At 66.6% G+C, this 57,113-nt stretch carries 48 protein-coding genes, 1 tRNA gene, 1 pseudogene and 3 riboswitches (1 of these 53 running past the window's edge); of the genes and pseudogenes, 16 read left to right on the top strand and 34 right to left on the bottom strand.

What is annotated here, in order from left to right:
- From AC3A3W_RS11205 to AC3A3W_RS11160, 10 genes are all read right to left on the bottom strand, one after another.
- A protein-coding gene (locus AC3A3W_RS11205) for an alpha-mannosidase (RefSeq protein WP_487442787.1) crosses the window boundary here: on the bottom strand, positions 1-2,108 show its 5' portion. The gene continues 919 nt to the left of window position 1, outside the view; the window shows 2,108 of its 3,027 coding nt (coding positions 1-2,108); its start codon is at positions 2,106-2,108; the stop codon falls past the left edge of the window.
- Between the two features lie 175 nt (positions 2,109-2,283).
- Positions 2,284-3,156, bottom strand: coding sequence for a formate dehydrogenase accessory sulfurtransferase FdhD (fdhD, locus tag AC3A3W_RS11200; RefSeq protein ID WP_487442786.1), 873 nt, complete (start codon positions 3,154-3,156; stop codon positions 2,284-2,286).
- A 90-nt stretch (positions 3,157-3,246) separates the two neighbouring features.
- Entirely contained in the window at positions 3,247-4,725 is a 1,479-nt protein-coding gene (locus AC3A3W_RS11195; protein ID WP_487442784.1) for a molybdopterin molybdotransferase MoeA, read from the bottom strand.
- Positions 4,722-5,072 carry a DUF6457 domain-containing protein gene (locus AC3A3W_RS11190; protein WP_487442782.1) on the bottom strand — a complete coding sequence of 117 codons (351 nt, stop codon included), beginning with the start codon at positions 5,070-5,072 and terminating at the stop codon, positions 4,722-4,724. The genes AC3A3W_RS11195 and AC3A3W_RS11190 overlap by 4 nt, the downstream gene beginning before the upstream one ends.
- A gap of 33 nt (positions 5,073-5,105) precedes the next feature.
- On the bottom strand, positions 5,106-5,786 hold the full coding sequence (gene mobA / locus AC3A3W_RS11185; RefSeq protein WP_487442781.1) for a molybdenum cofactor guanylyltransferase: 681 nt from the start codon (positions 5,784-5,786) through the stop codon (positions 5,106-5,108).
- Between the two features lie 23 nt (positions 5,787-5,809).
- The gene (locus AC3A3W_RS11180) at positions 5,810-6,310 is read right to left on the bottom strand and encodes an HNH endonuclease (RefSeq protein ID WP_487442780.1); all 501 of its coding nucleotides are present in this window, start codon (positions 6,308-6,310) and stop codon (positions 5,810-5,812) included.
- 223 nt (positions 6,311-6,533) lie between these two features.
- Positions 6,534-7,319: an NlpC/P60 family protein gene (locus AC3A3W_RS11175; RefSeq protein WP_487442779.1), complete on the bottom strand. Its 786-nt coding sequence runs from the start codon at positions 7,317-7,319 to the stop codon at positions 6,534-6,536.
- 99 nt (positions 7,320-7,418) lie between these two features.
- Positions 7,419-8,093, bottom strand: a complete 675-nt coding sequence (locus AC3A3W_RS11170; protein WP_487442908.1) for a C40 family peptidase — start codon at positions 8,091-8,093, stop codon at positions 7,419-7,421.
- Positions 8,094-8,163: 70 nt separating this feature from the next.
- Positions 8,164-8,333: riboswitch (cyclic di-AMP (ydaO/yuaA leader) on the bottom strand.
- Positions 8,334-8,471: 138 nt separating this feature from the next.
- Positions 8,472-9,290 carry a M23 family metallopeptidase gene (locus AC3A3W_RS11165; protein WP_487442778.1) on the bottom strand — a complete coding sequence of 273 codons (819 nt, stop codon included), beginning with the start codon at positions 9,288-9,290 and terminating at the stop codon, positions 8,472-8,474.
- A 4-nt stretch (positions 9,291-9,294) separates the two neighbouring features.
- Positions 9,295-9,514, bottom strand: a riboswitch (cyclic di-AMP (ydaO/yuaA leader).
- 160 nt (positions 9,515-9,674) lie between these two features.
- The gene (locus AC3A3W_RS11160; RefSeq protein ID WP_487442777.1) at positions 9,675-10,370 is read right to left on the bottom strand and encodes an iron-dependent transcriptional repressor DtxR; all 696 of its coding nucleotides are present in this window, start codon (positions 10,368-10,370) and stop codon (positions 9,675-9,677) included.
- A gap of 343 nt (positions 10,371-10,713) precedes the next feature.
- On the opposite strand from AC3A3W_RS11160, the gene serC reads away from it, so the two are divergent.
- Positions 10,714-11,844 (top strand): phosphoserine transaminase, encoded by a 1,131-nt coding sequence (gene serC, locus AC3A3W_RS11155; protein WP_487442776.1) that lies wholly within the window; start codon positions 10,714-10,716, stop codon positions 11,842-11,844.
- A gap of 146 nt (positions 11,845-11,990) precedes the next feature.
- On the opposite strand, the gene AC3A3W_RS11150 is transcribed toward serC, so the two are convergent.
- Together AC3A3W_RS11150 and AC3A3W_RS11145 are read right to left on the bottom strand one after the other, a co-directional pair.
- Positions 11,991-12,572: a DUF3027 domain-containing protein gene (locus AC3A3W_RS11150; protein WP_487442774.1), complete on the bottom strand. Its 582-nt coding sequence runs from the start codon at positions 12,570-12,572 to the stop codon at positions 11,991-11,993.
- Positions 12,573-12,577: 5 nt separating this feature from the next.
- A complete protein-coding gene (locus tag AC3A3W_RS11145; protein WP_205653424.1) occupies positions 12,578-12,961 on the bottom strand; it encodes a cold-shock protein in 384 nt (127 codons plus the stop codon).
- Between the two features lie 183 nt (positions 12,962-13,144).
- On the opposite strand from AC3A3W_RS11145, the gene AC3A3W_RS11140 reads away from it, so the two are divergent.
- The 6 genes from AC3A3W_RS11140 (at position 13,145) to AC3A3W_RS11115 (ending at position 20,263) form a co-directional block, all read left to right on the top strand.
- Complete coding sequence (locus AC3A3W_RS11140; RefSeq protein WP_487442773.1) at positions 13,145-13,378, top strand: hypothetical protein; 234 nt, start codon at positions 13,145-13,147, stop codon at positions 13,376-13,378.
- Between the two features lie 10 nt (positions 13,379-13,388).
- A complete protein-coding gene (locus tag AC3A3W_RS11135; RefSeq protein WP_487442771.1) occupies positions 13,389-15,887 on the top strand; it encodes a helicase-associated domain-containing protein in 2,499 nt (832 codons plus the stop codon).
- A 13-nt stretch (positions 15,888-15,900) separates the two neighbouring features.
- Positions 15,901-17,547 carry a DNA repair helicase XPB gene (locus tag AC3A3W_RS11130; RefSeq protein ID WP_487442769.1) on the top strand — a complete coding sequence of 549 codons (1,647 nt, stop codon included), beginning with the start codon at positions 15,901-15,903 and terminating at the stop codon, positions 17,545-17,547.
- A gap of 63 nt (positions 17,548-17,610) precedes the next feature.
- A complete protein-coding gene (locus tag AC3A3W_RS11125; RefSeq protein ID WP_205653428.1) occupies positions 17,611-18,324 on the top strand; it encodes a response regulator transcription factor in 714 nt (237 codons plus the stop codon).
- 2 nt (positions 18,325-18,326) lie between these two features.
- Positions 18,327-19,856: a sensor histidine kinase gene (locus AC3A3W_RS11120; protein WP_487442767.1), complete on the top strand. Its 1,530-nt coding sequence runs from the start codon at positions 18,327-18,329 to the stop codon at positions 19,854-19,856.
- Between the two features lie 116 nt (positions 19,857-19,972).
- Positions 19,973-20,263 (top strand): WXG100 family type VII secretion target, encoded by a 291-nt coding sequence (locus AC3A3W_RS11115; protein WP_205653430.1) that lies wholly within the window; start codon positions 19,973-19,975, stop codon positions 20,261-20,263.
- A gap of 4 nt (positions 20,264-20,267) precedes the next feature.
- On the opposite strand, the gene AC3A3W_RS11110 is transcribed toward AC3A3W_RS11115, so the two are convergent.
- The 6 genes from AC3A3W_RS11110 to AC3A3W_RS11085 form a co-directional block, all read right to left on the bottom strand.
- Positions 20,268-21,257 carry an RNase H family protein gene (locus AC3A3W_RS11110; protein ID WP_487442765.1) on the bottom strand — a complete coding sequence of 330 codons (990 nt, stop codon included), beginning with the start codon at positions 21,255-21,257 and terminating at the stop codon, positions 20,268-20,270.
- Between the two features lie 182 nt (positions 21,258-21,439).
- Complete coding sequence (gene groL / locus AC3A3W_RS11105) at positions 21,440-23,068, bottom strand: chaperonin GroEL (protein ID WP_205653432.1); 1,629 nt, start codon at positions 23,066-23,068, stop codon at positions 21,440-21,442.
- A gap of 289 nt (positions 23,069-23,357) precedes the next feature.
- Complete coding sequence (locus tag AC3A3W_RS11100; RefSeq protein WP_487442905.1) at positions 23,358-24,575, bottom strand: ABC transporter substrate-binding protein; 1,218 nt, start codon at positions 24,573-24,575, stop codon at positions 23,358-23,360.
- 128 nt (positions 24,576-24,703) lie between these two features.
- A complete protein-coding gene (locus tag AC3A3W_RS11095; protein ID WP_205653434.1) occupies positions 24,704-24,907 on the bottom strand; it encodes a cold-shock protein in 204 nt (67 codons plus the stop codon).
- A 159-nt stretch (positions 24,908-25,066) separates the two neighbouring features.
- Positions 25,067-25,735 carry a LytR C-terminal domain-containing protein gene (locus AC3A3W_RS11090; RefSeq protein ID WP_487442762.1) on the bottom strand — a complete coding sequence of 223 codons (669 nt, stop codon included), beginning with the start codon at positions 25,733-25,735 and terminating at the stop codon, positions 25,067-25,069.
- Positions 25,736-25,785: 50 nt separating this feature from the next.
- Positions 25,786-26,148, bottom strand: coding sequence for a DUF3263 domain-containing protein (locus tag AC3A3W_RS11085; RefSeq protein WP_487442760.1), 363 nt, complete (start codon positions 26,146-26,148; stop codon positions 25,786-25,788).
- A 107-nt stretch (positions 26,149-26,255) separates the two neighbouring features.
- On the opposite strand from AC3A3W_RS11085, the gene AC3A3W_RS11080 reads away from it, so the two are divergent.
- A complete protein-coding gene (locus AC3A3W_RS11080; RefSeq protein ID WP_487442759.1) occupies positions 26,256-27,074 on the top strand; it encodes a uracil-DNA glycosylase in 819 nt (272 codons plus the stop codon).
- On the opposite strand, the gene AC3A3W_RS11075 is transcribed toward AC3A3W_RS11080, so the two are convergent.
- Positions 27,046-33,108: an Ig-like domain-containing protein gene (locus AC3A3W_RS11075; RefSeq protein ID WP_487442757.1), complete on the bottom strand. Its 6,063-nt coding sequence runs from the start codon at positions 33,106-33,108 to the stop codon at positions 27,046-27,048. The genes AC3A3W_RS11080 and AC3A3W_RS11075 overlap by 29 nt on opposite strands.
- Positions 33,109-33,229: 121 nt before the next feature.
- Here AC3A3W_RS11075 and AC3A3W_RS11070 point away from each other — a divergent pair, with 121 nt between their 5' ends.
- Entirely contained in the window at positions 33,230-34,069 is an 840-nt protein-coding gene (locus AC3A3W_RS11070) for a siderophore-interacting protein (RefSeq protein ID WP_487442755.1), read from the top strand.
- A 68-nt stretch (positions 34,070-34,137) separates the two neighbouring features.
- Here AC3A3W_RS11070 and AC3A3W_RS11065 read toward each other — a convergent pair whose 3' ends face one another.
- The 9 genes from AC3A3W_RS11065 to AC3A3W_RS11025 all read right to left on the bottom strand — a co-directional run bounded on the left by AC3A3W_RS11065 (position 34,138) and on the right by AC3A3W_RS11025 (position 45,710).
- Positions 34,138-35,634 carry a threonine/serine exporter family protein gene (locus AC3A3W_RS11065; protein WP_487442754.1) on the bottom strand — a complete coding sequence of 499 codons (1,497 nt, stop codon included), beginning with the start codon at positions 35,632-35,634 and terminating at the stop codon, positions 34,138-34,140.
- 49 nt (positions 35,635-35,683) lie between these two features.
- On the bottom strand, positions 35,684-36,757 hold the full coding sequence (locus AC3A3W_RS11060; protein ID WP_205653440.1) for a lipid II:glycine glycyltransferase FemX: 1,074 nt from the start codon (positions 36,755-36,757) through the stop codon (positions 35,684-35,686).
- 120 nt (positions 36,758-36,877) lie between these two features.
- Positions 36,878-38,290: an L-serine ammonia-lyase gene (locus AC3A3W_RS11055; protein WP_487442752.1), complete on the bottom strand. Its 1,413-nt coding sequence runs from the start codon at positions 38,288-38,290 to the stop codon at positions 36,878-36,880.
- Between the two features lie 157 nt (positions 38,291-38,447).
- Positions 38,448-39,773 carry a serine hydroxymethyltransferase gene (gene glyA, locus AC3A3W_RS11050; RefSeq protein ID WP_487442750.1) on the bottom strand — a complete coding sequence of 442 codons (1,326 nt, stop codon included), beginning with the start codon at positions 39,771-39,773 and terminating at the stop codon, positions 38,448-38,450.
- Complete coding sequence (gcvH, locus tag AC3A3W_RS11045) at positions 39,770-40,165, bottom strand: glycine cleavage system protein GcvH (RefSeq protein WP_309994178.1); 396 nt, start codon at positions 40,163-40,165, stop codon at positions 39,770-39,772. The genes glyA and gcvH overlap by 4 nt, the downstream gene beginning before the upstream one ends.
- Positions 40,166-40,329: 164 nt before the next feature.
- Positions 40,330-41,505: a glycine cleavage system aminomethyltransferase GcvT gene (gene gcvT, locus AC3A3W_RS11040; RefSeq protein ID WP_487442748.1), complete on the bottom strand. Its 1,176-nt coding sequence runs from the start codon at positions 41,503-41,505 to the stop codon at positions 40,330-40,332.
- A gap of 34 nt (positions 41,506-41,539) precedes the next feature.
- Positions 41,540-44,386: an aminomethyl-transferring glycine dehydrogenase gene (gene gcvP / locus AC3A3W_RS11035; RefSeq protein ID WP_487442746.1), complete on the bottom strand. Its 2,847-nt coding sequence runs from the start codon at positions 44,384-44,386 to the stop codon at positions 41,540-41,542.
- Positions 44,387-44,583: 197 nt separating this feature from the next.
- Positions 44,584-44,682, bottom strand: a riboswitch (glycine riboswitch).
- 46 nt (positions 44,683-44,728) lie between these two features.
- Positions 44,729-44,980, bottom strand: coding sequence for a hypothetical protein (locus tag AC3A3W_RS11030; RefSeq protein ID WP_487442903.1), 252 nt, complete (start codon positions 44,978-44,980; stop codon positions 44,729-44,731).
- A gap of 190 nt (positions 44,981-45,170) precedes the next feature.
- Positions 45,171-45,710: a TetR/AcrR family transcriptional regulator gene (locus tag AC3A3W_RS11025; protein ID WP_487442744.1), complete on the bottom strand. Its 540-nt coding sequence runs from the start codon at positions 45,708-45,710 to the stop codon at positions 45,171-45,173.
- 67 nt (positions 45,711-45,777) lie between these two features.
- On the opposite strand from AC3A3W_RS11025, the gene AC3A3W_RS11020 reads away from it, so the two are divergent.
- The gene (locus AC3A3W_RS11020; RefSeq protein WP_487442742.1) at positions 45,778-47,370 is read left to right on the top strand and encodes an MFS transporter; all 1,593 of its coding nucleotides are present in this window, start codon (positions 45,778-45,780) and stop codon (positions 47,368-47,370) included.
- Positions 47,371-47,453: 83 nt separating this feature from the next.
- Here the strand turns inward: AC3A3W_RS11020 and AC3A3W_RS11015 are convergent, their stop codons facing one another.
- Positions 47,454-47,948, bottom strand: coding sequence for a Dps family protein (locus tag AC3A3W_RS11015; protein ID WP_205651378.1), 495 nt, complete (start codon positions 47,946-47,948; stop codon positions 47,454-47,456).
- A 210-nt stretch (positions 47,949-48,158) separates the two neighbouring features.
- On the opposite strand from AC3A3W_RS11015, the gene AC3A3W_RS11010 reads away from it, so the two are divergent.
- The 3 genes from AC3A3W_RS11010 to AC3A3W_RS11000 are packed head-to-tail and all read left to right on the top strand — an operon-like array spanning position 48,159 to position 51,810.
- On the top strand, positions 48,159-49,211 hold the full coding sequence (locus tag AC3A3W_RS11010) for a nitrilase-related carbon-nitrogen hydrolase (RefSeq protein ID WP_487442741.1): 1,053 nt from the start codon (positions 48,159-48,161) through the stop codon (positions 49,209-49,211).
- Positions 49,208-50,266, top strand: a complete 1,059-nt coding sequence (locus AC3A3W_RS11005; RefSeq protein WP_487442739.1) for an agmatine deiminase family protein — start codon at positions 49,208-49,210, stop codon at positions 50,264-50,266. The genes AC3A3W_RS11010 and AC3A3W_RS11005 overlap by 4 nt, the downstream gene beginning before the upstream one ends.
- On the top strand, positions 50,263-51,810 hold the full coding sequence (locus AC3A3W_RS11000; protein ID WP_487442738.1) for an APC family permease: 1,548 nt from the start codon (positions 50,263-50,265) through the stop codon (positions 51,808-51,810). Before AC3A3W_RS11005 ends, AC3A3W_RS11000 begins: the two co-directional genes overlap by 4 nt.
- Positions 51,811-51,984: 174 nt before the next feature.
- On the opposite strand, the gene AC3A3W_RS10995 is transcribed toward AC3A3W_RS11000, so the two are convergent.
- The 3 genes from AC3A3W_RS10995 to AC3A3W_RS10985 form a co-directional block, all read right to left on the bottom strand.
- Entirely contained in the window at positions 51,985-52,533 is a 549-nt protein-coding gene (locus AC3A3W_RS10995) for an AMIN-like domain-containing (lipo)protein (protein WP_487442736.1), read from the bottom strand.
- Between the two features lie 361 nt (positions 52,534-52,894).
- Positions 52,895-53,197 (bottom strand): DUF4193 domain-containing protein, encoded by a 303-nt coding sequence (locus AC3A3W_RS10990; RefSeq protein WP_205651383.1) that lies wholly within the window; start codon positions 53,195-53,197, stop codon positions 52,895-52,897.
- 113 nt (positions 53,198-53,310) lie between these two features.
- Entirely contained in the window at positions 53,311-53,541 is a 231-nt protein-coding gene (locus AC3A3W_RS10985) for a hypothetical protein (RefSeq protein ID WP_487442734.1), read from the bottom strand.
- A gap of 149 nt (positions 53,542-53,690) precedes the next feature.
- On the opposite strand from AC3A3W_RS10985, the gene AC3A3W_RS10980 reads away from it, so the two are divergent.
- Entirely contained in the window at positions 53,691-54,038 is a 348-nt protein-coding gene (locus AC3A3W_RS10980; RefSeq protein ID WP_487442732.1) for a hypothetical protein, read from the top strand.
- A 94-nt stretch (positions 54,039-54,132) separates the two neighbouring features.
- Here the strand turns inward: AC3A3W_RS10980 and AC3A3W_RS10975 are convergent.
- Together AC3A3W_RS10975 and AC3A3W_RS10970 are read right to left on the bottom strand one after the other, a co-directional pair.
- Positions 54,133-54,206: transfer RNA gene (locus AC3A3W_RS10975), tRNA-Thr, on the bottom strand.
- 147 nt (positions 54,207-54,353) lie between these two features.
- A complete protein-coding gene (locus tag AC3A3W_RS10970; RefSeq protein WP_487442731.1) occupies positions 54,354-55,244 on the bottom strand; it encodes a DsbA family protein in 891 nt (296 codons plus the stop codon).
- A 179-nt stretch (positions 55,245-55,423) separates the two neighbouring features.
- Here AC3A3W_RS10970 and AC3A3W_RS10965 point away from each other — a divergent pair, with 179 nt between their 5' ends.
- The gene (locus tag AC3A3W_RS10965) at positions 55,424-56,923 is read left to right on the top strand and encodes an alpha,alpha-trehalose-phosphate synthase (UDP-forming) (protein ID WP_487442729.1); all 1,500 of its coding nucleotides are present in this window, start codon (positions 55,424-55,426) and stop codon (positions 56,921-56,923) included.
- Positions 56,913-57,113: pseudogene (locus tag AC3A3W_RS10960) on the top strand (trehalose-phosphatase); the annotation flags it as partial. The gene AC3A3W_RS10965 and the pseudogene AC3A3W_RS10960, both read left to right, overlap by 11 nt.

The following is a 57,113-nucleotide window of genomic DNA, read 5'->3' as shown; positions in this document are numbered from 1 at the left end:
TCGAGGTGGTTCCCGAAGTCCCCCGGGGCTATGGCTTCCCTGCCGCTGGCATGGTCTCGCAGTGAGGTCAGCAGTCCGTTGGCGTCCAGCACGGCACGGATGATGCCGTTGTCCAGCACATAGCCGCCGTCCCGCGCGGTAACCTCCACGGATTGGCCTGCGTGGAAGGGCCGGGCGGCAGCGAGCGCCGGGACACCGGCGCGTTCAATGGGACCTGCGTTGAGCAGGAACTCCTCGCTGCCCTCCCCCAGTGCAGCGGCCGCGGCCTGGCTGATGAGCTCTTCGAGTCCCTTGGCCACGGCGGCGTAGTTCCGCTCGGCATCCTGGTGTACCCAGGCGATGGAACTGCCGGGAAGGATGTCATGGAACTGCTGCAGGAGCACCAGCCGCCACAGCCGCTTCAGCTCGGCTGCCGGGTAGGTGTAGGAGCCTCCGGTGCGGACGGCCGCTGTGGCGCACCACAGCTCGGCTTCACGGAGAAGGTGCTCGCTGCGCCGGTTTCCCTGCTTGGTGCGGGCCTGGCTCGTGTAGGTGCCGCGGTGGAGTTCGAGGTACATCTCCCCCACCCAGACGGGCAGGGCGGTGTATTCGGCCTGGGCCTGCTCGAAGAAGCTGCGTGCTGTCCCGATCCGGACCCTGGGCGAGCCTTCCAGGTCCGCGCTGCGGTGGGCGGCGGCAAGCATTTCCCGGGTGGGGCCGCCACCGCCGTCGCCATAGCCAAAGGGGACCAGCGAGATGGTGCCGTGCCCGTGGTCCCGGTAGTTGCGTTCGGCATGGGCGAGTTCACGGGCAGTAAGCTCGGAGTTGTAGGTGTCCACGGGCGGGAAGTGGGTAAAGAGCCGAGTGCCGTCAATGCCCTCCCAGTTGAAGGTGTGGTGCGGCATCCGGTTGATCTGGTTCCAGGAGATTTTCTGCGTCAGGAACCACTGGCTGCCGGCGGACTTGACGATCTGCGGCAGCGCCGCGGAATAGCCGAACGAATCCGGAAGCCACGCCTCCTGGCATTCAATGCCAAACTCGTCCAGGAAGAAACTCTTGCCCTCCAGGAACTGCCGGGCCATGGCTTCCCCGCCGGGCATGTTGGTATCCGATTCCACCCACATGCCGCCCACGGGGACGAACTGCCCTGCCTTTACCTTCTCCCGGATCCGCCCAAACAGCTCGGGATAAAATTCCTTGATCCAGGCCAGCTGCTGCGCTGAGGAACACGAGAACACGAAATCGGGATCATCGTCCATGAGCGCCACCACGTTCGAAAACGTCCGCGCGCATTTCCTCATGGTCTCCCGCACCGGCCACAGCCAGGCGGAATCAATATGGGCGTGGCCGGTGGCCAGCAGCTGGTGGGCGGAGGCGTAGGCGGGCCTGGCCAAGACTTCAGCGAGCGCTTCCCTTCCTGCCGCCACGGTACCCGGGACGTCGTCCGGGTCCATGGCGTCCAGCATGCGCTCCAGGGCGCGGAGGATCTCGTGGCGGCGCGGCAGCTCCATGGGCAGCTCGTGCATCAGGCCCCGGAGGGCCACGATGTCCTGCTGCAACTCCCAGACCGCCCGGTTGAGTTCGGCGATGGCAATGCTGCCGAGCCGGTACTGCGGCTGGTCACCGGCGGTCGCTTTGTCCCCGTACGGCGTGGCCGCGAAGGTCCAGCCCTGGGCCACATCAGGGTTGGCCGCAGCTTCGACGTAAAAGTCCACAGCCATCCCGCTGCCCAGCAGCTTGAGTGGAATGTACTGGTTGCGCGGTGAAATTGCCTTGATGATGCTGCCGTCCGGCCGCCACGCGGTTCCTTCACACTGGAAGCCGGGAATTTCGGTGGTGAATCCGATGTCCACCACCATCTCCACCTCGGTGTCCGGCGCGGTCCCCCACGAGTCGGGAACCTCGCCCTGGAGGCGCAGCCATTTGGTGCCCCAGGGCCGGCCCCAGGCAGCGCCGTGTTCCTGCGGCCGGAAATCCTGGCGCAGCGCCTCCATGACGGGGACAGGCTCATCCGGGACGTCCCAGCTGCTCAAGGCCAGGGGTACGCTTCGCGAGTAGATCGCGGGGGTAATCCGCTCCCGCAGGAAGCGGTCGAGACGGACTTCCGTGATCCGGCGGTCGTCGTGCACTGTGTTCCTCTTTAATGCGTGAGGCTGGCGGCGCCTGTGCCGGCTGCCTCGCCGGTTTGGGCTTCATCCAGCTGATGTCCGGGCAGGTTCGCTGCCCTGAAAGAGCGGATCAACGTGTCCATTCGATGGATAAAATCTACTGCGTCCTGCCTGATTAGCCAAGCATCCGCGGCGGCTACCGGGGCAGGTCCGCCGGCAGCGAAATGCGGTGTCCGCCGGTATAGACGTTCAGGCTACTCCCCCTGCTGAAACCGGCCAGGGTGACCCCGCTGGACTCGGCAAGTTCGACGGCGAGGCTGGACGGGGCACTGACAGCAGCCAGCACCGGGATGCCCGCCAGGGCAGCCTTCTGCACCAGTTCAAAGGACGCGCGGCCGGACACCTGAAGCACCGTGCCGGACAGCGGCAGGCGCTGCTCACGCAATGCCCAGCCCACTACCTTGTCCACGGCGTTGTGCCGCCCCACGTCCTCGCGCAGGCACAGCAGCCGGGCGGCGCCGTCGTCGTCGATACTGAAGAGGCCAGCGGCGTGCACGCCGCCCGTGGCCTCGAAGACCGCCTGCGCCTCCCTGAGCATGTCCGGCAGGGACGCAAGGGTGCGCACGGGAACTGTGAGGGTGTCATCGGCCGGGCTGAAGTGCGAGGACTTCCGGACAGCCTCGATCGAATCCGTACCGCAGATCCCGCAGGAACTCGATGTGTAGACGTGGCGTCCGGTGTCCGGCAGCACGACGTCGGGCCGCAGCTGGGCTTCCACGACATTGAAGGTCTGGACGCCGTTTTCATCCTCCCCGGCGCAGAACCTCAGCGAAATGAGCTGGTCGGGGCTCCATATGACGCCCTCGGAGACCAGGAATCCTGCCACCAGGTCGAAGTCGTCCCCTGGAGTGCGCATGGTCACGGAAAAGGAAAGACTCCCGAGGCGGATCTCCAGCGGCTCCTCCACGGCCAGCACGTCCTCACGGTGCCGCACCGGAAATTCGAGGGCGGAGGGTGAGCCGTCCAGAACGTATCGGTGAATCTTGCGTCGTTGCGTCACGCGTCCCATCGGGTCACCCCTGGTGCCAGCCTGTTCATGCCTCCATCATTGCAAGCGGGGTGCCAGTACACCAACGGCGATCAGCGGCAGGGTCGCCGATCAGTCCAGCAGCGCACTCCAGTCCACGGGGCCGCTGGCCTCCGCAGGCTTGCCCGCGGACCGGTTACCCGCCCTGCGCGGTGACGCCTTGGTTTTCGATTCGCGGGTCTTGGGCTCGGGAATGGCCGGCCCCCACGGCAGCGCAAAGGCTGGAACGGCCTCGCCCAGCTGGACACCGTGCGGAGGCACCACCATCACGCCGTCGGCGGAGGCCAGCCCCCGCATCATCCCGGGCCCGGTGTGCTGGGAGGGCGAGGCCATGCCATAGAGGAGCCGGAACGGCAGGAGCCTGGTCCGACCGGGGTCGGGTTCGATCATGGTTCCGCACGGCACCTCTTGCACGGGAGGCATGGTGCCGTGTCCAAGGGCCGCGAGCAGCGGAGCGCCGACCGTGGACAGCGCCATCATCGCCGCGAGCGGATTGCCGGGCAGTCCCAGTACGAAGCGCCCGTCCGGAAGTTCGGCAAGGACGGCCGGGTGGCCGGGGCGCATCGCCACGCCGTCGATCACGAGCCGCCCGCCAAGATCAGCCACGGCACGCCTGAAGTGATCGGTACCTGACACTCCGGTGCCGCCGGTCGTGATCACGACGTCGGGAGGCAGGACGGACGCTGAGGCCTCCGCCAGGGGGTCGTCCGGTGCGGCTGCCGGCCCTTCGTCCTCCAGCGCTTCCAGCCACTCGCCGTAGCTGTCCCCGATCCTGACCTGTCGGGTACAGATCCCGCCCAGCATCTCCACGACGGAAGCCAGCTGCGGGCCGAAGGTGTCGCGGACCTGTCCCGCTTCCGGGAGGCCGTGGTCGACGACCTCGGAGCCCGTGAGCAGCAGCGTTACCACCGGTTTGCCAACGACCTTCACATGGTCGTGGCCACCCAGGGCGGCGAGTGCCAGGTGGGCGGGATTCAGCGTGGTGCCGGCCTTGACCAGCACCTCACCGGCAACGGCTTCCTCGGCCGCTTTGCGGATGTGCTGCCCGTTCCGCGGTTCGCCGGGGCGGGCGCCACCGCCGAGCGCCAGTACCGGCAGGCCTTCATCGTCCTGGGAAATAATGCCGCTTTCACGGCGCAGCACGGCCTTGGCGCCGGGAGGAATGAGGCCGCCGGTCACGATGACGCTCGCCTGGTGCGGCGCGAGGCGTTGCCCGGGTTCCGCAAGGATCCAGGGACCGCTACCGTTGACGGCCCATCCGTCCATCGCGGAGGAAGCATAGTGGGGCATGTCCTGCAGCGCGGTGATGTCCGCGGCCAGGGTCCGGCCCAGGGCTTCCCTCAGCGGAACCGAGCCGGCAGGGATCGGAGCAGCACAGTCAAAGGCGGCCTGCCGTGCTTCTTCCCAGGTATGCGCCAAGTGTCCGCTGGGCGCAGGCACTGCGGGCGCTTCGTCCTCCGCCGAGCTGGCGTCCTCGGCTGGGTTCATGGCCGGCTGGGCAGTCGCGGCGGCGGGATGTCCGGGGGCGGGATGTCCGGGGGCGGCGGTCATTCCCCCGGTGTCCCGCTGGGAGCCGGAACGCCAGTGGAACTGCCTGCAGCCGGCGGGACGGAGTCGTCCCCTGCCTCATCGGCCGAGTACGCCTTGGAAACGGACCGGGCGACGTCCATGGCGGCCTTCATCGACGTGGCGTCCGGCGCCTGGCCGGAACCTGAGGCAAGCCCTGCGGCAAAGCCAGCAATAAACGTCGTCAGCGGGGCGGCAGGCCGTACCACCGAGTGCGCGGCCACCCCCGCAAGGGACAGCACCTCATTGACGTCCACCTGCACGTCTTCGAGCTCAAAGGCCCGTAGCAGTAGACGGCACCACTCCTCAAGCGTTTCGTCCTGGCTTTTCATGCCTGCCTCCAAACTCAACTGCGGCTGCGACGTTCAGCCCGGATGATTGCTGGCGTCCACTCCCAATATGGCGGCATCATCCCATGTATCCACATCATCTGTGGAGCCGGCGGGGACAGTGACAGCCTGTACGTCAAGACTAGCAAGCAGAGCGAAAACTGACCCATGGTTCAAAGCGTTCCGGGCCGCCGTATCCGCCACGGCGCGTTGCAGTGCAGCCGTGCGGTAAAAGGCTGCCAACGGCTGGCGCCGCCCGTCGCCGGAAGCAGCCATGGCGCCGTCCCTGCCCGCGCCGTCCCTGCCCTTGCCGGCGTGGATGGCTTGCAGAAGGGCTCCCACGGCCTCAGCCGCGCGGGGCATGTCACACGCCAGAACAAGAACATAGCCATCGGCGTCAGTGTGAGGCTGGGCAACGGGAACGCCGGGAGGACCCTCGGGGTGGCCGGCCGGTGTCCCGTCCGCGGCGCATAGCCGCGCCAGGCCTGCTGCTATCGCCGCGGCCGGCCCGGCGAAGGGCGGATCCTCACGGCAGCTCAACACGTCAGGGGGAAGGCCGCGGAATGGGGGCCCCACGACGACGAGACGGCGGGCACCACGGGCGGCCTTGATCGACCGGTGAAGCAGGGTCTCGCCGTCGTAGGTCAGTTCGGCCTTGGGCGAGCCGCCGAGCCGCGAAGAGCGGCCGCCGGCCAGGATTATTGCGTCAAAGTACACATACCAAGCGTAGTGCGCAGGCGTCAGGCGGCCGTCTCCGGAAGCAGGAAGGGATCCCATGCCGGGGTCGGCTTCTCCAGTTCCTTGATTTGCCAGATGGTGCCAACGGGCGGCGCCGGGACGAAACGCAACTTCCAGCCCATTTCCGCCGGAGTGTGGTCACCCTTGACGTTGTTGCACCGGAGGCAGGCCGCCACGAGGTTTTCCCAGGAGTCCGCACCGCCCCGGGATTTTGGCTGGACATGGTCTATGGTGTGGGCTGCCTTGCCGCAGTACGCGCACCGGTGGCCGTCCCTGCGCAGCACCCCGCGCCGGCTCACTGCGGTGACCATGTTGTAGCGCGGCCGGATATAACGGTTGAGGAGGATCACGGACGGGCGGCCCATGATGTCCTTCGGTCCCACGACGGGATCGTCACCTTCGGCAACCACACTGGCTTTTCCTGTGAGCACAAGGACCAGCGCCCGGCGGAAGGTCACAACCGCCAGCGGTTCATATCCAGCATTCAGAACGAGCGTGCGCATGCGCATACCTCTTCACGGCCGCACCCGGCAGAGGCGCGAGGGCCGGCTGCCCTCTGCATGTCCGGGCTATGGATCGACACCACAAGAGTAAACACTCTTAGCGCATATCGACGAATCGGCCAAACATTCGGCCACGGCGTGTCGGCGTTACAGCAGCGCTGATGGGAGACAAAAGGACCCCTGCCGCAGGGGCAGGGGTCCTTTTTAAGCCTTGGCTTGTGTCTTAGCCGCCGACGCGGATGAAGACCGGGCCGGAGCCCACGTTCACGCTGAACAGGGAGGTGGTTCCGCCGTTCCAGCCACCGTGCACGGCCTGGCCGTTGCCCACGTAGACAGCGATGTGGGCCAGGCCCATGCCGCCGTTTTCGTAGTAGGCGAGGTCGCCCGGCTTGGCTTCGGCAGCGCTGACGGTGCGGCCGAGGGACAGGTAACCTGCCGGCCAGCCGTGGTAGTTGATGCCCACAGCGGCCAGCGAGTTCGTGGCCAGTGCGGTGCAGTCCTGTGCAACACCCAGCTGGGCGTAGGCAGCAGCGGCAATCGAAGCTCCCTTGCCGCTGGCCGAGGACGTGTTGGCAGCAGGTGCAGCCTCGACGGCGGCGGTGGCCTGGACTGCCGGAGCCGCAGGGGCTTCCACGGCCGGAGCCTCGACGGCGGGCGCGGCTTCCTGGACGTTGACGACCGGCTTGGGCGCTTCAACGACGGGGGCCGGAGTGGTGGAGACGGCCGGCTTCTCGTAGGAGATGGCGATGCTTGATGCAGCCGAAATCGGCGCCGAAGCGAGGGACTGGACTTCCAGGGTGGACGTGGAAGCCGAATCGCGCTGAACGTTGGTCTCGGCGGCGTTAGCGGCAATGCCGCTGGTCAGAACGAGTCCGGAGGCAGCAGCGATAACAGCAGCCTGACGGCCCACGCCGCCGGCGTTGTCGCCGACAGCCTTGGCAATGACGGACAGCGAGTTGGTCTTGGTGACCTCGGCGCGGTGGCGTGCAATGGTCGCACGTGTAGTCATGGTTTCTCTCTTTCGTGTTCCGCAGCCCGCTGTAGCAGGCCGCGGTTTAGCGACGCGCCGGCGTCTTGGGGGTACGCCGAATCGTCTCGAATGGTGTTCTTAGCGAAGGGTGTAGAACGAAGACGTGCCCGTGGCGGACACTGCGTGCAGGATGGTGCCCTGCGAGGGATTCAGCGCGCTGATCATCATGCCGTTGCCAACGTAGATGCCGACGTGCGCACCGCCGTTCTGCATGACCAGGTCACCGGGAGCGGGAGTCGCGGTGGGCTTCATGGCCGTCCACGCGTTGACGCGCGGAATGCTGATGCCCGCCTGTGCGTAGACCCACTGGGTGAAGCCGGAGCAGTCCCAGCCGCCGGGAGTGGTGCCACCCCAGACGTACGGGCTGCCGATGCCGGTGTAGGCGATGCCCGCGAGGCCTGACGTTGCACCCGAGCCTGCAGCATCAACCAGCTTCCCGGCCTTGGTCGCGATGGTTTCAACAGCGGCTTCGGGGCTGGCACTGTCATCGCTCGACTGCGGAGCGACGGTCTCGATTACGGGGGCTGCCTCGGTGGTGACGGCAGGACGCTCGAACGAGACGGTTGCGGTGGGCGCGGCGGTCACAGCAAGCTGTGTCGCCTGGGATCCGGACTCAGCGGAGGCGGAAACGCCGATGTTGGCATCGGATGCGTTGGCCGGCATGCCGACGCTCAGGACGAGACCTGAAGCGGCCGCAATGACTGCTGCCTGACGACCTACTGTGCCTGCATTGGCGCTTACTGCCTTGGACACGGAGTCCAGCGGGTTCTTACGAACCGTTTGCGCACGGTGGCGCGCAAGATTGTGGCGTGAAGACACGAAGGTAGCCTCTCCCAATGCCTACGAGGTGAGCTGTCGGATTCGGATGGGAGTCACCCGGCCACGCCGCTTCCTGGGAAGCTTTGCGACTTAACCCCAAGGTCTTCTTGCGAAGACCAAAATTGGTTCCCCCGCCCCTGCCAGACGATGTAATGCGAACGGACCTTGAGCGGTGGCAGAGTTAGGCAATCCACTCGAGGGCGTCAACTTCGGAAAAGTTGACGCGGTTTAGACGGTACAGCAGTTGGAAGCGAATGTCACATTCAGGTCACGGCATGTCACAGGAATGTGGGAGCTCACCATCGGCTTTGTTTAGAGCCAGCCTTCGGGATCAACGACTTCTCCGTTGACCATCACCTCAAAGTGGAGGTGGCAGCCGGTGGATGCGCCGGTAGTCCCGCTAAGTGCCACCGCATCGCCCCGGGTGACCTTCTGGCCAACCTGGACGCTTGATGACGACAAATGGTTGTACGTGGTTTCGAGGCCGTTACCGTGATCGATGACCACTCTGTTGCCACCGCCGTACTCGTGCCAGCCTGCAAATGTGACCGTGCCGCTGGCCGCTGCGAACACCTCTGTTCCGCACTGGGCCGCAAAGTCCTGGCCGCGGTGGAATTCTCCCGCGCCACCAGTGATCGGGCTCACGCGGTATCCGAAGGGCGAGGACTTGACCATGGTGGTCAACGGCATGCCAAGGCTGCCGATTGAAGCTGCGCGGCTGATGCTCCCGGCGGACTGGGCGCTCAGGAGCTGCTTGAGCTTGCCGTCCGGATCGCCGGCCGTCGACACGGAGGTGCGGCTGAAGTCAATCTTGGCTGCCGCTTCTGCGGAAACCTGAGGCTGGGGGGCTGCGGCACCGGCTGTGGCGCTCTGGTCCGCCGTGGCCATGACGGGGCTGGTGGCGGGGACCGTGACGGTCAGCAGGAGGCCCGAGGCGGCCAGGGCCACGCCGACCTTCTGGCCAACTCCGCTGGCAGCGGCGAAGTCCGCGACTTGGCGGAAGGGACTGCGGTGATTCCGCGCTTGACGCTGCGCATCGCGGGGTCGCTCGGCGGCGACCGCTACGGTCGTGCGGGGCTCCGCAGCGGGACCGGTAGCGCGGCGGCGGCCCCGGGCATTCTGCATGGTCAAGAACGGTTCCTCTCTGGATAGCCTGCGAAGTTAGCTGTCGGATTCGGGTCAGAGAGTTCATCGACCCGGTCCGCAAGGCAAGCTTTTTCGGCACAGGGGTATCCAAGGAGATTCCGACTGTGGAAGGAGGCTTGCTGCTGCGGACTTCACCCCAAGGCCGTCTTTCGACGGCCAGTTGTGGTTCCTCCGCCTCTGCCAGAAGGTGATTCGAGCGACTGATCCGCTGGCAGAGTTCGGCTCCGGATCAGGTAACGCTTTAGTATCGGCGCTGCGACTTAACTATAGGTGATTAAAGGTCGCAGTAATAATTCCGTTATCTTGGCTGTGCACAAGTTGTGGGGCATCCTGCCAGCTGATGTCGGACAACTCACATGCGGATGTGGCTCAGGCCACCCGCACAAACACGTGGGCGGCGACCTCGGGCGGCAACTCAAGGGCGCCTTCGATGCCCGGGACGCGGACGGAAATGTACTCCCCCACGCGCTCCAGGGAAACCGTCGCACCCGGGCGGATTCCACCCTCGTCCAGCTGCAACAGGAGTTCGGGCTCGACCTGGATCGGCTCTGCGAGCCTGCTGACGGTGACCCGGGAATCCGGGCCGTATCCGGCCATGGCATCCAGCAGGTTCATGACGCCGTCGGTGAACGCCCGTGACGGCTCGCCACCCAACGCAGCCAGCCCTGGAATCGGGTTGCCATAGGGCGATTCGGTGGGGTGGTCCAGCAGTTCGTAAATCCTGCGCTCCACGCGTTCGCTCATCACGTGTTCCCACCGGCACGCCTCGTCGTGAACGTAGGCCCAATCCAGGCCAATGACATCTGCGAGCAGCCGCTCGGCCAACCGGTGCTTGCGCATGACTTCGGTGGCGCGCTTGCGCCCTGTCTCCGTCAGCTCCAGGTGCCGGTCGCCGGAAACCACCACCAGCCCGTCCCGCTCCATCCGGCCGACGGTCTGGGAGACAGTGGGGCCGGAATGGCGGAGGCGTTCGGCGATGCGGGCACGCAGCGCCACGATGTTCTCTTCTTCAAGCTCCAAAATGGTCCGAAGATACATCTCCGTGGTATCGATCAGATCCGTCATTCAGCTCAGCTCCTCGAGCACAGTACTTGCGTCCGTCCCACCGTACCGCGGGCCACCCGCCTGGCGCGGCCCGGCTTCCAGCTGCCGCGGCCGCAATCCGACGGCGGAGCAACACCGGCGTTCCGCCCGTACGTCCACCAAAAGCTTAGCCTATTTTGAATTACTCCAGATAATTCGGGTGACGGTGCCCTGTCGTCTCAATGACTGGACTGTGACGGCCGCGGTTCCCGGGATTTCCGCGTCTCAGGCAGAATAAAAGGGGCCTTCGCGGGCGGCCACACCTGACCGCCGGTCACCCCTGTCCCCGCCGATCCGCATGTCCATGCCGAGAATTGGAGCCCCTGTGAGCGAGTCCAGCATCACTATCCCAGCAAACCTCCTGCCCAAGGACGGACGGTTCGGCGCCGGACCGTCCAAGGTCAGGCCCGAGCAGGTCGAGGCGCTGTCCGCGGCCGCCACGACGCTCCTGGGCACGTCCCACCGCCAAGCGCCGGTGAAGAACCTTGTCGGCTCGGTCCGTGAGGGCCTCAGCACGTTCTTCCGCGTTCCCGAGGGCTACGAAGTGGTCCTCGGCGTGGGCGGCTCTACAGCTTTCTGGGACGTGGCGAGTTTCGGCCTGGTGGAGCAAAAGGCGCAGCACCTCTCCTTCGGCGAGTTCGGATCGAAGTTTGCCGCGGCCACCAACAAGGCACCGTTCCTTTCCGACTCCAGCATCATCAAGTCCGAGCCGGGAACGTGCCCCGAACCGCAGGCCGAGGCAGGAGTCGACACCTACGCCTGGCCGCAGAACGAGACGAGCACCGGTGTTGCGGCCCCGGTCAAGCGCGTGAACGGCGCCGACGCCGGTTCCCTCGTCCTCGTGGACGCCACGTCCGCCGCCGGCGGGCTGGACGTCGACGTCGCCGAGACCGACGTCTACTACTTCGCGCCGCAGAAGAACTTCGCTTCCGACGGCGGCCTGTGGCTTGGTCTCTTCTCCCCCGCCGCGCTGGAGCGCGCCGCCCGGATCAAGGCCAGCGGCCGGTGGATCCCGGACTTCCTGGACCTGCAGACGGCGATCGACAACTCCAGGCTGAACCAGACCTACAACACCCCGGCGCTGGCCACCCTGGTGACCCTCGACGCCCAGGTGCAATGGCTCAACGCCAATGGCGGCCTCGACTTCGCCGCCGGCCGCACCGCTGACTCCGCGGGCCGCATTTACAAGTGGGCCGAGGCCTCCGAGTTCGCCACGCCGTTCGTCGCCAACGCCGCGGAACGCTCCAACGTCATCGCCACGATCGACTTTGACGACTCCATCGATGCCGCCGCCATCGCCAAGGTACTGCGCGCCAACGGCATCGTGGACACGGAGCCGTACCGCAAACTGGGACGCAACCAGCTCCGCATCGCAACCTTCGTGGCGATCGAGCCGGCGGACGTCTCGGCCCTCCTGGAGTGCATCGACTACGTGGTGGGCGAGCTGAAGAAATAGTCTCCCCGCGCACCGCTGCCGCAGGCAGCGTCAGCTTTCGACGGCGTCGTCCGGACTCGTGTCCCGGACGGCGCCGTTCGACGTTCTGAAGGTGGACATTAGCGTCCGCCCAGAGGCGCCCGGTCCCGGACGGCCGAAACGCGTACTTAGCCCCGTCCGGGGGTCTCCGCGTCGGCGTCTGTTGGGGCATCATCCGGGCCGCCGTCGGAATCCTCTGTGGACCCCTCCGGGGAAGCCTCCGGCTCGTCCTTCTCCTCCGTGGTGCCAGCGGTTGGTTCGGACGCGCCGTCCAGGGGTGCACCGGTTTGGGGTGCACCCTCGTCAGCCGCGTCATCGTCCTGGGCATCCTCCGGCCGGACACGCTCCGCCCACGGAACCCATTCCGGCGCCAGGATCGAGTCGTCGGACGGCAGCAGGCCCAGTTCGTTTACCGTGACCACCTTGGACCGCGAATTGCGTGTGAGCACGGCGTACCACTGCCACCCGACGTAACCGGGCAGCCTGGATTCGAAGAGGTGGGTCACCAGGCGGTCACCCTCCGTGCGCGCTGCCAGGTGTTCGCCGATCTCCGACGCCTTGGCGATGCCTTCGATGGCGGTCCGGGCCACGTCAACGGCAGCTGCCAGGACGGCGTCCGGTTTGCCGGTGCGCCAGACCGGGACACCGGTTCGCTTTTTGGGCGCCTTCGGCTCTGCCTTTGGTGCGGCCTGTTCAGGTTCCGGGTTCATGAGGACTAGGCGTCCAGCTCGTCGGCAACCTTACGCAGGGCGGCGGCGATGGCCTTGCCCTTGTTACCGTCCGGGTACTTGCCTGCTGACAGGGTGCCGGACAGGTTGTCCAGCACCGTCACGAGATCCTGCACCACAGGCGCGAGGTCCCTGGCGTTGGGCCGCTTGGCCTTGGCGATGGACGGCGTCTTGTCCAGGACACGCAGGCCCAGCGCCTGGGCGCCCTTGCGGCCGTCAGCCACACCGAACTCGACCCGGGTGCCGGCCTTCAGTTCGGTGACGCCCCCGGGCAGCGCCGACTTGGGGAGGAACACTTCCTGGCCGTCCTCGCCCGCGAGGAATCCGAAACCCTTGTCCTTGTCATACCACTTGACTTTGCCGGTAGGCACCTGTTCAACCTTCTTCGTTCTGACTGTCTAGACATGTCCGGCAATCACCGCATCCGCACCGGTGTGCGGGTTCAGGGTATGACTGCCTGGTCCATGTTGGTCTGCTCCTTCAAGGTTATCCTGACTGGCTCGGGATTCCTGCTTCTGAGGCGCAGTCGCGGCCGGACTGTTAGCGTTACGTGCATGATACCCACGCGTTTCCGGCGTCCCCTGACGGTCGCCGCAGCGGTCCTGGCAGTGCTTTCCCTGGCGGCCGTGGGAACGGTGATGGCGATGGCCTACGGCGGCCAGGCCGCTCCTGCCCCGATAACCTCCACTGCTCTCTATGGGCTTCCGCTCGCTTTCGTCCTGGTGTTCGTGCTCGTGATCGACAGTATTGCAGCACGGCGCCGGGCAGGAAACGGCGGCGGGCGGTAACGTTGGACTGATGTCCCTTATTCGCGCGCTCAGCAAGGAACTGGAGGCACGCAGCGACGCATCGTTGCGGGCCCTGTTCGTCGCGCGACCGGACCTGATGTCGCCGGGCGTACCGGATTTCGCGGCGCTGGCGGCCCGTGCAAGCGCCCGGGTCAGCGTGCAGCGGGCTCTGGAACGCCTCAACCGGCCTCAAATGCAGGTGCTGGAGACCCTTCACCTTTGCACGAACACCGATACCGGGCATAGCGCGTCGGCCGCGGGCGTCAAGAAACTGATCGCAGGCGCTTCTTTGGCCGCTGTGGAACGCATCCTGCTCTCGCTCCAGGAGCTGGCGCTGGTCCACCGTGCCGAGCCCCCTCACACTGCCAGCCCATCTGCCCATCGGCAGCGTTTCTACCTGCCGGTCGGCAGCCTGAAGGACGTCGTGGGAATTTATCCCGCCGGGCTGGGCCGCAGCTACACCGAACTGGTCCGGCTGCAGCCGGCGTTCGCCCAGCGCGTCGTCCAGCTGGTCGGCGAACTGCACCGCACCGGTGCGGCGATCCAGCCGGCCACCACCCCGATGGAGGCAGCGCTGGCGCTGCAGCACTGGACCTCCTCGCCGGAGGCCTTGCGTGCCATCCTCGCCACGGCACCGGAACGCACGACGGCGCTGCTCGCCCGGTTCAGCAATTGGGCCATGGGGGCGGTCCCCCAGGCGCAGCGGAAAGCATCCGTCATCGGCGAGGGGCACGACGTCGGGCCGGTGGACTGGCTGCTGGCCCGGGGCCTGCTCGTGCCGCTGGACGCGGCGCACGTTGAACTGCCCCACAGCGTCGGGATCTCCCTCCGGGGCGGCGCCGTGATCGACAATTTCTCCCTCACTCCTCCCAAGCCCACGCTGGGAACCACCACCGCATCCCTCCGCCGCAACGCCGCCCTGGGCGCAATCGCCGAAACGCTGCGGCTCACCGGGGAGCTGCTGCATGCGGTCCGGGAGCAGCCACTGGCCACGCTGCGAAGCGGCGGGGTGGGCATTCGCGAAATGCGACGGCTTGCCGATGCCTTGCGGGCGGACCAGCATACGGCCGCCGTCCTTCTGGAGTTCTGTGCCCTCTCGGGGCTGGTCCGGCTGGATGTGGACAGCTCCTGCTGGGTTCAGCCGCCCGACCTGGAGTGGCTGGGACTGCCCCGCCAGGAACAGTGGCTGTGGCTCGTCAATGCGTGGCTTGCCAGCGAGCGCGCCCCCTCCCTGGTGGGCCAGCCGATCAACGGCCAGCCCGCCGGACCGCCGAACCACCGCACACCTGCCGCGACCGTCGTCAATGCGCTGTCCGCCGAGGCCCAGCGGTCCGATGCGCCCGTGGTCCGCAAACGAATCCTGGAAATACTCCAGGAACTGACACTCGAAGCCCAAGCTCCGGACGGCACTGCTCCCGTCCTCAACGCCGACGCCGTGCTGCAGCGCGCCGAATGGCAGCAGCCGCGCATGACCCGGCGCTTCAGCTCGCTGATCCGCGGAGTCCTGGCGGAGGCAGAGCTGCTTGGCCTGATCGGGTCCGGCGCCCTCAGCCAGCTGGGGGCGGCCATCGCGGCCGACGCTCCGGACGACGCCATGGACATCCTCGGCGAACACCTGCCGGCCGCTCTGAACCATGTCCTGCTCCAGGCGGACCTCACCGCTGTTGCCCCGGGGTATCTCAGTCCGGAACTGAGCCAACAGCTGCAGCGGATGGCAGACGCCGAAGGGCAGGGTCCGGCCACCATCTACAGGTTCTCCGTGCAGTCCATCCGGCGGGCCCTGGACGCAGGACAGGACGCCGCCACGATCCTGGACTTCCTCCGAAAACACTCGGCCACCGCCGTTCCGCAGCCCCTGGAGTACCTCATCGAGGACACGGCCCAGCGGCACGGAAAGCTGCGCGTGGGCGCCGCGGGCAGCTTCATCCAGAGCGACGACGAAGCCGCGCTCGTGGAGCTGGCCGGCGAAGCCGCGGCGGCCTCGCTGAACCTGGTCCGGATCGCCCCCACGGTCCTGATCTCCCACGCACCGCCGCGGCAGACGGCGCTGGTGCTGCGCGGGCTGGGACTCTCACCCGCCGTCGAAGAACCGGATTCCGCCGTCGTGCGGCTGAACCGCACCGCACCCGTTGCCGGGGCGGGCGCACGCCCGGTATACAGTGCGCCGCGGACGGCTCCGCCCGACGCCGACATCACCGCCCAGCTCGCGGTGCTGCGCAGCCATGCGGCCGCGGCCAGCTCCAACGGCCACCGGCCGGGCGCCGCCCTCAACGGCGGCGAGGAAGCCACGCAGCTGGGGCTGGAGACCTTGAGGAAGGCCATCCGGCTCAAGCAGCGTGTCACCATGAACGTGGTGGACAGCCTCGGGAATGCGCGGCTGGAAACCGTTGTTCCGGTATCCGTAACCGGCGGACGCGTCCGCGTCTTTGACCCCGCGAAGGACACCGAGCGGGTGCTGTCCATCCACCGGATCATCGACATCGAAGCAACAGGGGAAATGCACCCGTGAAGGATTTCGCCGCGTGAACGACGGACCGCTGATTGTCCAAAGCGATAAGACCATCCTCCTGGAAGTCGACCACGAGCAGGCCACCGAAGCCAGGCACGCCATAGCGGCCTTCGCTGAACTGGAGCGCGCACCTGAGCACATGCACAGCTACCGGCTGACTCCCCTGGGTCTCTGGAACGCGCGGGCCGCGGGCCTCGACGCCGAAAAGGTCCTGGACACACTGCTCAAGTACTCCCGCTTCCCCGTGCCGCATTCGCTGCTCATCGACGTTGAAGAGACCATGTCCCGCTACGGGCGGCTGCGGCTGGAAAAGGATCCACAGCACGGCCTCGTCATGCGGACCAGCGACTACCCCGTCCTCGAGGAGGTCAGCCGCGCCAAGAAGATCCAGCCGCTGCTGGGACCGCGCATCGACGGTGAGACCGTGGTGGTCCACTCCTCCCAGCGCGGCCAGCTGAAGCAGCTGCTGCTCAAGATCGGCTGGCCCGCGGAGGACCTGGCCGGATATGTCGACGGCACACCCCATCCGATCATGCTGGACGAGTCCGGCTGGAAGCTGCGGCCGTACCAGCAGCTGGCGGCGGAGAACTTCTGGGCCGGTGGCAGCGGAGTGGTGGTGCTCCCCTGCGGCGCCGGCAAAACCCTGGTGGGGGCCGCGGCCATGGCCACCAGCTCCACCACCACGCTGATACTCGTCACCAACACCGTTTCCGCGCGCCAGTGGAAAGACGAGCTGCTCAAACGGACCTCACTCACGGAAGCCGAGATTGGCGAATACTCGGGCGCCGTCAAGGAAGTCCGGCCCGTCACCATTGCCACGTACCAGGTGCTCACCACCAAGCGCGGCGGACTGTATCCGCACCTCGAGCTCGTTGACGGGAACGACTGGGGCCTGATCATCTATGACGAGGTCCACCTTCTGCCCGCGCCGATTTTCCGGATGACGGCGGACCTGCAGGCCCGGCGCCGTCTGGGCCTCACGGCCACCCTTGTCCGCGAAGACGGCCGCGAGGGTGAAGTCTTCAGCCTCATCGGCCCAAAGCGCTACGACGCGCCGTGGAAGGACATCGAGGCGCAGGGTTACATCGCCCCCGCCGACTGCGTGGAGGTCCGCGTTGATCTGCCCCGCGACGAACGCGTCGCCTACGCCATGGCCGAGGACGCCGACAAATACCGGCTGTGCGCCACGTCGGAAACCAAGACCCTGGTGGCGGAGCAGCTGGTGGAAAAGCACCAGGGCGAACAGGTGCTGGTGATCGGCCAGTACATCGACCAGCTCGACGAGCTCGGCGAGCGCCTGAACGCACCGGTGATCAAGGGCGACACCTCCGTGAAGGAGCGCCAGAGACTCTTTGACGCATTCCGTGCCGGCGAGGTCCAGACGCTCGTCGTCTCCAAAGTGGCGAATTTCTCGATCGACCTTCCCGAGGCGTCCGTGGCCATCCAGGTGTCCGGTTCCTTCGGTTCCCGGCAGGAGGAGGCCCAGCGGCTCGGCCGGCTGCTGCGGCCCAAGCAGGACGGCAGGGCAGCGCGCTTCTACTCACTCGTGGCCCGGGACACCCTGGACCAGGACTTCGCCGCCAAACGCCAGCGGTTCCTGGCCGAACAGGGGTATGCGTACCGGATCATGGACGCCAAGGACGCCGGCGCCGTGGGATAGGCCCCACCGAACACACAACATTCATCCAGAAAACTCCCAGTTTCTGGGAGCATCATGGGAACTATGAAAAAGAACGGTGCCGAAGCCAAGCTGCTCGTGGTCGATGACGAACCCAACATCCGCGAGCTGTTGTCCACGTCGCTGCGCTTCGCCGGATTTGAAGTGGTGTCCGCCGGCAACGGGCGCGATGCCCTGGCCGCCGCCGAAGCCCACGCGCCGGACCTGGCCGTGCTGGACGTCATGCTCCCGGACATGGACGGCTTCACCGTCACGCGCCGGCTGCGCGCCGCGGGCAAGCACTTCCCCGTCCTCTTCCTGACTGCCAAGGACGATACCGAGGACAAGGTCACGGGACTCACCGTGGGCGGCGATGACTACGTCACCAAGCCGTTCAGCCTCGACGAGGTGGTCGCCCGGATCCGCGCGGTGCTGCGCCGCACCCAGCCCATGCTGGATGATGACGAGGCCGTCATCCGCGTTGACGACCTGGAGCTGGACGACGACGCCCACGAGGTGCGCCGCGGTGGCACCGTGATCGAGCTGTCCCCCACCGAGTTCAAGCTGCTCCGCTACCTGATGCTCAATCCCAACCGCGTCCTGTCCAAGGCGCAGATCCTGGACCACGTCTGGGAATACGACTTCAACGGCGACGCCTCGATCGTGGAGTCGTACATCTCCTACCTGCGCCGCAAGGTGGACATCGATCCCGAAGCGCCGGCCCTGATCCAGACTAAGCGCGGCGTGGGTTACGTCCTGCGGACAGCAGAAAAGCGCTGACATTGCTCGAGCGTTGGAAGTCCGCCACACTCCGGTCACAGCTGGTGGCCATCATCATGGCGCTGATGCTGGTAGCCCTCGCGGTGACGGGGGCGGGTACGCTGACGCTGCTGCGGACGTATCTTGAGGGCCAGGTGGACGACAAACTCCGGGCCGCCGTCCAGTCGGCCGAGCGGCAGCGGTCCTTCAACCAGCTGATCGCGCCGAACCCTGTGGTCCCCACCGACTACACCGTCACGGTCTATTACCCCGGTTCTGTGGCAAGCAATCTGGACGGCAAGCCCGACCGCCCGGCCATCGATTCCATCTCCCTGGATGAAGCCCGGCAACGCGGGCTGAAGCCCTATCAGGTCCGGGGCAGCGACGGCAAGAACTGGCGCGTGGTCGCGGTGAGCGTGGTCGACAGCGACCAGGAGCGGGCTGTCGTGGTTGTCGGGCTGCCGCTCTCTCCGGTGGACGAAGTACTGCGCCATGCCACACTCGTGGTCGGTGGCGTGGGCCTGCTGGCCATGATCCTGGCCTCCTTTATCGCGTCCTGGACCGTGACCAGGTCGTTCAGGCCGCTGGCCCGGGTCGAAAAGACAGCTGCAGCCATTGCGGCCGGGGACCTGTCGCGCCGCGTGGCAGTGGAAAACCCTGCCACCGAGGTGGGCCGCCTTGGACGGTCGCTGAATGCCATGCTCGCCCACATCGAGGCCGCCTTTGCCGCCCGGATGGCCTCGGAGGACCGGATGCGGCGCTTCGCGGCGGACGCATCCCATGAACTGCGGACTCCGCTGGTGACCATCAGGGGCTACTCGGAGCTCTATCGCCACGGTGCCCTGCAGTCCGACGAGGACATTGCCAGTGCCATGGGCCGGATCGAGAGCGAGGCCAAGCGGATGGGCTCCATGGTGGAGGACCTGCTCCTGCTTGCCCGGCTGGACGAGCAGCGGCCGCTGCAGCAGAAGCCTGTAGACCTGCAGCTGCTCGCCCATGACGCCGTCGTGGATACCCAGGCCAGCGACAGGGCCCGCAGTATCACGCTGCTGGGACTCGACGGTGGAAACGCCGTGCCTGCTCCCGTGCTCGGCGATGAGGCAAAGCTCCGCCAGGTGGTGGGCAACCTCGTGGGCAACGCCCTCCGGTACACGCCCGAAGGGACGCCGATCGAACTCGCCGTCGGCGTACGGACGGGTGAGGATGGGGAACGGCGGGCTGTACTCGAAGTCCGCGACCACGGACCCGGCATTCCGGACAGTGAAGCGCCGAAGATCTTCGAACGCTTCTACCGGTCGGACACGTCCCGCACGCGCGACACCGGCGGCAGCGGCCTGGGCCTGGCGATCGTGGCCGCCATCGTGGGCTCACACGGCGGCTCCGTCCGGGTGAACGCCACCGAGGGCGGCGGGGCCACGCTGGTGGTCAGCCTTCCCCTCCGGGACGAATCACGGGAAGCCCCCAGCGGGGACGGGGCGAGCGAGGATCTCGGAAGCAGGGACGACGGGCCGGACCGGGGAAGCCACGGCGGCGGGCAGGTTATCCACATATAGGGATTTCCTGTAGTGGCTGGGATGGCCGTGTTCGTAGGCTCGACCCAGCGGGCCGGACCGCCTGCCCGCCACCGGTTATCCAGTGCCGGTCCAACGCGCGTCGAGAGGCACCAGCCATGAGCATCATTTCCGTCGATACCGAACTCCTCCAGGTGAAGTCAGCAAACGTCAAGGCCACCGTCGACCGCATCAGCGCCGACGTGCAGGCGATGAAACTCGGCCTGGACGAACTCCAGGCCACATGGCGGGGTTCGGCAGCCACCAACTTCCAGGCGCTTGTCACCGAGTGGACCCTGACGCAGGGGAAGGTCGAAGCGTCCCTGGCCTCCATCAACCTCGCGTTGTCCTCCGCGGCCTCCACGTACGCACAGGCGGAGCAAGGCAACGCCCAGCGCTTCAGCTACTAGCCTGTCAGGCCTCCGGCGTGCCTTGGTGGAAGCGGAGGCGCCACTGTCCGCCGTCGAGGACCCACACGGAGCTCCGAAGAGCGGCACCGTCGCGTGAGTGGCTGCGGTAGGTCAGCAGGATGGTGTCCGCGCCGATCCGCTCGGCACCAATCAGTTCCAGCTCCATCGGGCTGCCGGGGCTTTCCTCCAGCGACATCATCATGGCGTCGCGGGTCCAGACCCTACCGGAGCTGCCGATCTCCATGAACTCCGGATGCAGGAGCACGCCTATCCGGCCAATATCGCTGCGTACGTCCGGGCGGAGAAGCTCACGTTCCAGCGCCTCGACGGTCTGTTCCGGGCTCGGGTTGCTGCCCCGCGGCGCGGCGAATGCGTCCGCATCCAGCTCGCTGAAAAGGTCCGGCTCCGGTTCGCTGAAATAGTCAGGCTCCGGTTGGCCGAAAAGGTCCAGTTCCGGTTCGCTGGAAAAGTCCGGTTCTTGGGTCTCATCGGAGTCCTCGCCGCCAGCCGGTGCGCCGGGGGCATCCGCTCCTCGGAAGCCTGGCCCGGACCGTGCGGCGACTCCCTGCTGGTAGGCCAGGGCAACGGCCCGGGCGCGCTCGTCCGCTGCCTCGTTGAGGTCGTGGCCGGCGTGGCCCCTGACCCATTCGAAGGTGTACTTCCGCCCCACCAGTTCCCTGTCGATGTCCTTGAGGAGGTCCACGTTCAACACCGGCTTGCCGTCGGCCTTGCGCCAGCCCTTGCGCTTCCAGCCCGGCATCCATTTGGTGATGCAGTTGATGACGTACTGGCTGTCGCAGAGGATGTGCAGGTCCTCCTGCGGGACATGGGCCGTGGCGCGGAACAGGTCCAGCACAGCCATGAGCTCACCCTGGTTGTTCGTTCCGTGCGGCCACCCTCCGGCGCGCCAGCAATCGTCGTTCACATACCAGGCCCATCCGGCCGGACCGGGATTTCCTAAGGCCGAACCGTCGGCCGCTGCTGTAATCGTCACGAATCCATCCTGCCAGACCCTGCCGACACTGAAATTCAGCCTCCCGCTGGAACGGGGCGCCGCACCTTCCGGCACTCGCAGGCGGCGCCGTTAACGAGCAGCGGCGGCCCCACCCTAAGGTGGGACCGCCGCCGCCTGACGCGTGCTTCACCGGGAAGCTTCAGCGAATGGACGTCCGGGGGTTAGAAACCGCCCATGCCGCCCATCTCGTCGCCGCCGCCCATGGCCGGAGCGTTCTTCTCCGGCTTGTCGGCAACGACTGCCTCGGTGGTGAGGAACAGTCCGGCAATGGAAGCCGCGTTCTGCAGGGCAGAGCGGGTTACCTTGACGGGGTCGTTGATGCCGGCAGCCAGCAGGTCGACGTACTCGCCGGTTGCGGCGTTCAGGCCGTGGCCTGCGGGCAGGCCGCGGACCTTGTCGACCACAACGCCAGGCTCGAGGCCGGCGTTGAAGGCGATCTGCTTCAGCGGAGCATCGATGGCAACGCGGACGATGTTCGCACCGGTTGCTTCGTCGCCGGTCAGGTTCAGGTTGGCGAATGCCTTGAGGCCTGCCTGGATCAGGGCAACGCCACCGCCGGCGACGATGCCCTCTTCAACAGCAGCCTTCGCGTTGCGGACGGCGTCCTCGATGCGGTGCTTGCGTTCCTTGAGCTCAACCTCGGTTGCGGCACCGGCCTTGATGACTGCAACGCCGCCGGCCAGCTTGGCCAGGCGCTCCTGCAGCTTCTCGCGGTCGTAGTCGGAGTCGGAGTTTTCGATCTCGGCGCGGATCTGGGAAACGCGGCCGGCGATCTGGTCGGCGTCGCCGGCACCTTCGACGATGGTGGTCTCGTCCTTGGTGACAACCACCTTGCGGGCGCGGCCCAGGAGTTCGAGGCCAGCGGTCTCGAGCTTGAGGCCAACTTCCTCGGCGATGACCTGGCCACCGGTGAGGATGGCGATGTCGGCGAGCTGGGCCTTGCGGCGGTCACCGAAGCCCGGAGCCTTGACGGCAACGGACTTGAAGGTGCCGCGGATCTTGTTGACGATCAGGGTGGCCAGGGCCTCGCCCTCGATGTCTTCGGCAATGATCAGCAGCGGCTTGCTGGACTGCATGACCTTTTCGAGGACAGCAACCAGTTCCTTGACGTTGGAGATCTTGGAGTTGACGATCAGGATGTACGGGTCCTCAAGGACCGTTTCCTGGCGCTCGGTGTCCGTGACGAAGTATGCGGAGATGTAGCCCTTGTCGAAGCGCATGCCTTCGGTGAGCTCAAGCTCCAGGCCGAAGGTGTTGGACTCCTCAACGGTGATGACACCTTCCTTGCCGACCTTGTCGAGGGCCTCGGCAATGAGGGCGCCGATTTCGTCGTCACCGGCGGAGATGGAGGCCGTGGCGGCGATCTCTTCCTTGGTTTCGATTTCCTTGGCGTTGTCCAGCAGTTCGCGGGTTACCGCTTCAACTGCCTTCTCGATGCCGCGCTTGAGGGACAGCGGGTCAGCGCCGGCCGCGACGTTGCGCAGGCCTTCCTTGACGAGGGCCTGGGCCAGCACGGTTGCGGTAGTGGTGCCGTCGCCAGCGACGTCATCCGTCTTCTTGGCAACTTCCTTAACCAGCTCGGCGCCGATCTTCTCGTAAGGATCGTCCAGCTCGATCTCCTTGGCGATGGAAACACCATCGTTGGTGATCGTGGGGGCGCCCCACTTCTTTTCGAGGACGACGTTGCGTCCACGCGGGCCGAGGGTGACCTTGACGGCGTCGGCGAGGATGTTCAGGCCCCGCTCAAGACCGCGGCGTGCCTCTTCATCAAATGCAATGATCTTGGCCATAACGGCAGTAGTCCTTTCGGGACAGTCGTTAAGAATGAACCTTGCTGCGGTGCCCGCGACGGACGATCGTTCCTGCAGGCCTCTGTACGCCGGCAGTCCGGATCTCACCCCAACCAGGTATTTCTTCGCTCCATACTCGGCCGCTGACCTCGCTGGCGGCCTGGGCCGGGCGACGCGGTTAGCAGTCGATATGCAGGAGTGCTAATCAATAATTAGCACTCCCCCGGGGAGAGTGCAAGCAGTGGCCGCGAAAACCGGGCCGCTCCCGGGGCGGCTTCGCTGCCAGCGATCAGCCCGCCGCCCGGCTCGCTGTTTCGCTGCCGGTGAGTTTCGCCCTGTTGTCCGCGCCGTAGGTGAACACCATGTACTTGGCCACCGTCACGTCGCCGTTCGCATCGAACCGGACCGGGCCTGACTCGCCGTCATAGTCCACGGCCGTTCCCGCCCTGACGCCCGCCAGGCACTCCTTGTACGTCCCGCATACCGCGGGCTTGCCTGCCGGCTGGGGGCCCGCGGCGGCGGAGCCCCCGGATACGGCGATGAGTTTCGCGGCCACGGAGGCGCCGGCGTCGTCATCGGCCGCGGCGGCCGCCAGTGCTGCGAGGTTGACCGCATCGTAGGTCTCCGCAGCGAAGGTCATGTCTTTGAGGTTCTTGTCCACGGCCACGAGTTCGCCCTGCAGATGGGCCGAGGGGAACACCCCGGAGACGATTCCGCGGGCGCCCTCCAGCGCCCGGGAACCGAGGTCCGAACCGTATTGCCTGAAGGCACCGTCTGCCAGGATCAGCTGCTTCCCCGACAGTCCCGCGTTGTGGAGTTCTGCGATGGCGCCCTGCGCACCCCCGCGGGCAACGACGACGACGGCGTCCGGGGAGGCATCCGCGGCAGCCGCCGCGGCCTTCTGGGCATCGCCCGCCTTGAAGCCCGCCGTGGTCACCGGCTCGAGCCCGGCACCCTTCGCGGAGGTCGAGACGGCCGCCGACACGTCCGTGCCATAGACGCCCTCCTCGTGGACGACGGCAAGGCTCTTGGCGCCGCCGTCCTTGGCCAGTTTCACCAGCACGGCAGCCTGGGCGGCGTCGGCCGCCGCGGTGCGGAAGTAGTACCCGCCGCTCCGGTACTGGCTCAGCTCGCCTGCCGTGTTGGCGGGCGAGATGAGCGCGACTTTGGCCTTGGACAGCACGTCGATGGCGGCGGGGGCGCGGCTGGAATCGGTGGGCCCGATCACCACGTCGGCCTTGGCGTCCACTAGTTCCCGCGCCTGCGCGCCGACGTCACCGCCGATCTTTTCCGGCAACAGCTCGACGGGCCTGCCTTTGTGGCCTCCGGCCGCGTTGATCTCCTGCACGGCCAGCTTGGCGGCTGCCAGCTGGGCGCCGTTCAGGAAGGCCTGCGTTCCAGTGCTGTCCAGGATCAGGCCGATCCGGAAGGTGCCGTCGCCGCTGGCTTCCACTGACGCAGTCCGGGCGTTGTCGGCTGACCCAGAGCACGCGCCCAGCACCAACACGGCAGCAGCACACCAGGCAGCAGTACCCCAAGCCGTAGTACCCCAGGCTGCGGTGCGGGCGGACCCCGTGGTTCCCGTCCGCCGTCGGGCGGTCACTTGGGCAAGCCTCCGCACGGCGCGGGCAGCCACTAGGCGGGCCGGACGTTTTCGGCCTGCGGGCCCTTTTCGCCTTCGCCGACCTCGAGCTCAACCCGCTGGCCTTCCTCGAGGGCGCGGTAGCCGTCCACCTGGATGGCGGACCAGTGCACGAAGACGTCGTCGCCCGTGCCGTCAACGGTTATGAAGCCGTAGCCCTTTTCAGCGTTGAACCACTTCACGGTTCCCAATGCCATGATCTCCACACTTTCAGATTGCTTCCGTAAGGCCCACTTCAGTGTGTGCCGTGAATTACGCGCCGAAGACTCAAAATCACTCTATCCACTGCGCCCCTGCGCGAGGCAGACGGACAGCCGGACCCGGGCTCAATAGTTATTCAGGCGTAACCCACAACGTCACTGGAAGCCGGGTCCCAGCACCACGGCAACGGATGTCTCGAATCCTGCGCTCTCCACGAGTGTGGTGATGTTCAGCAGCTCCCCGAGGGCCTCGGCCCTGGCTTTGCTCTCCGCACCGGAGTAGAAGATGACGGACTCCTGCTGCGGTGCGCCCTGCCAGTTCGCGACCTGGCCCAGGGTCCACCCGTCGGACTGGAGGGTGGCGCCGACGCGGCCCGCCAGGCCGGATGTCAGCGTGCCGTTGTAGACCGAGACAGGGAGTGCCTTGTCCACGTCTGAGGCGAGCGGTTCGACGGATGCCGGATCGGATGCGGGGGCCGATGGGGATGCGTCCGCCGATGAATCATCGGACGGCAACGGGTCATCGGACGCCGGGGCGTTGGCCGCCGAGGCGCCGGATGTGCTCGCGGCCGCGGAGGGCGTGGCCGAGGTGCCGGCGGACGGCGAGACGGCCGCATCTTTGGCTGACGACGGGCCGGCAGCGGCGTCGAAGCCGAGCTGGGGAAGCAGGACAAACGAGGCCAGGCCAACGGCAAGGGCACCGGTTCCCACGCTCAGCACGGGCCACAGACGCGGGCGCCTGGCTGCCGCCTCGGAGCGGTGTACGCCCTGCCGGGAAGTGACCTCGGGGACCCTGTCGAATTCGTCCCGGGCATAGTTGGTCATGGTAAAAGTGACGTCCTTGTTGGTCTTTGCCGGCAGTTCGGCACTGGCGGTTACGCGTCGGACCCCAAACGGCGTGCAGTGCGGGCCCGCTGACGTGACGTACGTAGTCTACGCAATCTCTTGACCAGCATGGGGTCGTGCGCCAGCGCATGCTCGGTATCGATGAGGGCGTTAAGGATCTGGTAGTAGTGCGTCGCGGAGAGGTCGAACAGCTCCCGGATGGCCTGCTCCTTGGCTCCAGCGTACTTCCACCACTGCCGCTCCAGCGCCAGGATCTGCTGCTCCCGCTCGCTCAGCGGCGAGTCCCTCAGCTGGAAGTCATCCAGCAATGACCCGCGCCGCGGCCCGGTGGCCGCCTCCGCGCCTGCCGCCGTGGACTGCTCCGCGAGATGCTCCTGCAACGGCTCGGCCACTGCGCACTCCTTCGCTGATTTCGGTGAAAAGTCCAGCCTCCATGTTACGGAGTAATAACAGCATTGTCATTTACGCCGCGTTACGCGGTGCGGCCGCCGCTGGGAGAATGATCGGTGTGACTGAACCTGAACCCCTCTTCGAACTGCTGCCGTCCGACGCGGCGGGCCCGGGATTCGCTGCGATGGCAGGGATGCCGCTGGAGGACCTCGTGGCCGGTGACTGGGCCCGGGCGCTGGCCGGGGTGGAGGACGAACTGAGGTCGGTCCTTTCCTTCCTGGCAGGCGAGGTGGCGGCGGGACATCAGGTGCTGCCGTCGCCATCGAACGTCCTGAGGGCATTTCGGCGGCCGCTGGCGGACGTGCGGGTGCTGATCGTGGGCCAGGACCCGTACCCGACTCCGGGCCACGCGGTGGGTCTGGCCTTTTCCGTGGACGGCCGGACACGGCCCATCCCCCGCAGCCTGGCCAACATCTACAAGGAGCTGGAGTCGGACCTGGGGTACCCCGCGAGGGTCCACGGCGACCTCGGTTCCTGGGCAGACCAGGGCGTGCTCCTGCTCAACAGGGTCCTGAGCGTCCGTGAGGGCGCTGCAGGATCGCACCGCGGCAAGGGCTGGGAGATCATCACGACGGCGGCGGTTTCCGCCGTGGCCGCCCGCCGCACGGCCGACGGCGGCAGGCCCCCGTTGGTGGCGGTCCTGTGGGGAAAGGACGCCCAGGGCATGCTCCCGTTGCTGGGCGAAACCCCCGTGGTGGCCAGCGTCCACCCCAGCCCGCTGTCAGCCTCCCGCGGCTTCTTTGGTTCGCGGCCGTTCAGCCGCGCCAACACCCTGCTCGCAGAGCAAGGTGCCGGCGCGGTGGACTGGGAACTTCCGGCGCTGGCTCCGGCAGCAGGGGCTACTGGCAGGTCAACGGCTGGCCGCTGAGCGTCTGGCCCGCGATGCGCACATGGCGTGACGCGGCGTATCCGCTCTTCACCACCCATTGGTTGGCCGGGGAGCCGCGGAATGTGTACTGCGCGTTGGTGCCAGCGCAGTTGATCGGACGCACCTGGCCGTTGGGCATCCACTCGCCGCCGTCCGCGAGGCAGTTCACCTGGTTGTCGGCTCCGCTTGCCTGGTAGCTGGTCCAGGCACAGAGGCCTCCGAACTCGCCGTTGACCGTAAAACTGACGTTTTGGTACGTCCGGCCGCCGGCCCGCAGCACGTCGCTGCGGTTGCCGTCGCTGTCAACCGTGGTGATCAGCACCTCCACGTTCTGGTCCGGCTGGTCCCCCGCGAAAATCTCGCCGCCGCCGGCGGGCAGTACCCCGGACGGCCCGGTTCTGCCGTCGTCGGGATACCGGCTGCTCCATTCGAACTTCGCCACGGGCCTGCCGTTGGCCGCCGGCGGCGCAACCGTTGTCCGGACCTGCGTGTTGCCGTGGTGGAATCCGTCAGTGATCGCCTGGAACGGCTTCCCGAAGGGAGCCACCGGGTTGGCGTCAGTGAAGGGGCCCGGATAGGCCTGGCCGTCCACGACGTTGGTCGCGCGCACGCCCACGGTGTACGTGCCGTTGTTCGCCAGCCCCGGGATGACCCTGTTGGAAGGCACGGCAGCGACCGGGCCCCCGTTCACCCGGTACTCATAAACGGTTTCCCCCGCAGCGGCGCCGCCGGTGGCGGCCGGCGCGGTGAATGCCAGCTGGGCGCTGTTGTCCCGCGGTTCCGCTCGCAGCCCGTTGACCGGACCCGGAGCCCCCACGGCCCGCCGGGGATCGGACGGCGCGCTGGCGCCCGAATATCCGGCCTTGTTCCGGGCGGCCACCGTAAAGGTGTAGCCGGCGTCGGAGTTGCCGACGGTGAAGACGGCAGTGGTCCGCCCACCTCCAACCACCTGCGACGCGTCCGGCGAACCGGGATGGGAGGACACCACCGTGTACTCGGACACGGCATCGCCGTTGCCGTCCGGCGCGACCCAGTTGACCTGGATGACCGAGGTGCTGGCCCCCGACGTTGCGAGCGTGCTGCTCGGCCGGCCGGGAACGGCAGGCACGCCGGCCGGGATCTCGGCGGCCGAGAACGGGCTCCAGTCCGACGGCGTGGGGGCCTTGTTCTTCGCCCGCACCTGCACGCGGTACGACGTGCCGTTGGCCAGGCCGGTCCAGGTGTAGCTCAGGCCGGGGCCGGCCGTCCGCAGAGCTGCACCCGCCGGCGGGGCCGGCGAGATCTGGAGTTCGTAGCCGCTGACCGGCGAGCCCGTGGTCCTGGCCGCCGGCCAGCTGACCTTAAGCTGTTTGTCCCCGAACTGCAGCGTCGGCGCCTGGGGCGCCTCGGGCCGCTGATCCGGGCGTGCAGGCGCGGAGGGCGCCGAGGCTTCCGATTCTCCGATGCCGTTCACGGCGACCACGCTGAAGGTGTATTCGACGTCGTTGGTCAGCGACCCGATGGTGCAGGTGTTGGCGGGGCACAGCTTCGAAACGCCGTTGGTACCGGTCACCCTGTAGCCGGTGATGGCTGATCCGTTGGCAGCTGGCGGCGTCCACGTCAGCACCACGGTGCTGTCCCGCACCTCGGTGGCCACGGGGGTCCCCGGCCTGTCCGGCTTCGCCTTGACCGTCAGCCTGATGCGGCCCTCGGCCTGGCGCCGGGGGTCGGCCGTTTTGTCCTGAACCCGGTATTTCACCACCATGGTTCCCACGAACGAATCCGCGGGGCGGACGTCCACCGCATCCCCTGACACGGTGGCGCTGCCGTTGCCCGTCTCCACGGCTGCGCTGACGAGTTTCAGAGGGGCGTCGGGGAACGGGCTGACGTCGTTGGCCAGCACCCGGACCTGCCGCGCTTCACCGGCCCTGGCCTCGGCCACCTCGTCGTCGTTGGCCACCGGCAGCGGACGGAGCGACGGCGTCAGCTCAACCTGGACCGCCGCCTGGGCCGAAAGGCCGCGGGGGTCCGTCACAGTCAGCTGCAGCGCGCCGCCCGGCTCCGGCGCATCGGCGTCGGCCCTGATTCTCAAAGACATTCCCTGCACGCTGGCAGTGACTCCCCGGGGAGGCTGGCCACCCAGCGCGACCTTCAGTTTCCCGCTGTCAGCGGGGTCCGGATCCGACACCAGGGGCTCGAGGTCCACCACCGTTTCCTCCCCCTTGACCACGGCGGCGCGGGTGGAGGACACGGCCGGCGGGTGGTTTCGGTTCGGATCCGGCAGCACGTTGATGCCCACTGTCAGCACCGAGGTCAACGTGCCGGGCGCGTCGACCGGACCGTCGGCCACCTCGAACGTCAGCGACGCCGGCCCGGCGTAGTCGTCGGCGGAAGTGAAAACCAGGGACGTTGCATCCTTCACCAGCGGCTTTCCGTTGCCGGCAACCGCCGAAACGCGGGAGTCCACCGTGATCCTGGGGGTGCGGCCCTGGCGGACCACCACGGCGTCCTCCAGGTCGACCGCCAGTTCCGCGCCGCTCACCACTTCCAGGGGTGCAGGGCTCTTGAGCGCAGGGCGCTGTTCGGAGGTGCCGGGCACGTGGATGAACGCCGTGGATGCCAGCCCGTCGAGGTCCGTGACGGTGTAGGGGATGATCCGGGGTGCGGGCAGCAACGTGATGTTGACACGGCCGTCAGCGCGCACGGCGGCGTCGGTGGTTCCTGCGGCCAGGAGCACCTTGAGGTCGGAGGTTACGCCGTCGGGGTCCACGTCGTTCGTCAGAACGGGAACGTCCACCGCGGACTTCCCCAGCGTCTCGGCGAAGGACACCCGGTCGTCGCGGGAAACCGGCGCTTTCCTCGGCGCGGCGGGGGTGACATCGACCTTGACGGTGCCCGTAGCCTGGCCTCCCCTGCCGTCGGAAATCCGGTAGCGGATCACGACGGCGCCCGTGGCGGCCGGCGCTGTGAACCTCACCTTTCCGTCTTCCACGGACGCGTTGAGCGCCGCCTCCGCTTCAGTCCCGCCCCGGACGAGGGCCAACGCATCGCCGTCTGGATCTGAATCGTTGTGCAGCACGTCGATGGCGACGTCTCTGTTGGGTTGGACGGCCAGGGCGTCGTCGGCCGCCACGGGCTGCTGGTTGGCGCCGGCGGCGGGACCGATGCCTACCGCCACGGTGGCTGTGCTGCGTACCCCGAACGGGTCCTCCACAACGTAGCTGAAGGCATCCTGGCCGGAGGCTTTCGCAGCGGCTGTGTAGTCCACGTAGGTGGCGCCGACGGTGACGGTTCCGGAGGCGGGGGCCTTGTCCAGCCCGACCAGTGACACGGAGTCGCCGTCGGGGTCTATGCCCTCCAGGGGAACGTGGATGCGGGTGGTGCGGCCGGCGATCGTGCGGGCCGTCAGGTTCTTCGGTTCCGGCCGGGAATTCTGGTCCGCGCCGCCGCCTTTGATCCGGATGGTGACCTGCGCGGAGGCCTCCTGTCCGTCCGGACCCTGCACCACGTAGATGCCGTGCACAGTCTTCGCGGTGGGTCCGGCCTTGAACCGCAGGACGTCACCGGAAATGCCCAGCATGCCGTCCGCCGCTTCCACTGTTTGCGCGAGCTGCGGTTTCAGCGTCAGCGCCGCGCCGTCGGGATGGCCGTCATTGGCCAGCACGTTGACCGTTGCCACGTCGTTGGCGCGCACGGTGATTTCATCCGGGACAGCGCGCGGCGGCCGCAAGCGGGCCGGGGCGGGCACCGGCTGCACCGTCACCTCACCCACGGCGCTCTGCTGCCCGTTGGACACCGTGTACGTGATGACGGCGGGCGCCGCCAGGCCCCGCGCATCGGTGATCTTCAGGACGCTGTGGTCCAGGACTGCAACGGACAGCGGCGATCCGTAGGGAACGTTGACCGATTGGATGACCAGCACGCCGTCCGCGGGGTCGACGTCGTTGGCCAACGCATCCACAAGGGTCTGGCCGCCGTGCGGAAGCCGCGCGACGTCCCGGACTGCCACCGGGGCACCGGACCCGCCGTTGGTGACATCGATCCTGACGAGGCCAAGCTGGCTCGCCGGTCCGTTGGTCACCTGGTAGGTGACGTAATAAGTGCCCGCCGAAGCGGCGTTGAAAACGAAGGTCCCGGCGTCGTAACGGGGGGACACCCTGGCCGCGGGCGGTCCTTCGATCCTCGCCAGCCTGAGGGTGGAACCGGCGGGGTCGAAGTCGTTCTCCAGGGGGGATATCACTGCGTCCTGGCCTGCGACGGCGCTTATGTGGTCAGGGTTTGCCACCGGCGGCAGGGTTCCGCGTGCCAGCACCTCCACGGTGACCTTGCCCTCGCTTTCGGTCCGGCCATCGGATACCCGCAGGGTTACCTCCTTGCGGCCGAGGGTGGTTCCGACGTCCTGGAACTGCAACAGTCCGTCCGGCCGCACCTGGACCTGGTCATCGCCGTTGCCCGCTGATGCTGCCTTCAGGAAAAGATCATCGCCGTCCGGATCAGTCCAGTCCGTCAGGACATCCTGGCTGACGGACTTTCCCTGTTCGAGCAGGATGACGGTCCTGCGCTTTTGCGTCGGCGGGCCGTTCTCCGAGTCCTTCCGCACGGCAAGGGTGACCTTGGCCTGGGCGCTCTTGCCGCGTCCGTCGTCCACCTGGTAGGCGAATTCGGAGGTTCCCGTGGTTCCTTCCGGGACGGCGATTTGCAGGGCAGATCCGTTGTAGATGGGTTGTGCCGTGGCGTTGCCAGGCCCGGAGCCCTGGACCTTCACGGTCAGCAGGTCACCGTCGGGGTCGGAATCGTTGTCCAGCGGGGTCAGCAGCGTGGTCTTGCCCGGCCGGACACCGAAGACGTCGTCCTGGGCATTGGGCGCGCGGTTGGGTTTGGTACGGTCCGGCAGCTGGTTCAGCGGATTCTGGTCGGCGGCGTCTTCCTTCTCCTCCTCCGAGCGATTCGGCGGCGCCTGCAGGTCCTGCCAGTTGTTGACGAGCTGCATGGTCTGCTGCACGAGCCAGACGTTGCCGCCGCTGGTGTCGTTGAGCACCACGACGCTGCGGTTCACCCTGAAGACCAGGTCCGATTCGCCGCCGGCCCCGGGCACATCGGTCAGCTTGTCTCCGCCGTCGTCGGTGCAGTCGCGCAGATAGACGTTGCTCTTGTTCCAGGCTGCGTGGACGCAGCCGTCCAGCTGCACCGGGCGCACGGGTTTTCCGTTCCTGCCTGCGGCCTTTACGGATGGCTCCACGCCGTCCAGCGGCTGCCCGATCAGGCTGTTCTGTGTTGCCACCGCCACGAAACTGCTGGCGGGTCCTGCCTGCTGCAGGCGCGCCCCCTTGCCGTCCGGGATGTCGACGGTCCTGCCGCCGGGTAGGAAGAGCCTGCCGGAATCGCTGTCGAGGAGCACGGCCTCGTTCCCCACTGTCGTGAGCTGAAGGTTCCTGGCGGCGGAAAAATCGGCGTACGAAGCGGTGGCCTTGTTTCCGGCGGTTCCGTCGGGTTCCACCGTTATGCGGCTGACCTCGTGGGCGGAGGGATCGGCAATGTAGGCAGCTCCGTCCGCTCCAATGAGGGCCTGCAGGTCCGGCGCCCCGGAAATCACCGGTTCTGAGGTTTTCCTGTCGAAGCCGCCCAGGCTGTCGGTCGAGGCCAGCCAGGCTTCGCCGGTTTCCGGGTCAGCGAAGACAAAGGCGCCCTGGCCCGCCGAGGCGGTGACGCCGTTGGGAAGCCTGACCGGTTCGCCCAGGCGCATGGCCGCCGGGTCCACAGGGGTCAGCGCGCTGCCCTCGTCCACGAACACCTCGCCGGCATGCTGTTGGATGTCGAAGCCCGCCCCCGGCGGCGTCACGCCGCCGTCCAGGGTCTTCGAGGGATAGTTGAGCCGGGCGGTCATCCCCATGCTTTTGTTGGTCACCCAGACGCCGCCGTCGTTGAGATCTACGTCGGCTGACTTGACCCCCGGATAGAGGATCGCCGCGGCCGCCACGACCGCCGTGACGGCGGACAGGCCCGTGGCCTGCAGCAGCCTCCCGCTCTTGGCGAAAAACCTACGTGGTTTTGGCATGGGAGTCCCCCGGTTGGCAGCAGTGAAGTTCCCGTCAATTAGACCAACACCCGCAGTAATCTAGCGAACCCGCAAGGCGGCGGAGGACGGCCCGCAGCGAACTTAGCCTAGGCTTACCTTCATGACTTCTCTTCCTGCCGCTACGTCCGCGACGCGGAAAACCCGTCCACAGATCAACCTGACCGTGCTGCGCCGTGAGCAGCTTTCGGCGCACATGGTCCGGATTGTCGCCGGCGGCGAGGGGTTCGCGGACTACGTCAACAACGACTTCGTGGACAGGTACGTCAAGATCGCCTTTCCGCAGTCCGGCGTGGCCTACCCCGAGCCCCTCGACCTGTGGGCCGTCCGCGAAACGATGCCGCGGGAGCAGTGGCCGTTCACGCGGACCTACACGATCCGCTGGGTGGACGTGGCCGCGCGCGAACTTGCCATCGACTTTGTCATCCACGGCGACGAGGGCCTGGCGGGTCCGTGGGCGGCGTCCGCCCAGCCCGGTGACAGCCTGGTCTTCACCGGCCCCGGAGGCGGCTACAACCCCGATCCTTCGGCGGACTGGATTCTGCTGGCCGGCGACGAAGCGGCCATCCCCGCCATTGCGGCCGTTATCGAGTCGCTGCCCGAGGACGCACGTGGGCTGGCCTTCCTCGAAGTGGACAGCGACGCCGATATCCAGCCGATTTCCGCTCCGGCCGGCCTCAAGGTGGCCTGGCTCCAGCGCAGGGGCGTGGCCGCGGGCGACAGCCACCTGCTGGTCAACGCTGTGCGGGAGTCAGCGTGGCCGGACGGCAGGGTGGATGTCTTTGCGCACGGCGAACGGGGCTACATGAAGGGCCTGCGCGAGGTGCTGTTCCGCGAGCGCGGCCTGGACCGCAACCAGGTATCGCTCTCGGGCTACTGGGCCAAGGGGCGGGTGGAGGACGACTTCCAGGCAGAGAAGAAGCTGCCGATCGGCAAGATCTAATCGGCAAGATCTAAAGATCTAGATCTGACCGATCCCGCCGGGCATCTCACCAAAGCCGGCCGGTCCGGCTAGCGGCGCCGCGCCCGCCGTCGTTCGTTGCTCGCCAGGCCCTTGGTGAGGGGCCGTGCCAGGGTGTCTCCAAGCACGATCCCGCCGGCCACGCCGAACACAATGGCCCCGGCGCTGAGCATCCCGCCGGCACCCAGCAGGATCTCGGATTCCTCGATGGTCAGCACATACATCGAGCGGAAAATGGTGAGCCCGGGCAGGAGGATCAGGCCGGCGGGCACGGCGACCACCAGCTGCGGGGCGCCCATTTTCAGCGCCACCACACGGGCGAGCAGGCCGATCACGACGGCCGCCACAGCCGGTGAAAAGCGCGGGCCGACGGCGAGTGATTCTGCAGCGATCAGTGCCAGGTGCCCGATGACGCCGACACCTGCCGTCGGAAGCAGCAGCTTCCAGTCCGTCTGTTCCGTGATGCCGATGGCCACGACGGCAATGGCCACCATGATCACCTGCGCCCACAGCGGATACGCGGGCGGGAAAGACTCCGTGACGTCGATGGGTTCCATGCCGATCCTGTCCCCCACCACGAACGCTACGGCGATCCCGGCAACGAGCGCCCCGAACGTCAGCAGCGTGGACAGGAACCGGCCTGCCGCCGTGACGGGGAAGCCGTTGATGGCGTCTTGCACCGAGGACACGAGCCGGCCCGTGGGCAGCAGCAGCAGGATGCCGCCCACCACCACAATCGCCGGGGCAAGCTGGATCCCCACGGGGCTGCCGAACTGCCACAGGAGCAGCGCGATGATGGTGACCACGAAAGAGCAGGCCGCCGTGATGAAGAAGTCGGGTGTCCGCCAGCGGCCCAGCTTCCGGGCCAGCAGGCTGATCAGCAGGTTGGATGCGAAGGCGACCGCAGACGCCCCCGGGCCGCCGCCGATCACGCCCACGAACAATGCCGAAAACACAGCGAACGCGACCGTGACCATCCAGCGCGGGAAAGGCTTGGGGCTGCGGACGATCTCGTCCAGGCGCCGGACGGCCTCGTCCCTGCCGACCCCGCCTGCCACGATGTCGGTGACGAGCTGGTGGACTTTTGCCAGGCCTGCGTAGTTGTTGGTCCAGGAACGCACCACGCGAAGCAGCGCTATGGGCGTTTGGTCCGGGGCCGCATAGTTGATGCCCACCGACTGGTTGGTGATGTCCACCTCGATGTTGCTCAGGCCGAGCGCCGCGGTGACAGCGATGATGCTGGTTTCCACTTCGAGGGCGCCTGCGCCGTACCGGAACATCGATTCGGCGAGCCGCAGGGCGAAGTCCATGGTCTTCCGCGCCGACGTGTCCACGCCGGCCACCTGGATCATGGGGTTGGCGTAGGGGCTCCCGGTGAGCCGGTCCACGATGCTCAGCGGCGCCGTCGGCGGGTTCTCCCCCTGCACAAGGCGGCGCAGCATGCGCTTGGCGGCGGCGTTCTGGCGCAGCTGCGAAGCGGTCAGCGGCTGTGTCTTGGGCAGGCCGTCACTGATGGGGCGCTCGGCTCCTTCGGGTTTCTTCTCCACTCCGGCCTCCCTCCATGCGTTGCCTATGGTCTGTCTGTCACTGCCAGTCCTAGTAGAACTGCTTTCCCGTCCGGCGGGTGTACACCTGTCGCGCCACCCGTTCGCCGGCGGCCATCCAGGCCTTGTACTTCAGCGGGCTGATGACCTGGTCGTAGCAGCCCACGAAGTCGGTGACGGTCTTGCTGAAACTTGTCTTGAAGAGGCCCAGCCCGTGGAACGGGTTGGACGTGTCCTTCAGTTGGTCGCTGGGCGGGGTACCGCAGAAGTCGTATTCCGTGCAGCCAAGTTCCTTGACCTGGTTGATTGCCGTCCACTGCACGAGGTGCGAATCGCCGTACTGGCTGCGCTTCTGCAGGGACCCGCCGTCCTTATAGGTGCCCTTGCGTCCGTAGTTGATGACGAAGGCTCCCACCGAGGGGACGCCGTTCTCGTACACGAACAGGAGTCGTCCCTGGCCGCGCTTGATGAAGTTGGTCCAGAACTGGCGGTAGTACTCGTACTCCCGGACCCGGACCTGTGACTTGGCCTCCACGGTGGTGGTCATGAGCCCGTACATGGCACGGAAGTTCTCCTCGCTCGGTTCCACGTTGTGCACCTCGACGCCTTCGCGGATGGCGCGGCGGACCGCGTTCCGGCCGCGGGAGTGCAGGTTGCGGAGCAACTGGTTCTCCTCGGGGGAAATATCCAGGAGGGCGGTGGAGTCGTTGGGCTGCAGGTTGTGGGTCTTGACCAGCCCCGCCCCTTCGATGACCTGCCGGGCCTGGTCGCTGAGCACGATGTCCGGCTCGATCTTGATGGCGAAGACGCCCAGCCGGGCCCGCCTGACGAAGTCCTCGTTGGCTTTGGCGATGCCGGGAATGTCTTCCACGTCGGCTACATCCGGTCCCTTGATGAGGTACCAGAGCTTGCCCAGCACCGGAAAGCTCTTTTCCAGGACGAGGTTGTAGCTGAGGTAGTCGGCGGTTTCGTAGACCAGGTGTAGGGTTTTCCAGCCAAAGTGCTGCTTGACGTCAGCGAAGGCCTCTGACTGAAGGAGGTTTCCGCCGTTCGGATTCGCGGTGACGTGGGAATCCCAGTTGGCGACCTCCTCGGAGGTGGCAAAGCGGGCAGTGAATTCTCGCAAGTGTGCCGTGTCCAATCTTCGCGTACGTGTCTGCAGCTGGTGCCCGATGAGGCAGCCTCAAGTCTATCCGTCCAGCACGTGCCCGCGCCGAATGCCCGGCGTCCGCAGTGTTGCGTCCGTTCAGCACTCCACGACGTTGACGGCGAGGCCGCCCATGGCCGTTTCCTTGTACTTCGAACTCATGTCCCGGCCGGTTTCCCGCATGGTGACGATCACCTCGTCGAGGGAAACCCGGTGCGAGCCGTCTCCCCACAGCGCCATCTTGGCGGCGTTGATGGCCTTTGCGGCAGCGATCGCGTTGCGTTCAATGCAGGGCACCTGGACGAGCCCGCCGATGGGATCGCAGGTCAGGCCGAGGTTGTGCTCCATGGCGATTTCCGCGGCGTTCTCCACCTGTGACGGTGTGCCGCCCATGACCTCGGCCAGGCCCGCGGCAGCCATGGACGACGCCGAACCCACCTCGCCCTGGCAGCCCACCTCTGCGCCGGAGATGGATGCCTGCTCCTTGTACAGGACCCCGATCGCGCCGGCCGTCAGCAGGAACTTCACCACGACGTCGTCGCGGTCCTGCTGGCTTGCCGTGTCCATGCCGGGGGCGAAGTGCAGGGCGTAGTACAGCACCGCAGGGATGATGCCCGCTGCGCCGTTGGTGGGGGCGGTCACCACCCGCCCGCCGGTGGCGTTTTCCTCGTTGACGGCCAGGGCGATGAGGTTGACCCACTCCTGCCAGTACTTGGGGTCCCTGTCCTTGTCCTCCTTCAGGAGGCGTTCGTGCCAGTCGGGCGCACGACGGCGGACCTTCAGTCCGCCGGGCAGCAGCCCCTCACGCTTGAGGCTGACCTGCACGCAGCTTTCCATCACGGAGTAGATGTGCAGCAGGCCTTCACGGATTTCCTCTTCAGAGCGGGAGGCGCGTTCGTTGACCAGCATGATCTCGCCGATGGACAGCCCCTTGGACTGGCACCGGCCGAGGAGTTCCGCGGCGGTGCGGAACGGCAGGGGCAGTTCCTTCTTGGATTCCTCGAGTTCCTGCTGTGCCGCGTCCTCTTCACCCTCGCGGACGATGAAGCCGCCGCCCACGGAGAAGAAGGTTGCCTCGTGGAGGACCTCGCCGGCGGCATCGAAGACCGTGAACGTCATGCCGTTGGTGTGCCGCGGCAGGATTGTCAGGGGACGCAGCACCATGTCCTTGACGCCGTAGGGCAGGGCAACACCGTTCCCGTCGCCGGCACCGGCGAGCTGCAGCATGCCGGTCTCCGCGATCGCGGCGAGCCGGTCCTCCACCTCATCGGGCAGGATCAGCTCGGGGTGGAAGCCTTCGAGCCCGAGCAGGATCGCGGTCATGGTGCCGTGGCCATGCCCCGTCGCGGCCAGCGAACCGTACAGGTCCACCCGCAACGACGCCACGCGCACCAGCCTGCCGGAAGACTTCAGCTCTTCGGCGAACACCGCGGCGGCCCGCATCGGTCCAACGGTGTGTGAACTGGACGGCCCTATTCCGATGGAAAAAAGGTCAAAGACTCCAACGGCCATAAATCAATCCTAACTAGACAAGTGGTCATGCGGGGCGGGAGCCGGACATCCTCTGCATGCTCGGTCGCGAAGACGCCCGCTGCGCGGACGTGACGCTCCCTTAGACGCATGCTGCCGGATGTCCGGCCCCTCCCAGGGGCCGGCAGGCCGCGGGAAGTCAGGCGAGGGGTGCGACTGCGGGATAGAGCGGGTGCGCTTCGGCCAGTGCCTCCACGCGGGTGCGCAGGCCGGAGAGGTCGGTTCCGGCGTCGGCCATGAGTGCCTCGGCGATGATGTCCGCCACCTCGGCGAAGGCGGCTTCGCCGAAGCCGCGGGTCGCCAGGGCAGGCGTACCGATGCGGAGGCCGGAGGTGACCATCGGCGGGCGCGGGTCGAACGGCACGGCGTTGCGGTTGACGGTGATGTCGATTTCCGCGAGCCGGTCCTCGGCCTGCTGCCCGTCGAGCTCGCAGTTGCGCAGGTCCACCAGCACCAGGTGCACGTCGGTGCCGCCGGAGATCACGTTGATCCCCTTCGCGGTGACGTCCGGCTGGACCAGGCGCTCGGCCAGGATCCGGGCGCCGGCCAGCACGCGCTCCTGGCGTTCCTTGAACTCGGCCGAGGCCGCGATCTTGAACGCCACGGCCTTGCCGGCGATGACGTGCTCCAGCGGACCGCCCTGCTGGCCGGGGAACACCGCCGAGTTGATCTTCTTGGCGATGTCGGCGTCGTTGGTCAGGATGATCCCGCCGCGCGGACCGGCGAGGGTCTTGTGCGTCGTGGACGTGGTGACGTGCGCGTGCGGCACCGGGGACGGGTGCAGGCCCGCAGCCACCAGCCCCGCGAAGTGCGCCATGTCCACCATCAGGTACGCGCCCACGGAATCGGCGATCCGGCGGAACTCGGCGAAGTCCAGCTGCCGGGCGTAGGCGGACCAGCCGGCAACGATCAGCGCCGGCTTGTGCTCCTGGGCCAGGCGCTCCACCTCAGCCATGTCGATCCGGTGGTCCTCTTCGCGGACCTGGTACGGGATCACGTTGTACAGCCGGCCGGAGAAGTTGATGCGCATGCCGTGGGTGAGGTGCCCGCCGTGGGCGAGGTTCAGGCCCATGATCGTGTCGCCCGGCTTGATCAGGGCGTGCATCACCGAGGCGTTCGCCTGCGCGCCGGAGTGCGGCTGCACGTTCGCGTACTCGGCGCCGAACAGTGCCTTCACACGGTCGATCGCGAGCTGCTCGATCACATCCACGTGCTCACAGCCGCCGTAGTACCGCTTGCCCGGGTAGCCCTCGGCGTATTTGTTCGTCAGCACCGAGCCCTGCGCCTGCATCACTGCCACAGCCGTGTGGTTCTCCGAGGCGATCATCTCCAGCCCGCCGCGCTGGCGGGTCAGCTCGTCATCGATCTTTTCGGCGATCTCCGGGTCGAGGGCCGACAGTTCGGCGTCCAGGCTCGGGGAAATTACCTGCTGGAATGCTGCCGTTGCGGCACCTGCCCCGCTCACAGTTCGCCACCGTTCTTGGCCGCGTACTCCTCGGCGGAGAGCAGCGGACCGTCGGAGTCCGCAGCCACCTTGAAGAGCCAGCCGGCGCCGTACGGATCGCTGTTGATCAGCGCCGGGTCCTCGACGACGGCGGGGTTGGTTTCCAGGACTTCGCCGGTTACCGGGGAGTACAGGTCAGAGACGGACTTGGTGGACTCCACCTCGCCGCAGGTCTCCCCCGCCGTCACTGCGGAGCCGACCTCGGGCAGGTCCACATAGACGATGTCGCCGAGGGCGTCGGTGGCCACGGCGGAGATTCCGATGGAAACAATATTTGATCCGGCGTTGCCGGTATCCCGGGCAACCCATTCGTGTTCGTCGGAGTACTGCAGTTCTGGGGCAACTTTTGCCATGTTTTTTCCTTACGTTTGAAATCTGTGGTTCGGGTGGAGGCGGCAGGGAACCGAATTCCTCCGCGTGATCGAGCCTGTCGAGATCCGGGTTTCGACAAGCTCGACCCCCAATGATCGAGCTTGTCGAGACCCCCCGGCGTCGACAAGCTCAACCAGCGGAGCGGCTACTTTGCGCGCTTATAGAAAGGCAGTGCCACGACTTCGAAGGGCTCGCTCTTGCCGCGCAGGTCGATGTCCAAGGCTGTGCCGGGCTCGCTGTACTCCACGTCGACGTACGCCATTGCCACGGGGTATCCCAGGCTCGGGCTGGGCTGGCCGGAGGTGACCTCGCCAACGACCTTGCCGTCCTTGAGCACCGGGTAGTGGCCGCGGCCGGCACGGCGTCCCAGTCCCTTGAGGCCCACGAGCTTGCGACCCGAGGTGGAGCCGGCGCCTGCTTCCTTCTTGGCGGCCAGGGCGGCCTTTCCGACGAAATCGCCTTCCTTGGACAGCGCGACGACGGGCCCGAGGCCGGCGGTGAACGGGTCGCCTTCCAGGGACAGCTCGTTGCCGTACAGCGGCATCCCAGCTTCGAGTCGGAGCGAATCACGGGAGGCCAGGCCGGCGGGCGTCAGCTCCCCCTCGTCGGCAATGGCGACGATCGCCTGCCAGAGGGCGGCGGCGTCGTCGTTGTCCACGAAAATCTCGAAGCCGTCCTCGCCGGTGTAGCCGGTGCGGGCCAGCAGCAGTTCCTGGCCGGCGCCTGCCACAAGGAACGGGACCTCGACGGCGGCGTAGTACTTGAGGCCGGTGACAAGCTCGTGCTGGGCGGCGGGAACCAGGCGGAGGAGGATCTCCTCGGCCTTCGGTCCCTGGACGGCGATCAGCGATGTAGCGGCGGAGACGTCGTCGACGACGACGTCGAAGCCGGTCGAACGCTGGGCAAGAGCCGCGGCCACCACTTTGGCGTTACCGGCATTCGGCACCACCAGGAACCGGTCCGCACTGTTTTTTGCGGCGTCCGCGTCTGCGGCATCCGCAGCGGCTGGCCGGCGGTACACGATGAGGTCGTCAATGATGCCGCCGTCCTCGTTGCAGATCAGCGAGTACTTGGCCTTGCCGACGGCCATCGCCGAAATCTTGCCGACGAGGGCGTAGTCGAGGAATGCTGCCGCATCGGGCCCGGTCACCCAGACTTCGCCCATGTGGGAGAGGTCGAAGATACCGGCGGCCTTGCGGACAGCGTGATGCTCGGCCAGCTCGGAGCTGTATTTGAGCGGCATCTGCCAGCCACCGAAGTCGGTGAAGGAAGCGCCGAGTTTCTTGTGCTCTTCGTAAAGGGCGGTGTAATTCTCAGTCATGTGAAAACCTTCCGGTGATCGAGTTCGTCGAGATCTAGTTTTCGAACTCGGAAAGGGGCGGGCAGGAGCAGATCAGGTTCCGGTCACCCAGGGCGCCGTCGATCCGGCCCACGGGCGGGAAGTACTTGTCCTGCTTGAGGGAGTGCACGGGGAACACGGCCTGCTCGCGCGGGTATTCGCGGTTCCAGTCCGAGCTGATGGCGGCTGCTGCGGTGTGCGGGGCGTTCCGCAGCGGGCTGTCCGTGACGCTGAACTCTCCGTTGGCCACCTGGTCGATTTCGGCCCGGATGGAGATCATGGCCTCGATGAAGCGGTCGATTTCGCCGAGGTCCTCGGATTCGGTGGGCTCCACCATCAGCGTGCCGGCCACCGGGAACGCCAGGGTAGGTGCGTGGAAACCGTAATCGATGAGGCGCTTGGCCACGTCTTCTGCGGTCACCCCGGTCTTGGCCGTGAGTTCGCGCAGGTCCAGGATGCACTCGTGCGCCACGAGGCCCGCCGCGCCCGTGTAAAGCACCGGGAAGAAATCGTTGAGCCGGGCTGCCACGTAGTTGGCCGCCAGCAGCGCCGACTTGGTGGCGTCCGTCAGGCCCTTGCCGCCCATGAGCTTCACGTAGGCCCAGGAGATCGGCAGGACGCCGGCTGATCCAAAGCGCGAGGCCGAGATCGGAACGTCGTTGCCCTCCGTCCAGGTCGCCGCGTTGCCGGGCATGAACGGTGCCAGGTGCGCCTTGGCAGCAACCGGGCCAACGCCCGGGCCGCCGCCGCCGTGCGGGATGCAGAAGGTCTTGTGCAGGTTCAGGTGGGACACGTCTCCGCCGAACTTGCCCGGCTGGGCCAGGCCGACCAGGGCGTTGAGGTTGGCGCCGTCGATGTACACCTGGCCGCCGGCTGCGTGGACCGCGTCGCAGACCTCGCGGACGTCGGCGTCATACACGCCGTGGGTGGACGGGTAGGTGATCATGATGCAGGACAGGGCGTCCTTGTGCAGCTCGATCTTGGCGTTGAGATCTGCATGGTCGATCGTGCCGTCGGCCGCGGTGGCCACCACAACAACCTTCATGCCGGCCAGCACCGCGGAGGCGGCGTTGGTGCCGTGCGCCGAGGCAGGGATCAGGCAGACGGTCCGCTGCTCGTCCCCGCGGGACAGGTGGTAGCCGCGGATGGCGAGCAGGCCTGCCAGCTCACCCTGGGAACCGGCGTTGGGCTGGATGGACACCTGGTCATAGCCCGTGATCTCGGTGAGCTGCGCTTCGAGGTCCGCGATCAGTTCGCGCCAGCCTTCGGTCTGGGAATCCGGGGCGAAGGGGTGGATCGAAGCGAACTCCGGCCAGGAGATCGCTTCCATTTCTGCCGTGGCGTTCAGCTTCATGGTGCAGGAGCCCAGCGGGATCATGGTGCGGTCCAGCGCAAGGTCGCGGTCGGAGAGCCGGCGCACGTAGCGCAGCAACTGCGTCTCGGAGCGGTGGGTGCTGAACACCGGGTGCTGCAGGTAGGAGGAAGAGCGTTCGACGGCGGTGTCCAGTGCGAAGGCATCCGTCGCCTCAACTTTGCCGGCACCAAAGGCGCCGAGGACGTCCTCGACGATCGCCGCCGTCGTCGTTTCATCGGTGGAGATGCCCACAGTGTCCGCATCGATGCTGCGGAGGTTGATCCCCCGGGCCTCGGCTGCGGCGATGACGTCTGCCGCCTTGCCCGGAACGGACACGGTGACGGTGTCAAAGAAGCTGGTGTGCAGGACCTCGAGGCCGGCGGCCTTGAGGGAGGCGGCGAGGGTCCGGGCGTGGCCGTGGGCGGTTTCGGCGATCGCCTTGAGGCCGTCCGGGCCGTGGTAGACCGCGTACATGGAGGCGACAATGGCAAGCAGTGCCTGGGCGGTGCAGATGTTGGACGTCGCCTTTTCGCGGCGGATGTGCTGTTCACGGGTCTGCAGCGCGAGGCGGTAGGCGGGCGCGCCCGCAGAATCCTTGGACACTCCCACGAGGCGTCCCGGCATGGAACGCTCGAGGCCCTTCTGGACGGCCATGTAGGCAGCGTGGGGTCCGCCGTAGAACAGCGGGACGCCCAGGCGCTGCGCGGAGCCGACGGCGATGTCCGCACCCTGCTCGCCCGGCGGGGTGATGAGGGTCAGTGCCAGGAGGTCGGCAGCCACCGTTACCAGGGCGCCGCGGTCCTTGGCTGCCGCTATGACCTCGGAGTGGTCAAAGACGCGGCCGGAGGCGCCGGGCTGCTGCAGGACGACGCCGTTGATCACGCCGTCGGGCAGTCCGTGGGACAGGTCCGCAACCTCAACCTCGAAGCCGAGCGCTTCAGCGCGGCCCCGGACGATGGCGATGGTCTGCGGGAGGCAGTCGGCGTCCAGGACGGTCTTGCCGTCGCGGGCTTCCTTGTTCTTGTTGGCCCGGCGCATCATCAGGACGGCCTCGGCCACAGCCGTGGCTTCGTCCAGCAGCGATGCGTTGGCGATGGGCAGGCCCACGAGGTCCTGCACCATGGTCTGGAAGTTCAGCAGGGCTTCGAGGCGGCCCTGGGAAATCTCGGGCTGGTACGGGGTGTAGGCCGTGTACCAGGCGGGGGATTCCAGGATGTTGCGGCGGATCACCGGCGGGGTCACGGTGTCGTAGTAGCCCTGGCCGATCATCTGGACGGCTGTCTTGTTCTTGGCGGCCAGCCTGCGCAGCGCCGTGAGCGTTTCGACTTCGCTCAGCGCAGCGGAGAGTTCCAATGGGGAATCCTGGCGGATGTCCTTGGGCACGGCGGTGTCAACCAGGGCATCAACGGTGTCATAGCCGACGGCCTTGAGCATGGCGTCAACGTCGGCTTCACGGCGGGCGCCAATATGCCGGTCGACGAAGGACGTGGAGGCTGAATGTACGGTCAAAGGAACTCCATAACTATGGCGGCGCTGGGTACGCCACATTGATTCGGGTTCCTCCCCGCTCTGTATTGGACCTGAGAGTTTCCGCGTCGCCGTGCGTTGCGCACGGTCCTGCTTGCACCGTCGGTGAGCACGGCATGTCCTGATGTTCGGGTGATCCCGAGACTCCAGGCGGACAGCCTGCTACTTTCCAGAGTTGCCTTGCCGCGGCGGTACATGGGCCTGAGAGATTCCTGGGGAGGTTTTGCTCCTACGGCGCCTGCTTGTACCTACATGCAGAACTCTCCCGCCGCAGATCAAAGGCATATTCAGTTAGCGGTGACAACAGTCACAGGGGTTATTCTCCTATGTCCGGAACCAGTCTGCAAACTGTCTCGCGGACCGGGAACATGCCCACGGAAAAACGCCGTGATCGCCTGGTAGGTGTCCCGGCAGGTCGCGGTAGCTGTTCCGGTACAGGAACCTGCCGTCCATATCCCGGATGACGTGGTCGACACAGTCGCGGACAGCGGCAACCCTTCCAGCATTGAGGGCGTCAAACCGATTCGTGCTCTCGGCGAGGGACTGGGAGCGTCCTTCCCGCCGGGCCTTCCACATCCGGTCCTCATAGAATGTCTCGACATTCCTTCCGGTCACCACAGCTCCCCCGCTTCCCCACCCGAATGCGGGCCGCGACGCTGCTGCACGGCCCCGTCACCCAGTCTCGCCCCGGCCCCTCAAGACCTGGACAGCGCCGCGTCAAGATCTGCTCAAGAAACTCTTCCGCTCTCCTAACGTCAACAAGGCATCAGCCGCGGAGCCGCTCCAGCGCGGACAGCAGGCTCCCGACGTCGGCCGCCGTCTCGGCAGCCGTTGCGGCCGGTCCGATCGACAGCATGGCGTTAAAGTACAGCCCGTCGCCCATGTAGAGGACTGCCTTCGCCAGTCCCGGCCCCACATCCTTGGCGATCTCGTCGAGCCAGCGCTGCTGGATATGGGCGAACCGGCGCCGCGTCTCCTCATGGGCCACCTCCGCCAGGCGCGTTGCTGCCACGATGACGCGGTCCAGCGGAGTGTCCGCCCACACCGAGGACTTGATGAAGTAGGCCGCCGCCCCTTCAGGTGCGGTGGCCATCGCCCGGGCATCCGCCTCTGCATATTCGTCCAGGCGGTCCAGCAGGACGCCGATCAGGGCCTCCTTGTTCGGGAAATGGTAGAGCAGCCCGCCCTTGGAGACGCCTGCGCGCCCGGCGACGGCGTCGAGGGTGGCCGCGCGCTCCCCGACTTCGATGAGGAGGGATTCGAAGGCGTCGAGGACAGCACCGCGCGCTACTGGTTTTCTGGGCATGGCTTCCATCATGCCGGTTTTGGCAGGGTGGTTATAACTGTACCGTCCAGACGGTATAGTTATAACCATGACCATGTCCGCATCCTCCCAGGCACTCAAACCAACCACCAGCAAAGCAGCCCCCGGCAAAGCAGTACGGCAGCCGGCTCCCGTCAACGGCGGAGTGCGCGACTGGCTTGCCCTGGGCCTGCTGATGTTCCCGGTGCTGCTCGTGGCCGTGGACAACACGGCCCTGACGTTCGCGCTCCCGGCGATCGCCCGCAGCCTGGACCCCTCCGGCGTGCAGCTGCTGTGGATCGTGGATGCCTACGCCCTCGTCCTGGCGGGGCTGCTGGTGGCCATGGGAAGCCTGGGCGACAGGATCGGCCGCCGCCGGCTGCTGCTGATCGGCACTGCGGGCTTTGCCGCGGTTTCGGCCGTCACAGCATTTGCCCCCAATGCTGAATGGCTGATTGCAGGGCGCGCCGGACTGGGCCTGTTCGGTGCCATGCTGATGCCGTCCACGCTGTCCCTGATCCGCAACATCTTTCAGGAACCCAACCGGCGGCGCCTGGCCGTCGCGATCTGGGCAGCAGGTTTCTCCGGCGGCGCTGCCCTGGGACCGATCTTCGGCGGCTGGCTCGTGGAGCACTTCTGGTGGGGCGCGGTGCTTCTGGTGGCGGTGCCGATCATGGTGCCGCTGCTGGTCTTCGGCCGGTTCTTCATTCCGGAGTCCAGGGATCCAAACCCGGGCCGGGTGGATGTGCCCAGCATCCTGCTTTCCATGCTGACCATGGTGCCCGTGGTTTATGGGATCAAGGAACTGGCCACGGACGGCCCCGGGGTGTTGCCCCTTTCGGTGATCGCCTTCGGCACGCTCATGGGCTGCGCCTTTGTCCGCCGCCAGCAGCGGCTGGCGTCTCCCCTGCTGGACCTGTCCCTGTTTCGGAACCGGGTGTTCAGCACGGCGATCACCGCCAACGTTCTGGCCCTGTTCTCCTTCAACGGCTTCATTCTGTTCCTGGCCCAGCACCTGCAGCTGCTGGAGGGAATGTCCCCGTCGGCATCGGGGACGGCCATGCTCCCGGCGCTGGCGGCCACCGTGGTGGCGGGCCTCCTCGTGGTGCCGCTGGTGAGGAGGGTCCGGCCGGGGTTCGTGGTGGCCGGCGGCCTGTCGCTGAGCGCGGCGGGCTACTGCGTGGTGGCCCTTGGCGACCACTCGGCCGGGCCATCCCTGCTCCTGGGTGCACTGCTCCTGCTGGCCCTGGGCGTGGGGGCGGCAGAGACCATCTCCAACGACCTGATCCTGGGCGCCGTGCCGCCGGCCAAGTCCGGAGCGGCTGCGGCCATCTCCGAAACGGGATACGAGGTGGGCTCCCTGCTGGGAACGGCCGTGCTGGGATCGATCCTCACGGCGTCGTACCAGGCGAAGTTCGTGCTGCCCGATGCCGTTGCCCAGGTGCCCCAGGGCGCTTCAGCGGACCGGGCCAGGGAAACTCTTGCGGGGGCGATGGAACTGGCCGAAACGCTGCCCGCCCCGCTGTCCGAGGCCCTCGCAGCGGCGGCCCGCCTGGCTTTCGACTCAGGCGTCCACATCACGGCCTCCATCGCGCTGGTACTCATGGCCGGAGCTGCAGTCATGTCCGCCGTCGTGCTGCGCGCAGTGCCGAAGGCCAAGTAGACGACGGCGGCCCGTCACCGCGGCTGCGGTGACGGGCCGCGGCGGCAGCGCTTGCCCGCTGCCCGCCGTCGTCGACTGTCTCGTTACTTGCCGGCAGTCTGCTTGCTGTCGGGCTGCGTGACGCTCGCCGAAGCCTTCATGTTCTCGGCGCCAACCATCCAGGCGTACTGCTCGAGCTTCTCGATGAAGGCGTGGAGCAGGTCTGCGGTGGTGGGGTCCTCCTCGTCCACCTCGTCATGGACCTTGCGCATGGTGCCGACCGCGGCTTCAAGCGCGGCCACGATCCGGTCGATCGCATCCTTGGTGTTGATGAGTCCCTGGGGGAACTGGGCAAGGCTGGTGGACTTCGCCACGGTCTCGCTGCGTCCGTCGGGGAGGGCGTGGAGTGCCCGCATGCGCTCCGCCATGTCATCCGCGAAGGCGCGGGCGGCGTCGACGATCTCGTCCAGCTGCAGGTGGAGGTCCCTGAAGTTGGTTCCCACAATGTTCCAGTGAGCCTGCTTGCCCTGCATGTGCAGCTCGATCAGGTCGGCGAGCACGGCCTGCATGTTGTTGGTCAGTGTCGGTGAAGCTTTCATGAATCCTCCTCGAGTGGTCCAGTAGCTCCGACGCTACCGCAGCCTTGGCCGGGGGCGGCAGGACGAATGCCAAAATTTCACGATCAGCTTACTTATTATTTCGGCGATAAATGAACGCCCTTCAAATAGCCCTTGCCAGCACGGCCCCTGCCGTGCATACTAAATGAACGTCATTCATTTAGTGACGGTCGTCTCACTGGAGTAGTCATCATGATTGAAATCACCTGCCTCGCTTCGCCCGCCTCCCCTGCCCGGACAGCGCCGTCCGCGCGCCCCGCGCTGCGGATCGGCGTCGTCCAGCACCGTTGGCACAGCAGCATTGCGGCCCTTCGCGCCGAACTGAACGACGGCATCGCACGGGCGGCCCGGCTCGGCGCCGCCGTGGTCTTCCTTCCCGAACTCACGCTGTCCCGCTACCCAGCGGACCAGGTTCCCGAGAATGACCTCTCCCTGCCAGGGCGGGCCCGCCCCCGCCCCTCGGACGCGGCGGAGGACCTTCTCACCGGCCCCACGTTCCGCTTCGCCGCTGACGCAGCGCGCCGCCACGGCATCTGCGTGCATGCCTCGCTCTATCAGCGGGCCGAGCACCCGGACGGCGCGGACGACGGCCTGGGCCTGAACACCTCCATCCTCGTCTCCCCTGCGGGCGAGCTGCTGGCGCACACCCACAAGCTGCACATTCCCGTCACGGCCGGCTACTACGAGGACCGGTTCTTCCGGCAAGGCCCGGCAGCGGAGGACGCCTACGAAGTCCACGCCCCTGCGGAACTCGGCGGCGCACGGCTCGGCATGCCCACCTGCTGGGACGAATGGTTTCCCGAGCTGGCGCGGATGTATTCGCTCGGCGGCGCCGAGCTGCTGGTGTACCCGACGGCGATCGGTTCAGAACCGCTGTTCCCGGACTTCGACACGCAGCCCCTCTGGCAGCAGGTCATCGTGGGCAACGGCATCGCGAACGGGCTGTTCATGGCGGTGCCGAACCGCTGGGGCCGGGAAGGGAGCCTCAATTTCTACGGGTCCTCGTTCATTTCAGATCCCTACGGCCGCATCCTCGTCCAGGCGCCGCGGGACGAGTCGGCCGTGCTCGTAGCCGATCTCGACCTGGACCAGCGGCGCGACTGGCTCACCCTGTTCCCGTTCCTGACCACCCGTCGCCCGGACACCTACGCACGGCTCACCGAACCGGTGCGCCACGACGAACCGTTCGGGAACGGCGCACGCTCAATCACCGGCCGCGACGTGCCTGCCGAGGTCACCGCATGAGCACGTGGCGCATGCCTGCCGAAACGGCGCCCCAGGAGCGCCTCTGGATGGCCTTCCCCACCGGAGGCTACACCTTAGGCGAGACAGCCGAAGATGCGCACGCCGCCCGTTCGGTCTGGGCCGCCGTCGCGAACGCCGCCGTCGAATTCGAGCCGGTCACGGTGGTGGTTGCCCCCAACGACGTCGATACGGCCGCGCGCTACCTGGACCCCGCCGTCGAGGTGCTTCCGGCGGAATTGAATGACGCCTGGATGCGGGACATCGGCCCCACCTTCGTCCTCGACGGCGGCGGCCGGCTGGGTGCCGTGGACTGGGTCTTCAACGGCTGGGGTGCCCAGGACTGGGCGAGCTGGGACAAGGATTCGCTCATCGCGGCGGAGGTCGCCGGGCGGACGGGCGCCGACCATCTGGTGTCCGGCCTGGTCAACGAGGGCGGCGGCATCCAGGTGGACGGCGAGGGGACGGTTCTGGTCACCGAAACCGTGCAGCTCGACCCGGGCCGCAATCCCGGGCTCACCAAGGCAGATATCGAGGCTGAGCTGGCCAAAACCATCGGCGCCAGCCACGTGATCTGGCTTCCCCGCGGCCTGACCCGCGATTCCGAGCGCTTTGGTACCCGCGGACACGTGGACATCGTGGCCGCCATCCCGTCGCCGGGTGTTCTCCTGGTCCATTCGCAACAGGATCCCAGGCACCCGGATTACGAGGTCAGCCGTGAGGTCATCAGCTTCCTGTCCATCACCCGGGATGCTGCCGGACGGGAGTGGAACATCATCGAAGTTCCCGCCCCCGAAACCCTGACGGATGCGGAGGGCTTCGTCGACTACAGCTACATCAACCATGTGGTGGTCAACGGCGGCGTCATCGCCTGCACGTTCTCCGACGCCAACGATGAGAAGGCCCTCCGCATCCTCGCCGACGCCTATCCCGGGCGCCGGGTGGTGGGTATCGACGCCCGCGAGCTCTTCGCCCGCGGCGGAGGAATCCACTGCATCACCCAGCAGCAGCCCGCCGGCTCCCGGAACGGACTGTCGGCCAGAAAGGGTCAGCCATGAGTCAGACCATCCGCACGACGGCACCGGCCGCACCCGGCGCCGGCACCTCCCACGGCATCACCGCGAAGGGACTCCAGGGCGGGCAGCTGGGCCTCCTCGCCGTCGTCGTCCTTGGCATTTCCACCATTGCGCCGGCGTACACGCTGACCAGCGCACTCGGTCCCACGGTCAACGAGGCCGGGTTGCAGCTTCCTGTCATCTTCCTCATCGGCTTCATCCCGATGATCCTGGTGTCCCTGGCCTACCGGGAGCTGAACGCCGATTCGCCTGACAGCGGCACCACGTTCACCTGGGTGACCAAGGCCTTCGGTCCCTGGGTCGGCTGGATGGGCGGCTGGGGCCTGCTGGCCGCAAACATCATCGTGCTGTCCAACCTGGCCGCGGTGGCCGTGGACTTCTTCTACCTGTTCATCGCACAGCTCACGGGCGCACCGGAACTGGCCGATCTGGCCGCCAATAAGCCCCTCAATGTGGCAACCTGCTTCGTTTTCGTGGCGCTGGCGGTCTGGGTGAGCTACCGCGGGCTGCACACCACCAAGGTCGTGCAGTACGGGCTCGTGGGCTTCCAGTTGCTGGTGCTGGGTCTCTTCGTGGCGCTGGCCTTCGCCAACTGGTCCTCGTCCGAAACCTCCATCCCTTTCAGCTGGGAATGGTTCGACGTCACCAAGATCGAGACGTTCGGCCAGGTCGCGGCCGGCATTTCGCTGTCCATCTTCGTGTACTGGGGCTGGGACGTCTGCCTCACCGTGAACGAGGAGACCTCCAACGGCAAGAAGACCGCAGGGCTGGCAGGCACGCTGACCGCCGTCGTCGTCCTTGGCATTTACCTGCTGGTGACCATCGCCACCATGATGTTCGCCGGCGTCGGTGACACAGGCATCGGCCTGAACAACGAGGAAAACCACGCAAACATCTTCACCGCGCTGGCCTCCCCCATCATGGGACCCGTGGCCATCCTCATGTCGCTGGCAGTCCTGTCCAGCTCGGCGGCCTCCCTGCAGTCCACGTTCACCTCGCCGTCGCGAAGCCTTCTGGCGATGGCCCACTACGGCGCACTGCCCAAGCCGTTTAGCCGCCTGAGCAAGAAGTTCGCCACGCCGGGCTTCGCCACCATCGCATCCGGTGTCCTCTCGGCCGGGTTCTACGCCGTGATGCATGTGGTCAGCGAAAACGTCCTCAATGACACCATCCTCGCGCTGGGCCTGATGATCTGCTTCTACTACGGACTGACAGCCTTCGCGTGCGTCTGGTACTTCCGCAACAGCGCCTTCAGCAGTGTCCGGAATTTCACGCTGCGGCTGCTTTGCCCGCTGCTGGGTGGCGTGGGGCTCCTTGTGGTGTTCCTGCAGACGGCCTCGGACAGCTGGGCCCCGGAGTTCGGCAGCGGCTCGGAACTCTTTGGCGTGGGCCTGGTGTTCGTGCTCGGCGTCGGCATCCTCGCCATGGGAGTCGTCTTCATGCTGGTCATGTCGCGGCTCCGGCCCGGGTTCTTCCGCGGCGAAACCATCCGCCGGGACACTCCGGCACTGGTTGTTCCCGAGTAGCAGCCAACCTGACGCCAGCCACAAGGCGATGCCCCGCCTCCCGCTAAACGGGGGGCGGGGCATCGTGCGCATCAACGGGCAATGCGCTGTGCCTGCGTGTTTGGTCTGCGTTTTTGGCCTGTGGCTGCTGTGCCTGCACGGGTATGGCTTCACCGGCCCGGAGGACGCCGCCGGTTACCAGTAATGGGCGACGTCAATGACGAGCCGTGAACCCGAGCCGGGACCGGCAAGGGTGAATACCTTGAACGGCAGCCGTGCGCGGACACCAAGGCCGAGGGTGGTGTAACCCTCAAAGCTGCCTGCCCAGGCCAGCTGCCTGAACGTCTGGTACTTGGAAACGTTGGTCACCTCTGACCTGTTGGCCGGAGTAAAAGTGGCCTTTCCCGTGTCGCTGTCATAGCTTGGCGAGTGGGCCGTGACCTGCAGGAACGCGCCTCCCCTCAGCTTGATGGGAAGTCCGGAACCGTCTTGGACGACCTTGGAGACATAGCGGACGTTGTAGCCGCCTGCTTTTCCTTTAAGATCGATCACCAGGCGGTCGAAGCAGTAGTGCTGCCCCGTGCGTACGTTGGTTACTGATGCCGCGCTCATGGCCTGGTTGGACTTTGCCAGCGACCCCCAGACGAGCCCGCAATATGAGGCTGCGGAGGCGGACCCCGGAGCCAGCAGGCCCAGCCCGACAGCCACCACGATAGCTGTCAGCCAGGCGCTTATTTTTTTCATTTGGCCACCCCTTTCGAGTGCGTGATTGGATAGCTCCAGCGTAGGAGCACCAATTGCCCGAAACGAGGGATGTGTCCGGTTCGGAGCGCAACCGTTAAAAGCCTCGGAAACCGGTTACGGGACTGTAATTCGGGGGCACTTTCCGGGGGCGCCGCAAGACGTTCGTTGCCCTTTCGCCACATGGCCGTTATCGCTGATAACGGCGGTGTCCGGCATCCGCCAACAACGCGCGCCGGGCACAAAGAATGCACCGTGCTCCGGGCACAGGAAGGGCACAAAAAAAGCGAGGCGCCGGCTACCCTGTGGGGCCGCCGGCGTCTCGCATTGCCTTGCTAAGGAAGGGCGCGCGCCTGGGACTGTGTCAGCCTTCGCAGTCGCGGCAGTACTTCATGCCGTTCTTTTCGCGTGCAACCTGGGACCGGTGGCGGACCAGGAAGCAGGAGGAGCAGGTGAATTCGTCGGACTGCTCGGGAACAACAATGACCGTGAGTTCTTCGCCGGAGAGATCTGCGCCCGGAAGGTCGATGCCTTCGGCGGTGTCGTTCTCGTCGACGTCGATAACAGCGGTCTGCGCGCCGCCGCCGCGGGACGCCTGAAGAGCCTCGAGCGATTCCGAGGGAGTCTCTTCTTCTGTCTTGCGTGGAGCGTCGTAATCGGTAGCCATAGCGTTGTTCACTTTCGTTGCTGCGCAGCGCCATTTCAGGCACCTCAGTGAAGCAGTTTAGGTCATAAAGCAGAAAAGTGAATACTAGTGTGTCTAACGCGACAATTCCGGCTCTATTGCGGCTGATCGGGCCTGCCGCGGACGGCAGTTTCGTGGGCTCCGCGGGCATGTTCGGAAGCCACGGCCACCCCACTCAAGGCGGGCAGCCAGGCCCAGCGGGTGACCTGCTGCAGGGCGTCCGAGGCTTCTTCCGCCGTGTCCGGAAAATGACCGGAGAACAAGGCGTCAGCCAGGGTGTGGCGGATCCTGCCCAGCAGGTCTCGGGCCGTGTACGTCGTGGTCATGCTGCAAAGGTAGGCGCCCCGTGTTGTGGGCACGTTTCGCTGGCGTCTCCGCCGAGTTAAGCCGGTGAGGTCTGGGGCTGGCGGCGGGGCGACGTCCCGGCTTAGCCTGAAACGTGAGATCCGCCCCAGCATCCGCCAGGAGGCACACCATGGCCACCAAGCTCAACCGCAAGGCACTGGATCATGCACGCGCACTCGTGAAGAAGGGAAAGGTCGAGCGGGACATCCGCGATGACTGGAGTGAGCACGCACCGTCCACGGACGACGAGAACACGTTCATTGATAAACACGGCTTTGAGGAGTTCTCGAAATGGCACCTCGGCATTGACCGCGAGGAGTCGGAAGGCACCAAAGGCAGCGTGAGTTTCCCCTTCGGCGACTTCAAGAAAGTCCACCGCTGCGCCGTCATCTCGCTGGAGAGCCGGGCGGCGCAGTACGATCATGACGACATCCGCAAGGCGGCCAAGGACCTGCTGGACGAGATCGACGCCGACTAAAGACGTTGACAGCGAACTGACCGGGTGGCTTCGCGAGGCCTACGCGGTGGGTGCCAGGAACATCTGCAGAGCCGCCGGCCATAACCGGCATCGGAGCCCCCTGTCGGATTCGAACCGACGACCCCCGCTTTACAAGAGCGGTGCTCTGGCCAACTGAGCTAAGGAGGCGCGCCCTCAGGGCGTGCGCCATACGGCGCTAAACAAGGTTAGCCCACGGACTGCCCGCAGGTAAAAACGGCGGCGGCCCGCCTCCCGGTTGAAGATTCCTCCTCAATCCCGGATGGCGGGCCGTCACCGTTCAGCGTGGCTGCCGGGCTACGCCTTGGCCTTGATGGCCGCCTCGACGAAGGCCGGGAATTCGGTCTGGGCGCTGTCGCCCTTGCCCCACTGCTTTCCGTCCACCAGGACAGTCGGCGTGCCGGCGATGCCGATGGAAGCGGCTTCCTGCGTGGTGAACTTCACCCAGGGGCGGTAGGTCTTCTGTTCGATGCACGAGTCGATGCTCTTGGCGCCGATGTCCGTGGCCAGCTTCTTCAGCTCGTCGTCCGAGAGCCCGGCGCCGCCTTCGGCCGGCTGGTTGGCGAACAATGTATCCACAAACTCCGCGTACTTCTCCGGGGATTCATTCACTACACAGGCAGCAGCGTTGGCTGCGCGGGAGGAGTAATTCGTGGTGGAGCGGCTGTCCAGGAAGCCAAGGGCCCGGTACTCCACGGTGATCTTGCCTTCGTTGCGGAGGGACGTCAGCGTGTCGTTGAACTGCGCCTCGAAGTTCTTGCAGGCGGGGCAGATGAAGTCGATGTAGAGGACCACCTTGACGGGCTTGCCGGCCTCAGCTTCCGCGCCGGGCGCGGTAACGCTGGCGGGCGGCGACGCGGGGGCCTCCGGAAGGTCTGCGACGTTGACCGTCGCCGGCTCGGACTTGGCGACCTCGGTGCCCTTCAGCAGGGTGACGCCGCCGTGCACGTTTCCATTGGACGGCGTGGGACCCTGGTCGGCCACCGGCGCGTTGTTCTGCAGGCTCGTGCTGACCACAAGGGCCACAACGGCAAGGATGGCAACCACCGCGGCGACGATGCCCCATCCGATCAGCAACTTGTTCCGCTTGTCCTTCTTCAGCTTCGCTTCACGGATCTGGCGGGCTTTCTCGCGGGCCTCCGCCGTGCGCTCAGCTTTGGACATGCGGGGTTCGTTTGCGGGGCTCATTAGTTCCTCGTGTCGATCGGACAGGTGCGGACCACCCAGGGGCAACTCTCCCATTTTAGGGGGATGCCCCGGAGCTTGCGCTTTCAAGTATTCCTTCTGCGTGCCCAACGGATGAATAGCACGTATGATTCCCGCCGGTTAGGGTTGACAGAGATCCACAAGCAACCCCAGGGAGCGCAATGCAAGGACCTGAACGCGACAAACCGGAGACAAAAACGGCGAGCGGGGCTGCGTCCGAAGACAGCTCAGCCGCCACCTACGACTTCATGGTGGTGTCCAACCGCCTGCCGGTGGACCGCTGTGCTCCCGGCGAACACGGCGACGACGGCTCCGGCTGGCGCCGCTCGCCCGGCGGCCTGGTGACCGCCCTCGCCCCCATGATGACCAAGACCGACGGCGCCTGGGTCGGCTGGCACGGCGCCCCCGACGAGACGGTCACGCCGTTCAGCCACGGCGGCATGGACCTGGTCCCGGTGCAGCTGAGCACGGACGACGTTGAGCTGTATTACGAAGGCTTCTCCAACGCCACCCTCTGGCCGCTCTACCACGATGTCATTGCGCCGCCGGAGTTCCACCGGACCTGGTGGGATTCCTACCGCAAGGTCAACAGGAGGTTCGCCGACGCCGTCGTCCGCCATGCCGACCACGGCGCGACGGTGTGGGTGCAGGATTACCAGCTCCAGCTCGTGCCGCGGATGCTGCGCGAGGCCCGGCCGGACCTGCGGATCGGGTTCTTCAATCACATCCCCTTCCCTCCGCCGGAGATCTTCGCCCAGCTTCCCTGGCGCCAGGCGATCATCGACGGACTGCTCGGCGCGGACCTCGTGGGTTTCCAGCGCAGCAGCGACGCCGGGAACTTCATGCGTTCGGCCCGCCGGTTCCTCGGCGCCAGCGTCAAGCAGCAGCAGGTCCACGTCAAGGGCCAGAACGGCGACATCACACACATCGCCCGTGCACAGGCCTTCCCCATCTCCATCGATGTCCGCCAGGTCACGGAACTGGCCAACAAGCCCGAGATCATCGAACGGGCGCGCCAGATCCGCCAGGACCTCGGCAACCCCAAGACCATCCTGCTCGGCGTTGACCGGCTCGACTACACCAAGGGCATCAGGCATCGGCTCAAGGCCTACGAGGAGCTCCTCAACGAGCAAAAGCTCACGGTGGGTGACGCCACCCTGATTCAGGTTGCCAGCCCGAGCCGGGAGCGTGTGGAACAGTACCGCCTCCTCCGTGAAGAGGTGGAGGGGACTGTGGGCCACATCAACGGGACTTACGACACCATCGAGAACACGGCCGTGCGGTACCTGCACCACAGCTACCCCATCGAAGAGATGGTGGCCCTGTACCTGGCCGCCGACGTCATGCTGGTCACGGCGCTCCGCGACGGCATGAACCTCGTGGCCAAGGAATACGTCACGGCCAGGACCGGCAACGACGGCGCCCTCGTCCTGAGCGAATTCGCCGGGGCGGCCGACCAGCTCAAGCAGGCCCTGCTGATGAACCCGCACGACATTGACGGCCTCAAGGACGCCGTCATGAGGGCCGTCAACATGTCCCCGAAGGAGGCGGCCCGCCGCATGCGGTCCATGCGCAAGCAGATCCTCGACCACGACGTCGACCACTGGTCCGCTGATTTCCTGCACGCCCTCAACGAGAAGGTGGTCCGCGATGACTCCTGAGGCAGACCCCACCCGCTCCCATGACAACCCGCCGCTGACGCTTCCGCCGGAACTCCTGGAGGCCGTGCGGCGCGTCGCCGGCACCGAACACCTGCTGGTCGCCATGGACTTCGACGGCACCATCTCTCCCCTCGTGGACCATGCGGGCGACGCCCGCCCGCTGCCGCGCTCCGCCGCCGCCTTCGCCGAG

The organism is Arthrobacter sp. Soil_N43 (assembly GCF_057655195.1).
This window is presented reverse-complemented; position numbering and strand designations above follow the sequence as displayed.

What these genes read in the sequence shown, in the direction of transcription:
- fdhD (WP_487442786.1), bottom strand. Translation starts at nt 3,156, where the DNA reads ATGGGACGCGTGACGCAACGACGCAAGATTCACCGATACGTTCTGGAC.
- AC3A3W_RS11195 (WP_487442784.1), bottom strand. Translation starts at nt 4,725, where the DNA reads ATGACCGCCGCCCCCGGACATCCCGCCCCCGGACATCCCGCCGCCGCG.
- AC3A3W_RS11190 (WP_487442782.1), bottom strand. Translation starts at nt 5,072, where the DNA reads ATGAAAAGCCAGGACGAAACGCTTGAGGAGTGGTGCCGTCTACTGCTA.
- AC3A3W_RS11180 (WP_487442780.1), bottom strand. Translation starts at nt 6,310, where the DNA reads ATGCGCACGCTCGTTCTGAATGCTGGATATGAACCGCTGGCGGTTGTG.
- AC3A3W_RS11175 (WP_487442779.1), bottom strand. Translation starts at nt 7,319, where the DNA reads ATGACTACACGTGCGACCATTGCACGCCACCGCGCCGAGGTCACCAAG.
- AC3A3W_RS11160 (WP_487442777.1), bottom strand. Translation starts at nt 10,370, where the DNA reads ATGACGGATCTGATCGATACCACGGAGATGTATCTTCGGACCATTTTG.
- AC3A3W_RS11150 (WP_487442774.1), bottom strand. Translation starts at nt 12,572, where the DNA reads ATGAACCCGGAACCTGAACAGGCCGCACCAAAGGCAGAGCCGAAGGCG.
- AC3A3W_RS11140 (WP_487442773.1), top strand. Translation starts at nt 13,145, where the DNA reads ATGATACCCACGCGTTTCCGGCGTCCCCTGACGGTCGCCGCAGCGGTC.
- AC3A3W_RS11135 (WP_487442771.1), top strand. Translation starts at nt 13,389, where the DNA reads ATGTCCCTTATTCGCGCGCTCAGCAAGGAACTGGAGGCACGCAGCGAC.
- AC3A3W_RS11125 (WP_205653428.1), top strand. Translation starts at nt 17,611, where the DNA reads ATGAAAAAGAACGGTGCCGAAGCCAAGCTGCTCGTGGTCGATGACGAA.
- AC3A3W_RS11115 (WP_205653430.1), top strand. Translation starts at nt 19,973, where the DNA reads ATGAGCATCATTTCCGTCGATACCGAACTCCTCCAGGTGAAGTCAGCA.
- groL (WP_205653432.1), bottom strand. Translation starts at nt 23,068, where the DNA reads ATGGCCAAGATCATTGCATTTGATGAAGAGGCACGCCGCGGTCTTGAG.
- AC3A3W_RS11095 (WP_205653434.1), bottom strand. Translation starts at nt 24,907, where the DNA reads ATGGCATTGGGAACCGTGAAGTGGTTCAACGCTGAAAAGGGCTACGGC.
- AC3A3W_RS11090 (WP_487442762.1), bottom strand. Translation starts at nt 25,735, where the DNA reads ATGACCAACTATGCCCGGGACGAATTCGACAGGGTCCCCGAGGTCACT.
- AC3A3W_RS11080 (WP_487442759.1), top strand. Translation starts at nt 26,256, where the DNA reads ATGATCGGTGTGACTGAACCTGAACCCCTCTTCGAACTGCTGCCGTCC.
- AC3A3W_RS11075 (WP_487442757.1), bottom strand. Translation starts at nt 33,108, where the DNA reads ATGCCAAAACCACGTAGGTTTTTCGCCAAGAGCGGGAGGCTGCTGCAG.
- AC3A3W_RS11070 (WP_487442755.1), top strand. Translation starts at nt 33,230, where the DNA reads ATGACTTCTCTTCCTGCCGCTACGTCCGCGACGCGGAAAACCCGTCCA.
- AC3A3W_RS11055 (WP_487442752.1), bottom strand. Translation starts at nt 38,290, where the DNA reads ATGGCCGTTGGAGTCTTTGACCTTTTTTCCATCGGAATAGGGCCGTCC.
- gcvH (WP_309994178.1), bottom strand. Translation starts at nt 40,165, where the DNA reads ATGGCAAAAGTTGCCCCAGAACTGCAGTACTCCGACGAACACGAATGG.
- gcvT (WP_487442748.1), bottom strand. Translation starts at nt 41,505, where the DNA reads ATGACTGAGAATTACACCGCCCTTTACGAAGAGCACAAGAAACTCGGC.
- AC3A3W_RS11030 (WP_487442903.1), bottom strand. Translation starts at nt 44,980, where the DNA reads ATGTGGAAGGCCCGGCGGGAAGGACGCTCCCAGTCCCTCGCCGAGAGC.
- AC3A3W_RS11025 (WP_487442744.1), bottom strand. Translation starts at nt 45,710, where the DNA reads ATGCCCAGAAAACCAGTAGCGCGCGGTGCTGTCCTCGACGCCTTCGAA.
- AC3A3W_RS11020 (WP_487442742.1), top strand. Translation starts at nt 45,778, where the DNA reads ATGACCATGTCCGCATCCTCCCAGGCACTCAAACCAACCACCAGCAAA.
- AC3A3W_RS11015 (WP_205651378.1), bottom strand. Translation starts at nt 47,948, where the DNA reads ATGAAAGCTTCACCGACACTGACCAACAACATGCAGGCCGTGCTCGCC.
- AC3A3W_RS11010 (WP_487442741.1), top strand. Translation starts at nt 48,159, where the DNA reads ATGATTGAAATCACCTGCCTCGCTTCGCCCGCCTCCCCTGCCCGGACA.
- AC3A3W_RS11005 (WP_487442739.1), top strand. Translation starts at nt 49,208, where the DNA reads ATGAGCACGTGGCGCATGCCTGCCGAAACGGCGCCCCAGGAGCGCCTC.
- AC3A3W_RS11000 (WP_487442738.1), top strand. Translation starts at nt 50,263, where the DNA reads ATGAGTCAGACCATCCGCACGACGGCACCGGCCGCACCCGGCGCCGGC.
- AC3A3W_RS10995 (WP_487442736.1), bottom strand. Translation starts at nt 52,533, where the DNA reads ATGAAAAAAATAAGCGCCTGGCTGACAGCTATCGTGGTGGCTGTCGGG.
- AC3A3W_RS10990 (WP_205651383.1), bottom strand. Translation starts at nt 53,197, where the DNA reads ATGGCTACCGATTACGACGCTCCACGCAAGACAGAAGAAGAGACTCCC.
- AC3A3W_RS10985 (WP_487442734.1), bottom strand. Translation starts at nt 53,541, where the DNA reads ATGACCACGACGTACACGGCCCGAGACCTGCTGGGCAGGATCCGCCAC.
- AC3A3W_RS10980 (WP_487442732.1), top strand. Translation starts at nt 53,691, where the DNA reads ATGGCCACCAAGCTCAACCGCAAGGCACTGGATCATGCACGCGCACTC.
- AC3A3W_RS10970 (WP_487442731.1), bottom strand. Translation starts at nt 55,244, where the DNA reads ATGAGCCCCGCAAACGAACCCCGCATGTCCAAAGCTGAGCGCACGGCG.
- AC3A3W_RS10965 (WP_487442729.1), top strand. Translation starts at nt 55,424, where the DNA reads ATGCAAGGACCTGAACGCGACAAACCGGAGACAAAAACGGCGAGCGGG.